We start from the raw sequence: 57,671 nt of genomic DNA on the forward strand, positions 1-57,671 counted from the left end.
TGGATCTTACCGCGAAAACCAATTGGTCCTTCGCCTGCATAGACCATCGTGCCATTGAGGGTTTGACCACCATCACGTGAATCAACATCAAGATTGACTGGATTTTGATTATCGCGAGTTCCAATAATCCAATGACCGCCTGGATGCCATGGAGCGCTATCGCCGCCCCATTGATTTTCGACAGCATAGTTGTTGGCACTGGTACGGGTTGCGCGGAATCCGATTGGGCCTTCATTGATGTAGGTCATCGTGCCAGTAAATGTTTGGCCATTATCAGCGGAGGAAATATTGATTGCCACAACATTTTGGTTATTACGCGCACCTAACACCCATGTACCGCCTGGATGCCATGGAGCACTATCGCCGCCCCATTGATTTTCAACCCAATACACGCTCATCGGTTGTCCTCCTAACTAAACCGTTGTACCAAAGAACTCAGCCACAGGCCAAAGCAAAGAAGCTCAGGCATTGATGGGAGCTTTGATTGAACGTGATATTACATTGGCTCGTTGCTGGTTCTGCATGTTAAACGTTACACAATCAGCAATCCTGAACAGATTTTGATATATGATTAACTCATTGCCGCGATCGCTGTTGCAATTGATTGAGCGTGCGCAAACACCTTATGCATCGAGCATTACCTACATAGCAACGATAAGCTCTAAGCTGAAAATTTGTTTATTGCATGAGCCGCTAGGCACTGCTATACTGCTAGAGTGTCCTCTTAACTCGAAACTCACCACACACTTAAGCAAGCCTAAAATTCTGTCAGCGATTGTGCCAAAACCGCGAGGATCGCGCAATGCCCGATATTGATGATTCATCACAGCTAACCGATCTCCCCGCATGGTTGCGCAATGGCGGTATTGCTGGAGCGATGCTACAAAGCATCGACTGGGCCAAGCATCCGCTTGGGCCAATTGATCAATGGCCAAGCGCTTTGCAGACTGCACTCAGCATGGTATTGTATGCCCATGTGCCGATGGCCTTAATTTGGTCTTCTTCACAGACAACTTTTTATAATGACCATTATATTGAATTGCTTGGCAAGCATCACCCCCAACAACAAGCTCAAGCCAATGATCCAGCAGGCTATTTTGGTCAGCAAGCCATCTTTACCGCAATCCAACAAGCCCAACTTGGTCAAATCAAGCTGCTCAAAGCCCATCCAATCGCTCAAGCACACCACCAATGGATAATTGATTTGTCGTTTAGTCCAATTTATGCTGAGCAGGGCACAATTGTCGGGGTACTCAATACAGTCAATCAAATCAATAGCATGCCACGCCAAGCCCAGCCAATGGCTACCAGCCAAACCCCATTTTTAGATTTGTTACAGCAGATTGAACTTCCCTTAGAGCAAATACCCAATTTCCAGCCTGATCAAGAACGGATTGCCCCACTGATTGGCTATATTGATCGCCATTGCTGCTATCGCTTTAATAATCCCGCCTATCAAGCCTGGTTTCAACGACCACTAAGCCAAATAACTGGCTCCAGCGTAGCTGAAGTTTGGGGGGAAACAGCTTATCAGCAATTTTACGATCACATTCATCAAGCTTTGCTCGGTCAAGCGGTCGCCTTTGAGACCGTTATCAGCCTCCAGGATCAACCGATTCGGAGCGTCGCAGTTGAATATCAGCCCGATTTAAGTGCCGATGGCGAGGTACAAGGCTTTTTTAGTTTTATTAGCGATATCAGTACCAACAAAAAATTAACTGTGGCGGTGCAGGAATCCAAACAACGCTTTAATGCAATTTTTCAAACCAGTTCCAGCCCAATGATCATTACCCGTTTAAACGATGGCCTTATTTTAGAGATCAACGAGAGCTTAATCAGCTTATTGGGCTATCAACGCAATGAACTTGTTGGTCAAGCAATTCAAGATCTCAATATTTTTGTTGATCAGAATGATCGCACGCTGATGGTTCGAGCACTCAAAAAACAAAGCTATGTCAGTGATTATGAATTAGAATTAAGAACTAAATCGACCGAAACAATTTTTGTAATTTGTTCAATGACATTAATTGTATTGAATAATAGCTTATGTGGATTTACGGTTATTCATAATATTAACAATCGAAAAATCTATGAACGTAAACTCAAAGAGAGTGAAGAACGCCTACAAATCGTGATTGAAAATCTCAATGAAGGGATTGTCCTCTCAGATATTAATGGCAATCTATTTCATTGGAATCGGGTTGCTTTAGCTATGCATGGCTTTGCAAATATGGAGGAATGTCGTAGTCGAATTCCTGATTTTAACGATTTTTATGAAATTAGCACGCTCGATAACCAAGTTTTAGATATTGAACAATGGCCGATGTCGCGGCTGATTCGTGGCGAAACCCTCGAATCAATCGAGCTGAAAATTCGGCGCATTAACACACCTGTTGTCTGGGAACGGATTTTTCGCTATGGCGGAGCAACAGTAATCAATTCAGCAGGCCATTCAGTCGCATTTTTAACAATTAACGATATTACTGAACGTAAACATGCCGAGGAAAAGCTCCGTTATCAAGCGAATTTATTAGCTCACGTTTCCGATGCAATTATTTCAACTGATAGTAATTATTTAATCAAAAGCTGGAATCGTGCTGCCGAGGAGATTTATGGATGGCAAGCACACGAAGCAATTGGTCAGCGTTTTGGTTCGTTAATCCCGAACGAATATATTCATAATGATTCAAACGAGCAAGCAGGCGCTCAATTATTTGAACAAGCGTTCTGGCAAGGCGAGGTCTATCAATTCGATCGCCATGGCCAACGTCATCACATCCTTAGTAGTGTTTCGCTGATCAAAAATAATCAAGGCCAAATTCAAGGCACTGTTGCCATTAATCGTGATATTACTGCTTATAAACAAGCAACCCAAGCCTTACAAGAGAGCGAACAGCGTTTCAAAATCTTAACCGAATCATTACCACAGTTAATTTGGACGTGTACTCCTGATGGTAAATGCGATTATTTAAGCCAGCAATGGGTGCATTACACTGGTATTCCTGAGGCTGAACAATTAGGTTTAGCTTGGATTAAACAGGTTCATCCCGATGATCAAGCTTTATTTATGCACGAATGGAATCAAGCGCTGACTAATCGGCAAAAATTACATAGTGAATATCGGATTCGCCGTTATGATAATACCTATCGCTGGTTTGATACTCAGGCAGTACCATTATTTGGTCAAAACGGCGAAATTATCAAATGGTTTGGCGCTAGCAACGATATTGATGATCGTAAACGAGCTGAGGATGCTCAATTACGCAGCCAAAAGATGGAAGCCTTAGGAACGCTTGCTGGCGGCATTGCCCATGATTTTAATAATATTTTATTGGCAATTACTGGTAATACCCAATTAGCCATGTTCGATCTTGATCCGCAGCATCCGGTGCAGAATAATTTACGCGAAATTGAAAAAGCTGGCGAGCGAGCAACTGATTTAGTTCGGCGGATTTTAACGTTTAGTCGCCAACAAGAGGTTAAACGTGAGGTTGTACTGCTGCCAAGCATTATCGATGAAGCAATCAAATTATTACGCGCAACTTTGCCAGCCATGGTTGAAATTCAGGTAAACGTTATTGGCCAAATTCCAGCAACGGCAGCTGATCCAACCCAAATTTTTCAGATTATTATGAATTTGGCAACCAATGCGGCTCATGCAATTGGTAATAATCGGGGATTAATCGAAATTCGGCTCGATCTAGTGCATCTGACTGCTGAATTATCGCGCACGATTCCGAATTTGCACGAGGGTCATTATGTGCGGCTATCGGTGAGTGATAACGGTTGTGGCATGGATAAAGAAACGATCAAACGGATTTTTGACCCGTTTTTCACCACCAAGCCGCTAGGCGAGGGTACTGGGCTGGGGTTATCGGTCGTTGATGGGATTATGAAAGGCCACGATGGGGCAATTACGGTTTATAGCCAGATTAACAAAGGCTCAACCTTTCGGCTCTACTTTCCAACGAGCAATGAGTTACCAAACCCAACTCCGCCCAAACGCCAAATCGTCTCGGAAAACGGCTATGCCCATATTTTGTATATCGACGATGAACAAGCCTTGGTCAGTTTGGCAGTTAAAATGCTCAACACTTTAGGCTATGGCGTAAATGGCTTTACCAACCCTCAAGCAGCCTTAGAATATTTTCTACGCGACCCCAGCGCGATCGATGTGGTCATTAGCGATGTCTCGATGCCGCATATGTCGGGCTTTGAATTGGCAAAACATTTATTGGCGATCAAGCCTAATTTGCCGATTATTTTGACCTCAGGTTATGTGCGGCCTGAAGATTATGAACTGGCCCAAGTTTTGGGCATTCGTTCGTTGATTTTAAAGCCTCATACCTACGAAGATTTAGGCTATACCCTCGCTCAAATTCTTTAGATCCAAGCCATTGAAATTTTTTAACGGTTCTTTACCCTTAACTCATCTGCTACTCATCCAAGTAGCATATTATCATCCTCGGAAACCACGCTCGGTACAAGGAAACAGCATCAACAATCGTGACGATGAAAAGACCTTGGAAGGAGATAACTTCATCACCTTCAACCATAGACCGACAAAACCCCTCCTGTGATGGGGTCACACATCGCAGAACGATTCAAAAATCCCCATTCGCCGCTATCCCCCCCTATGGATAGCGGCGAATATCGTTTAGCGTTTGCTCATGATCCGCCGCGACCATGCCGCCAAACGCTTAGCCACCGAGCGATAGGGCGGTTGAAATAAATTGACTACATTTAAGCCACCAAGTTGAAATACTGCCCGCTCATGTGAGAATGTTTTAAAACTGTAAAAGCCATGATAATTGCCTATGCCGCTCTGCCCCACCCCACCAAATGGTAAATGAGGGTTAGCCAAATTGAGCAAAACTCCGTTGATCATACTGCTACCAGCTGGAATTTCGCGCAGGAGCCAGTTGATAATCGCTTGATTCTCGGCAAAAATCGCCATGGTCAAGGGCTTGCCGCTAGCTCGGGTCGCCATAATCACTTCATCAATTTGGTCATACACCAAAATTGGCAAAATCGGCCCGAAAATTTCTTCCTGCATAATCGCCATGCCAGGTTTAACATTGGTCAGCACGGTTGGCGCAAAGCGTGCAGGATGATCGGTTGATTGGCCGCCCAAAGCGACCAACGCCCCTTGCGCTACCGAATTATTGACCAAACCACGCAGGCGAGCAGTAGCATTAGCATCAATCACATTGGCTAAATCAGGCGATTGCAGGCGCGTATAATCGCCTTTGCCATAGTTACGCTCAATTTGTTTAATGATCAATTGGGTCAAGGCTTGGGCTTGCTCACGCTGAACCCAGACATGATCAGGCGCAACACAGGTTTGGCCGGCATTCACAAATTTGCCCCATACAATTGCCTGAGCAGCCCGCTTCAAATCGGCTGAACGATCAATAATTGCTGGCGATTTGCCACCCAGTTCCAAGGTAACCGAACTAAAATGCTCAGCGGCCCGTTGCATCACATATTGGCCAATTCGTGGGCTACCAGTAAAGAAAATATGGTCGAATGGCAGGTCAAGCAGCGCTTCAGCAGTATCAACATCGCCCACAACAGTGGTAACATGCTCAGGTTTGAAGGCCGCAGCGATAATTTTTGCCACAACTTGGGCAGTATGCGGCGTGCGCTCCGATGGCCGCACAAGCGCACAATTCCCCGCCGCCACCGCCCCAATCAAAGGCATAAGCGCCAACGATAGCGGATAATTCCACGGCGCAAGAATCAATACAACTCCACGTGGCTCATATTGAATCCAACTTTTGCTGCCCGTCAGCATGGTTGGAGTTTTAACCCGTTTGGGCTGCATCCATGTTTCAAGTCGTTTGATGGCAAAATTGATTTGCTCGATCACCTGCTGAATTTCAGTGGCCTCAATTTCAGCCGCTGGTTTGGCAAAATCGGCTTGCAACGCCGCATGAATATCTGGTCGGGCTTGTTCGATCGCCCGTTTAAATTGCTGTAAATAGCCAATTCGCTCAGGCGCACGGCTGGCGGCAATCCGCCCGCGCTGGGCCTGCAAAGCAGCAAATTGCCCATGAATTTGCATGAGGTTCATTGATTCCTCCAACACAACATTTCCGCATGCTATTATAAGCGAGCTTTAGTGGCAAAATCTTGCAGCTTGACAAATCATAAGCAGTATCACTATAATTTTGGCATCTTCTTTCAGGCAGTATTAAGGATGGCCTGCCACATCCACACTCAATGAAATTAGCAGAAGCATTGATTTTACGAGCGGACATTCAGCGTCGGCTTGAACAATTACGCACCCGCGTTAAACTCTCCGTACTGATCCAAGAAGGCGATGATCCACCAGAAGACCCTCATGAATTGTTGAGCGAAATTGAACGTTTGTTACTTCAATTTGAAGATATGATTGTCAAAATCAATCATACCAATAGCATCACACCTTTTAACGATCAACACAATTTGACCACTGTTTTAGGCCAACGTGATGTGCTAAAACTGCGTTTAAGTATGCTCAAAAGCATTGCTGAAGCAGCTTCACAGCGCCATAATCGGTATGGTCAGGCTGAAATTCGCAACATTGTAACCGTCGATGTACGCCAAATTCGCCAGCAAACTGATCATTTAGCTCGCCAATTTCGCGAACTTGACACGAAAATTCAGACCATCAATTGGCTAACTGAGTTGGCCTAGACGCTTTGCTGTTGGTAGTTTGATTACGAATAGGTGCGTTCAGGCGACAACTGCCTAATTAAAGTTGTCCTCCGCATGGGCAGCACAAGGAGTTATTCCAATTCAGCCCTGCACTGTCACAACAGCACTGAGCAACTCAATCAGTCACGCAATACAGTTTTGGTCATTGATTCGAGTTTATTGTTACTACCATTGAACGAATATTCGTAATCAAACGAGGGTGGGCTTGGGGCACAGCAAAAGCAACAATGATAGAAATTTGGTCAAGCTACTTGTGGGAGAGAATCAGAAAGCCAGTTTAGGCCAAAAACTATGATCGCCTAAAACCACAAACGGCCCAGTCGGGCCGCTTGCAGGAGAGAAGAGTGTAGAGGAGGAAGAATTTGATCGTAGTATCAGGCCTGAAGCTTACGACTAACTTAACGAGCCAAATTGCCACCACTCCTATTCAAGCCTAGCCCTTAGAGGGAAAAACCAAGGGATGAACAGCAAAAGGCAGAAGGTAAAAGAACATAGAGCATAGAACAAAATAATCAAACCAATCTGTGCCAATCTGTGGCTAGAAATGAAATCTTCGCGGTTCCGACGCTTCGTGCTCTTCGTGCCCTTCGTGGATCAAAACTCCTCAGCTAACTCTCAGTTCTTAATCAATTTTAAGCAGGTATACTAAATCGATGAGTAGGGTCTTTTAGTCGTTGAGGAAGCAACAATGAACCAACGTTGGTTACGATCACGCTTGTTGATCGTTTTTGTCGTTTTAGGGCTAGGCCTTGGCTATCTGCCGCTGCCAAGTTTCGCCAACAGCCCAACTCCACCCATCAACAATTTGCAAGCAGCCTTCGCTGCGGCTGCCGCCGAATTTCATGTGCCAAGCAAATTATTGCTAGCACTGAGCTACAATCTTTCGCGCTGGGAGCACCATGCAGGCCAGCCTAGCACCAGTGGCGGCTATGGAATCATGCATTTAACCCAAATCGATTTGAGCCATTGGCAAGCTAGCAAAGGTCTTGATTGGGCCGCGCCGCTCAAACAACCAGATGAATTACAAACTTTAGCTCAAGCCGCCAAATTACTTGGTCAACCAAGCAGTGCATTAATCAATGATCCTGTGCAGAATATTCGTGGTGGTGCTGCCTTGTTAGCTGAATATAGCCGCAGCATCAACCCACAATTGCCCACTAAACTTACTGATTGGTATGGTGCGGTAGTGTTATATAGCGGCAGCAAGGAGCGTTCGACCGCTTTTGGCTTTGCCGATCGGGTCTACGCAACCTTGCAACAAGGTGCAACCCGCAGCCTCGATAACGGCGAAGTGTTAAGTCTTACCCCCACGACAATCACAATCAATCGCCAAAGTGCTGCTAGTTTGCAACTCTATTTGGGCGCTGATTTTCCCTTGGATTGTCCAACGACGCTCAATTGCGAAGTGATTCCAGCGGCCTATGCCTTGAATAACCCGAATGATCGTGGCGATTATGGTAACTACGATTTGGCCAATCGCCCAGTTGATGGCTTAGATTTTCGCTATATTTTGATTCACGACACCGAAATCACCTATACTCAAACCGTCAATGTGTTTCAAAATCCGGCCACGGGTGCATCAACCCATTATGTCATTCGGGCCAGCGATGGCCATATTGCCCAGATGGTCGAGAATAAAAACGTGCCTTGGCATGCTGGCAATTGGGATGTTAACGGCCACTCGATCGGCATCGAACACGAAGGTGTTGCCATCGAAGGTGCAACCTGGTATAGCGAAGCGATGTACCAAGCCTCGGCTCAACTTACCCGCTATCTCGCCGATAAATACCGTATTCCATTAGATCGTAGCCATATTATCGGCCACGATGAGTTGCCTGGCCCACTACCTCAACATCAACCAGGCATGCACTGGGACCCAGGCCCGTTTTGGGATTGGGCGCATTATATGGATTTGGTGCGTGGTGGCCCCGCCCCAATCAGCAATCCTGACTCGCAGTTGGTTACAATTAATCCCAATTTTGATACTAACATGCCCGCATTGACCTATTGTTATAGCAGCAACGATTGCCGCGATGTACCAACCCAAAGCGCCAATTTTCTCTATTTGCACACTCAGCCCAACGCCAACTCACCATTAATTACCAATCAATACATTGGCTCAACCCCAACTCATGCCAACAATTGGGCCAACAAAGTTGTGACTGGCCAAACCTATGTTGTCGCCGATCAACAAGGCAATTGGCAAGCGATTTATTTTGGTGGGCAGAAAGCTTGGTTCCACAACCCCGATGGCTCGAATACCACAGCAGGTCAAGGGTTAAAGGTGCGACCAAAAGTTGGTCAAGCCAATATTCCAGTCTATGGGCGGGCCTATCCCGAGGCAGCGGCATATCCTCAAGGCATTCCGCCCCAAGCAATCACCTCAATTTATAGCTTGCCTGCCGATAATATTGTGGTGGCAACCCAGCTCTACACCAGCACCTATTACTATTCGCCAGTCTATACCCCAACGCTTGATCCAAGCTCACACATCGTTGTCAGCGGCCAAACCAAATATTATCAAATAAATTTCAATCATCGGTTTGGTTTTGTCAAAGCGACCGATGTGGAAGTCCAATCGAGTGTACTTAGCTTGACCACACCTAAAATTGAGCAAAGTAATCTGCATGGAACCAGCATCACCTACACCTTGACCTTGCGCAATCTCAGCCAACAACCTGTGCCAATAAGCCTCAACCTGATTGGCAATACTTGGCCAACCACAATAACTAGTGCAGTGCCTAGCAATCTTGGACCAAACGCTAGTCATACGCTCAGCATTCGCGTCGATTTGCCAGCAGGCCCAAACCCAGCAGCTGATCACGTGTGGGTCAAAGCTCAAACCAGCGCCGACCCTGAACGCAGCGCTGTATTGCTACTACATTCAAGCGCCGAAACTAATATCAACTTTTTACCACTCATTAGCAAGCAATAAACCTAAAAACGCCGTCTAGTTTAGAGCTAGACGGCGTTTTTAGTTAAAATTCGACTGGCATTTCGATCATGCCGCGAATCAGCATACCAGGCCGCCAAATCAATTCGTGGGCTGGCACGGCTAAACGTAATTTGGGCAATCGCTGTACCAATGAATTGATCGCAATGGCACCTTCGAGCCGAGCCAACGGCGCACCCAAACAATAGTGAATGCCATGGCCAAAAGCGATGTGGTTGTGCTCAGTGCGGGTAATATCAAGCTGATCAGGCGCAGCAAAATGCGTTGGATCACGATTGGCCGAGGTGATCACCGCTAGAATTTGCTCACCACGCGGAATCTTCACCCCGGCAAATTCTAGATCTTCGCAGGCCCAGCGAATAGTTGAGGTTTCAACTGGGCTATCGTAACGCAGCAATTCTTCGACGGCGTTACGAATCAGGTCAGGGTTTTCGCGCAGCAAATTCAATTGCTCAGGCTGTTGTAATAAAGCCAACATGCCATTGCCAATCAAATTAACCGTGGTTTCATGGCCTGCAATCAACAAGAAAAATACCAACGAAAATAATTCTTGCTCGGTCAGTTTAGCCCCAGCTTCTTCAACCTGCACCAAAGCACTGGTTAAATCGTTGGTAGGGTTGGCACGTTTTTCAGCGAATAACTCACGTAAATAATTACCAAACTGTTCCATCTCACCCGCCATGCGGGTAAAGCGATCAGGCGAGGGATCGACGGTCACCACCAAGCCCGACCAATACCGAAATTTTTCACGCTGATCCAGCGGAATTCCCAGCAATTCGGCAATGACGGTCAAAGGCAGTGGGAAGGCATAGGCCGTCAGCAAATCGGTGTGGTTGGGGCCAACCAGCATGGCATCGAGCAACTCATCGGCAATTTGTTGAATGCGTGGGCGGAGTTGCTCGACCAATTGGGGGGTAAAGGCCTTATGCACCATCCCGCGAATCCGCGTATGATCAGGCGGATCAAGCGCTAGCAAATGTTTAAACAGCAATTGCACGACTGGCGGCATCACTGGCATCAACTTTTGCTCTTCGGGATTGAGCACTTTCCGCCAATTTTTGATAAAACGCGGATCTTTCAGCGCCGCCTTAACATCCTCAAACCGGGTAATCATCCACAAACCACGGCCATCGGGCAGGCTAATGCGGTGAATAGGGGCTTCGGCACGCAGAGCAGCATAGGTGGGGAAGGGATCTTGAACGAACTGCGGATTAAAGAGCTCAGCATAGGTCGAATGGATCATCGATACTCCTCTACATATGATCAATCCATGGCTTCATCTTAAGCTGTTTTTGACAAATAGCAAGTAGCCAAATTGCCTAAGGGGTAGCCCCGACCTAAGCAATTGGCGACTGAATACCCATTGCTGCGGCAGGATTGGGCTGGCATAGTAGAAAAGCAACCAGATTAACCGTTATTTCACCACTTGTCAGGGCTGATAATTAGTGCCATACTCAGCTAGATAGCTAGTTTCGACGAGGTTGTTGTTTTTCGAGGAGTTTGCATATGGCTAGCAGGCAGGCAATTGGTTTCATAGCACCATCACTCGCCGGCGAATTTATGACAGGCGTAATGGAAGGCATTTTGCAAAGCTTACGCAAGCATCAATACGATTTGATTGCGGTGCAAGGCGCTCCCCAACATCTGATCAACAACCAACTGGCCAAACAGCATATCAAAGCTTGGATCGTGATTATCGATCCGGCTGGCTTGAACGAATTAGCGACCAATATGCCAGCCGTCGTGATTAGTGCTCCCAATGCTGGCGAGCGCTTTCCGCTGGTCATGCCCGATAACAACCAAAGCGCCCGTGCAATGGTCGAACACCTAATCGAGCATGGTCATAGCAAAATCGCCTTCGTTGGTAATTTTAATAATAGCGATATGCGTGATCGCTATAGTATTTATTGCGATGTGCTCAAAGAACACAAGATCACGCCTAACCCAGCTTGGGTGGTCGATGTTGGCGATTATACTGAGGGCCGCACTGAACATGCCTTTTACCCGCTGATTGCCAATGGTTTAAATTTTAGTGCCGTGGTCGCCGCCAATGATCAACAGGCGGTTGGGGTAATGATGGCCTTGGAGACTAAGGGTTATCGCGTGCCCCACGATCTGGCAGTTGTGGGATTTGACGATGCCAATATTGCTCAATATACCAACCCACCATTAACTACCGTGCGCCAACAACCCCAACTGCTTGGCAGCATCGCCGCCGATAGCGCGATTGAATTGATCGCAGGTAAACCGGTTTCAAACACCCCAATTTATGTGCCAACCATCCCAATTTGGCGGCAATCGTGTGGTTGCAAAGATGTGTATACCGGGATCAATACCAGTACAGTTGCTCCTAAACAGCAGCATTGGGCCGATCAATTAGCTCAACGCATGCAACAAGTGCTCTATTATCCCGTGCCAATCGATCCCAATCTCAGCCTCAACGAGAGCAATCAAGGTATTCGCAGCCTAATTCAGGCACTTCAGGCCAAGGTTGAGGCCCAAAAAGTTGAGGTCGATTATCTCGCTGCATGGTATGCAATCATCACAGTTAACTCCAAATCGGATACCCTTTCGGTACTGTATCAGGTATTTGCTGCTGCTGCCAATCAACAATTAGCCCAAACCGATCTACCTGCCGATCAGATTAATGCCTTCCTGGCCACCGCCCATACGAGTTTGTTGCATACGGTGCTTGAGTTGCAACGTAACGAAATTACCGGGCTTGATCGGTTGCTCGCTGCTAATCATGAACTGAGCATGCTGCTCGTTTCAAATCAAAAACAACAAACTGGCAAATTGGCTTGGATGCAGCGCTTGCCTGTTTCGATCGCCTGCCTTGCACTATGGGATGAGCAGAAACCAGGTTTTTTACGACTGGCCAGCATTTACAGCAAAGATGGCTCATCAACAATCAAAGCAGGCAGTCATTGTCGCGGCAGCGAGTTTCCGCCAGCCGAATTTCTGGAGCAAGCTCGCCAATTGAATAGTAGTGGCTATGTTGCGTGTGTGCCGATCGTCACTGCCAGCCACGATTGGGGCATTTTAGCCTTTGGCCATGCTGATGTCCAAAAAACCATCGCCGATATCAATAGTTTGTATATTTGGGCCTCGATTTTGGGCAGTTCACTCGAACATGAGGCACTTGAGTCAACTCTTGATGCTGAGCGCGAGGTCTTGCGCGGAGCAGTCGATCGGGAACATGCCTTATCAAAAACAATTTTAGAGCTTGGTTGTCCATTAATTCCTCTATTACCAGGTGTATTGTTAATTCCTTTAATTGGCAGCATCAACACTGAACGTGCCCAGCAAATCACTGAAACGGTGTTGAACGGAATCAACGAACAACAGGCTAGTCGAGTGCTGCTCGATATTACTGGGGTTTCGATGGTTGATACTCACGTTGCTAGCTCGCTCATGCAAATTGCCCGTGCGGCGATGTTACTCGGAGCTAAAGTTGCCTTGGTTGGGGTGCGCCCCGATATTGCTCAAAGCATCGTCAGCTTGGGAATTAATCTCAATACCCTGATTACCTACCCCAATTTGCGCACCGCAATTCAGCAAATGGCAATGGTGTAGAGCCTACTTCAACAAAACCGCCGTGGCCTGAATCAATTCTGCAAGTTCTTGCAAGGCTTGATCGATTGATTCAGGTTGCGGCTGAAGCAGGCTGAATAGTTGGGTCACTCGTTGCTCAAAGTTGGCTGGTACTTGGCGAAATCCATTGGTCAAGGCTACTGCGCCTTTTTCGTTCATCCAATATTGCTGATTGAGCGCAAAAAGGGTTTGGGTTAGTACCATCACCGAGCGAAAGCAACAACCCGATATATACGTTAAATCGCCACGTTGAGCCACCTTACGAGCATTCGCCAAAGCAAAATCAGCTTCCCAAAAACGCCCTAAAAACGCTTGCTGCAAGGCTGGTGGGTAGATCTCAAGCGGTTGTTTCAAACCAGCCAAAGTGCCCTGCGGATCGTACAATGGCTGGCAAAGCGCGATTTCAGCTAGATAAATCGCCGAAACAAAGCCATGCGGGTGGCCTGGCTGATAATCGATGCTTACTTCGCCAGCCAAGCAAGCAGCCAATACCTGCTCAACCTTGTTCAAATCGCGATACAGCCAATCGACAGGTAATGCTTGAATCGTTAGCCAACCACCGCCATTGATCCATGGCCCCCAACCGCCAATTTCCGTTACCAGCTGCTCACGCTGCAAATCATCAAGGGCTTGGGCATGGGTTTGTAAGGCGGCAATATCCAAATCTTGGCGGTAATAAATCCCAATATCAAGATCCGATTTGGCGTGGTGATTGCCTCGCGCCCGCGAACCACCCAGCACTAAAGCCTCAACTCCAGCAACGCTACTCAAACGTTCCACAACTAAATTGATAATGTGTGAGGTCATAGAATATACCAATTATTATTTATCAGCTTATACGATTAAGTCCAGGAATATTGCTATACCAATATTCCCGAAGACACTCACTATCAAAGGCGAATTATTTGGCCTTCCAAATCGCTCCTTTGTTTTGCGAACGAATTGGAGGAAAAACTTCCCCTCGAGTTAAATAGATTTCTTTTTCTTCTTTGGTCGGTGCGGGCAATGTTGATCCATCAGTATAACTTACAAATACATAGTAGCTCGATTTAGGAGCTTCTTGCCCAGTTTTATACAATTCATTCGACATACATTCCTCCTATTTACTTTTATCAGTCATACGAGAGGGTATAGCCTCTCATTGCTATTTAGATGCGATTATGCATAAAATGTTCTTTGCTCCACCACTAAATCAAAAACACGCCTTTGGCGTGTTGCTAAAGCATTAATTTGATCGATTATGGCTTATTGTGGTGGGAATACTTTCACTCGTACCATGGGCAAACGCTCAAATGCTCGCCCGATCAATGGCTCCACCTCGGCCCAAGCTAGCCCGCCATAGCCACAACCCAAAGCAGGCACAGCGATTGAATCAATTGAGCGGAGTGTTAGTTGGGCAATTAAATCATTCAAGCCAGCAACAATATCTTCAAGTTTCGATTGCTGCTTCCAATGTTGCTTGGTCGGAAAGTTGATGATCGTGGTTGGCTGCACATTACCTGTTTCAACAAATACAAACATCGTGCCAAGCTGTACTTCACCAACTCGGCAGGCTTTAACATAGGCTTGGTAATTGGCAGGAAAGGTTTGGCGAAATTGCAGCGCTAAACCTTTGCCCATTACGCCCACACAATTAACAGGGTTGACCAAAGCTGCGGTGTTCGCAGCCAATAGATCACCTTGGCAATATTCACGCATTATAGTGTCCAAACAAAACAGCGTTCTGGCAAACTCGGCTCACCAGAACGCGCAGAATGAGTTATTTAGCTTTGATACATTTGCACCCAATTGCCACAGGTATCGTCGAAAGTCGTGGCAAGAGTTGGCCCCATTTCAGCGGGCGGGCCACGGAATTCAACCCCCAAGCCTTGCATACGCTTATATTCGGCCTGAATATCTTTAACCGCCAAACTCAAACAGGGAATTCCATCGTTTTTAAGGGCGGCTTGGTAGGCTTGGGCCGCCGGATGATTATTGGGTTCCAACACAAGTTCAACTTCATCGGGGGTTTCGGGCGAAACCACGGTCAGCCATAAAAATTCACCAACTGGTACTTCAACTTTTTTGATAAAACCCAAGACTTCGGTATAAAACTTCAAGGCCTTAGCTTGATCATCAACAAATACGCTGGTCATTTTAATTTGCATCGTACCCACCCTTGCTAAACGAACATATGTTTCATTATATCTCTATTGTCAAGCAATCGGTAAACTAATGATAAAGCTCGTACCCTCGCCCAAATTCGATTCAACGTCGATTTGGCCTTGATGCGCTTCAACAATCGCCTTGACAATCGCCAAACCCAAGCCTGTCGAGGCTTGATCTTCACGTTGGCGCGAGCTATCACCCCGATAGAAACGGGCGAAAATATAGGGCACATCAGCAGGATCGATACCGCTGCCAGTATCACGAATAATCAATTGCACCTGTTGCGCTTGACGTTTGGCAATCAAGCTAATACTGCCCTGTTTGGTATGGCGCAAAGCATTATTCACCAAATTATTCAAGACTTGAGCCATGCGATCAGTATCAACCGAAACCGATGGCAGGCCAGCCTCTGTTTCTAATTTGAGTTCGATATTTTGGCGTTCAGCTTGCACAAAGGCACTCAAAATCGTGCGCTCGATCAAAGCCGCTGGATCAACCAAACGACGATTGAGCGAAAGCTCGCCAGCATCGGCCAACGAAAGCACTCGTAAATCGTCAACTAAACGCTGAAGATGGGTCACTTCATCAAAAATCACCGTGTAAATCGTCTCTGACGGTTGTAAAACGCCGTCACGCAAGCCCTCAGCATAGCCCCGTAAAATGCTCAAGGGTGTGCGCAAATCGTGAGCTAAATCAGCGGTCATCTGCTTGCGCAAATGGGTGGCTTTGCTCAAATCAGCACTCATATGATTAAACGAGCGAGCCAAATCGCCAATTTCATCATTCGAACGCACTGCAACTTGCTGCTCCAAATGACCAGCAGCCATGGCTTGGGTCGCCACCGTCAGCTCACGCAACGAGCGAGTTAGGCGGCGAGCCAAGAATGTGCCTACTAACAAGGCTACGCTGGTAGCAAAAATTGCACTGACCCCAATCGCCCAGGTAATCCGTTGATCAAACGAATCTTGGGGTCGTGGCCCATCTTTGATCATTTGATCAGCACTCGGCGCAGGCGGTTGGGCGGTTTGGATCATACCAAAAGCGATATAGCCAATAGTTTGGTTAGCAACGGTTAAAGGTTGAGTTGCATTTAGGGTTGCTTGATCGGCGATCATGCCTGGTACATACGGGCCGTTGGCTAGAATTACGTTGCCATCACGATCGAAAAGCGTAGCTCTACGCCGATAATAAGCCAAATCGGCCTCTTGGTTTAAGGCTGCTTCCAAGCCATCCCACGTCGAATAGCTCATATAAAAGGTTGTGACGGCATTGATCAACTCGGTTTGATCACGCTCGGATAAAAAGCGATCAAACTCGGTGCGGGCACTCTGACGTGCCAATAAGGCCACAACCAAAGCCCCTATCAAGCCAACCCCCAAAAAAGCGAGGGTTAATTTCCATGTTAGTGAGCGTAACATCATCATTCAGGCCGTTTCGGGCGGGCAAAGCGATAGCCAACCCCATACACTGTTTCGATATAGCGCGGATTCTTCGGGTCTGGCTCGATTTTGCTGCGCAGATTGCGAATATGCACATCGATGGTACGTTCATAGCCTTCGTAAGCCTGCCCCGACGTGCGATCGAGCAAATCCAAGCGCGAAAAAACATGGCCAGGCGAGGCCATCAAGGTTGCTAAAATTTCAAATTCCGAAGGCGTAAGATCAACGGTTTGCTCGCCAACCATCAAAGTACAAGCCGAACGCTCCAACACAATCTCGCCAATCCGCAAGACATCGGCTTGGGGCTGGGTTTTGTAGCTGCGCCGCAGCACCGCACGAACCCGAGCCATCACTTCGCGGGCATTAAATGGCTTGGTAATATAATCATCAGCGCCTAGTTCTAACCCAATAATTTTATCGTGATCTTCAATTTTGGCAGTTAATAAAATAATTGGCGTTTCAGCTTCTTTATTCCAAGCTCGCATAAAATCGAGTCCACCAAGTTCGGGCATCATAATATCGAGCAAAATCAAATCGGGCTTGACATCACGCGCAACATACAAACCCTCACGGCCATTCTTAGCCTCAAAAACATTAAAGCCTTCATTTTGTAAATAGCTACGTAATAATTCACGCAACTTTGCTTCATCATCGATTACCAAAATTGTCTGAGCCATTGTGCGTTTCCAATCTCCCGCAACGGGTTCAAAAGGCGCAACGCTGGAGAATCGTCGCGCCTTACAAACGAGCAGCTAGAGCCATACAAGATCGCGGCGACGACGCAGCCTGCGCATGCCAAAAGCCACAAGCCCAATAATCAGCGCCATAATACCAGCATTGCGAATGATATGACCAAACCCGCCTTCGTGATGATCGCCACCACGCTCGCGTCCGCCAAACTCTGGCCGTGCGGTGCTGGCCGATTGATCGGCTGAGCCAGCCGCTTGCTCGCTATCGATCGTCAATTGGCGATTAGGCCGACCACCCTCAAAGCCAGCCGCTGAGCTGCTTGGTACAATCGCCACCAAGCTGCCAATAACTAAGGCCACAGCAAGTGCAATGATTAATATTCGTCCGAGTAATTGCATAGTTATTGCTCCTTCGTAGCTAATTGAACGGCTGGTTTGTGGAAACGTTTGGTGATTGGCTGAATCAGATAGCGCTTGCTGGTGCGCACAATCCAATCCCAGTGCAAAGCCAAGTGCAAGCCAATCAAGAACACCCCAGCATCGGATGCCAAGCCATGCAAGCTGCGCCAAGTCATACTATTGGGCAATTCCAGCCCGAGCAGCGGCACAACCGTCTTAGAAATCATAATCCCAGTGAACATGATGATTGTCATATCAATAAACAAGCCAATATTTAAGATGTAATTGATCCGTTGTTGCCAAGCGACTTTACGAAAAATTTTCTTGGTTATTGCCACAATCCATTGCCAATGTAATAACAAATGGGTTACCACCATCACTGCCAAGCCCATGCTTAGCCACTCGTGAATTGGCTCGCCCGTGGTGTTGGGAGCAGTTGCAATCAAAAAACTGATCCCAATCACCAGATCGACAACATAATTGGTTTTGGTTCGATTGCCTTTTTTGATCGTCGTTGCCGTTTGCATACGCGCATTCCTTTATGCATCAAGTTATTTCAAATCGCTGAATGCAGTATAAAAAATGATTGTTCAAAGATTATGAAGAACTTTCGAGCAATCTATGAGGGATAAGCCCAACGACTGAGCGCAATCGGTCTGAGGGCTATGGCTAAATCGCCCAAGCTTGGCTATACTGCCAGCAGATTCAAATTTATTTCGTGAGGAGGATCATCCAATGGCTAAATTAAACCAAATCATTGCGGTCGAAAAAGGGGTCAAAAGCCGCTCATTTTCGGAGTTAACCGAAGCCCACCAAGCCTTACAAAAACAAGCACTTTTAGCAGGGATTAGCCGCACCTATCGCCCAAAAGATGAAGAAGGCGAACAATTACCACCTGAATCAACCAAAGTGCAAATGCGAGCCGAAGAAATTATTCGCCAAACCAGTGCGATTTTAACTCGTTTATTTGATGTTACTGCTACCAAAGATTGGACCAATTGCGTCGCCAAAGCCGATGTGGTTGTTGATGGGCAAACCTTACTTAAAGATGTTCCAGTTGCTTATTTGCTCTTTTTGGAAAAACAATTAGTTGATTTGCAAACCTTTGTGCGTAAATTACCAACGCTTGATGCTGCCGAAACCTGGAATCTTGATCAATCAAGCGATACCTGGGCAACCGAGCCAGTTCAAACCGTGCGTACCAAAAAAATTCCACGGAACCACGTTAAAGCCGAAGCAACCGAAAAACATCCAGCTCAAGTTGAAGTCTATTATGAAGATGTGATCGTTGGCTACTGGCGCACGATTAAATTCTCAGGTGCATTACCAGCTCGCCGAGTCAACGAATTACTTGAACGGATCAGCAAATTGCAACAATCAGTCAAATTCGCCCGCGAAGAAGCTAACAATACCGAAGCTGTCGAGCAAAAAATCGGCGAACGCTTCTTGAGCTATTTATTTGGGGCATAGAAGTGAGGGGTCAGGGGCCAGCGGTTAGGGGCCAGTTATGATCCACGAAGGATGGATTAAAGCAGCATTTTAATGCCTGACCCCTCGCTCCTGAACCCTGACCCCTCATTTAACATTGGTTCTACAATGCAAACAAAAATTCCTTGGCAACGCTATGCAGCATGTTTGGTTGGCGCAGCAATTGGCGATGCCCTTGGCACAACTTTAGAATTTCAGCGCCCAGGCACATTCGAGCCAATTAGCGATATGTTTGGCGGTGGCGTGTTCAATTTGGCTGCTGGTCAATGGACAGACGACACCGCTATGTTGTTGTGCCTTGCCGAAAGTTTAATTGAATGCCGAGAATTTGATGTGCTTGATCAGATGCAGCGGTATCGGCGTTGGCTCAAAACAGGCCATCTTAGCAGCACTGGCGGCTATATCGATAGTGGGCGCACTATTCGCGAGGCAATTAATTATTTTATTCAAACAGGCGACGCTTTTGCAGGCGATCAAGATCGTTGGTCGGCGGGTAATGGCTCGTTAATGCGAATTGCGCCAATCGCCCTTGCTTATGTCAATAATCCTCAACAGGCTGATGTTTATGCCGCAGCCAGTTCACGCACTACCCACGGCAACCAAATTGCAATCGATGCTTGTCGCTATTATGTCGGCTTAATCATTGGTGCACTGCATGGTTTGCCCAAGGCCCAACTTTTAGCCCCCAACTATCATCCAATCCCCAATTATTGGCAACAGCACCCACTTAGCGCTGAAATTGCCGAAATCGCTAGCGGCTCATTCAAGCAACGCCAACCGCCAGAAATTGAGGCCTTGGGCTATGTACCACGCACACTTGAAGCAGTTTTATGGGCGTTTTACCATAGCAATTCATTTGAAACAGGCTGTTTATTGGCAGTTAATTTAGGCAATGATGCTGATACAGTTGGGGCAATTTATGGGCAACTTGCAGGAGCCTATTATGGTGAACCAATCTTGAGTTCGCCATGGGCCAATAAAATCGCGCTCAAACACACAATTTGGAAATTTGCGGTTAAATTATATCTCTTGGCGAGGGGTCAGGGGCCAGCGGTTAGCGGCCAGTGAGCACGAAGGGTCAGGATTAAAGTATAATTTTAATGACTGGCCCCCTCGCCCCTGAATCCTGACCCCTCGGCCCCTCTGCGTTAAAAACTCCCGATCCCCAACCCCCAACAACCGATCATCAAAAAACTATGGATAAATGCGGTACAGCTGGCGTGGGAAAGGAATCGCCTCGCGGATGTGGCGCGTGCCTGCCAGCCAAGCAACACAGCGTTCGATGCCCATGCCAAAGCCGGAGTGCGGCACACTACCATAACGGCGCAAATCCAAATACCATTGGTAATCGGCGACATCAAGGCCATGTTCGCGAATGCGTGCTTCGAGCAACTCGGCATCGTGAATCCGTTGTGAGCCACCGATAATTTCGCCATAGCCTTCGGGTGCAATCAAATCGGCGCAGCGCACCACTTCAGGGCGGCCTTCGGCTGGTTGCATATAAAAGGCCTTGACCTTGGTTGGATAGTTGTAGATAAATAATGGTTTATCAAACAAGCTGGCCAAGTAGGTTTCATGGGGTGCGCCAAAATCATCGCCCCATTCCAAATCAGCTAGTGGTGCATTATCGGGCGCGACAGTTGCCCCAGCTGCCACACCTGCTTTGATTTTTTCAATCGCTTCGTCGTAGCTGATGCGGGGGAATGGTGGCACAATATTTTCGAGCTTCGAGGTATCGCGCTCCAAAATTTTGAGATCTTCTTCGCAGCGATCAAGCACACGTTGGACGATATAGGAAACGAAATTTTCTTGCAATTCCATATTATCGTCTTGGTCAGCAAAGGCAAATTCTGGCTCGATCATCCAAAATTCGGTCAGGTGGCGACGAGTTTTAGATTTTTCAGCCCGAAAAGTGGGGCCAAAACAATAAACCCGACCAAAAGTTGCCATACCCGATTCAACGTAAAGCTGGCCAGTTTGGGCCAAATAGGCATTACCCAAATCAAAATATTCGGTGGCAAACAAATCGCTCGTACCTTCAGCGGCGGTTGCCGTGAGAATCGGCGAGTCGTAGCGCACAAAATGTTCGCTATTCAAATACTCTTGGGCCGCCGCAATTACTTGAGCACGAATGCGCAACAACGCATGTTGTTTGGCTGAGCGCACCCACAGATGGCGATGCTCCATCAAAAATTGCGTGCCATGCTCTTTGGGGGTAATTGGGTAATTTTGGGTTAGATGCACAATTTCGATATCGGTAACATCTAATTCAAAACCCAAGCTTGAGCGTTCGTCGGCGCGAAGCGTGCCGTGGATATAGCACGAAGATTCTTGAGTTAATTCTTTGGCTCGCGCAAAAACTTCTTCGCTGACATTCTTTTTAAACACCACACATTGAATTGTGGCGGTACCATCGCGTAATTGAATAAAAACCAACTTGCCTTTTTCGGTTTTGTGATAGACCCAACCAGCAAGTTTGACCGCTTCGCCAACATGGTCGGCGCTATCGCGGATATACATCGAGGGCAGCAGTGCCATAGATGCTCCTTCCAACAAAACAACACAATGGCGATGCACCAAGGCACCGCCATATTTCTCGCAATAATACCATGTACTGCCGCAACCAACTACTTGAGAAGCAATTATTCCGATTCATCGCCAGCATCAAGTATTGCCAACTCTTCGGCAGTCGGCGTTTGCGAAACCACCTTGCCAAAGATTTCGCGCTCTTTGTTATCGCGAATCATAAAGGCTCGTTTGCGAGCTTCTTCTTCGCCATACTTGCGCACCGACACCGACGTTCGATGGATTTCATTCGGGCGAGGACACCAGGTTATTTCGTAGACATCGCGCAAATAGACTTCGCCTTTGCGATTACGATCCTTGCGGCGCACTCTGGTTACACCAATTTTGCCCGTGGCGTTGCGGCGACTAACCGTGACCACTGGGCGATCAGTCCGAGGCTTGCCTAATTCACGCTCGGCCTCATCGCGGAAGTCCAGGGCAGCAGCTAAAGCGCCTTCGCGACCATCGTAGAGCATATCACTGAAGAATTTAACTCGTTGTTGGCCTTTGTAAAACACCCGTACATACCAGCCATGCGTCCGCTTGATCTCGCGGTCAATGCGGCTGATGCCTTTGTAGTGCACCTCAGGGTCAACCGTTTCAATGTGGGGTCGCCCTCGTTCGCGCTTGATCGAATCGCGATATTCTAAAGCATTGCGCAGCGCATTACCAGAGCCATTGAACGCATTGTCGCTGAAAAACTTGCTGAACAGTTCACCGTCGATCCTCACCCGCACCCACCAACCATACGAATTGGCCTCGACGTTCTCAATCCGTCGGATGTTTTTGTACTTTTGTTGTGTTGCCATATGCATCCTTGTCCGTTGGTGTAGAGCCTCCAAAATACAGCTCTCGTGCGGCTTAAAGCCATAAAACCTAGCACGATTATACCCCGAAAATTCGTTCTTGAATCTATGCACTTAGCCCTATCTACATGGGTAGCTTTTGTATAACCACAGTTGGTACATGGCTTCCTAGCAACTATGGGCAGTCATTAGGCAAGTGGGGGATGTAAATAGATTGTTTTAATCCTTGTGGTGAGGGTCTCGATCACCTCATGGATAGCACTCGCAAAAAGTAGGTCGTAGTTGATATAGCCTACATGCCATTGTAGCACATTGGTATGCTTTAGTATAGTATTACGTCAAGCAAGCGCAAATAGCCTTGATCTCGGTGCTGGATGCTGCGCGACCCTTGTAAAAAATGCGGCTAAATCACATCACCCTGTTGGGTATTTGGAGGGGATAGGCGCTGACCCACAAGATCGCAGTTCAACATAACAATTGGTATGGTTCTTGCATTGCTCAAGCGTGAATGTGTGCAAAGGAGATATCATTATGTCAAACAATCAACAAAAACAGCAATTTCCAGCCCAAACTCAGGATCAACAACCTGGAATCGAATCGGAAATGCAGCCCAAACCCAAAGCCCAAGATCACAGCTATCGTGGGAGTGGCAAGCTCAAGGATAAGGTTGCGCTGATCACTGGTGGCGATAGTGGCATCGGTCGGGCAGTGGCGATCGTGTATGCCAAAGAGGGCGCTGATGTTGTAATAAATTATTTAAATGAACATGAGGATGCTCAAGAAACCAAACGGCTGGTCGAGGCCGAAGGTCGGCGCTGTTGGCTCTCAGCAGGCGATATTGGCGATGAAGCATATTGCCAAGGCTTAGTTGAACAAACCGTTGCAAAATTTGGCCAGCTTGATATTTTGATCAACAATGCAGCCGAGCAACATCCGCAAAAATCGATCACTGATATTAGTACCGAGCAATTGGAACGCACGTTTCGCACCAATATCTTTGCCATGTTCTATTTGACCAAAGCGGCCTTGCCGCATCTGAAAGCTGGTAGTAGTATCATTAATACTGCTTCGGTGACAGCCTATCGTGGCAGCCCACAATTACTTGATTATTCGGCAACCAAAGGGGCAATTGTGGCCTTTACCCGTTCGCTCTCGCAAGCATTGATTGACCAAAAGATTCGGGTCAATGGTGTAGCACCTGGCCCAATTTGGACACCACTGATTCCGGCAACCTTCGAGGCCAAAAAAGTCGCGACGTTTGGCAGTGATGTTCCGATGCAACGCGCAGGCCAGCCCGAGGAAGTCGCCAATTGTTATGTGTTTTTGGCAAGCGATGATGCTTCGTATATGGCTGGGCAAATATTGCATCCCAATGGTGGCGAAGTGATCAACGGCTAGCTAAGGCCATGTTTTTCCAATCGATACAGCAATTGATGGCGCGATAAGCCCAATAATTCGGCGGCGCGGGTTTTATTACCATTGGCTTGTTGCAAGGCCTGTTGCAATAAACTGCGTTCGACTAATTCAAGTTGTAGGCCTGTTGCCGGCAAGTTGATTGGTTCAAGCGTGGCAATTGGTAAATCGTGCGGCAAATGTTCTGGTTGAATCGGCTGGCCATTAGCTGCAACCGCCGCGCGTTCAAGCACATGGCGCAATTCGGGCAAATTAGCGCTCCATTGACTTTGCTCTAGTTTTTGGAGCGCCTCAGGACTGAGCATTTGCTGTCCAAGCCAGTAAGCTGCTAACAAGCCAATATCGCTGCGGCGCTGATTAAGGTTAGGTAGATGCAGCGTAGGAACCGCTTGATTCGACGCTTCAAGGCTGGTCAGCAGCACACAAGCCTCAGGCTTTCGAGCAAGTAACCAATCCAACCAAGCTAAACCATGGCGAATGATCACGCTGCCTTGGCCGGCTTCGGTCAACGCTGCCTCAAGCATTGATTCGTTCAGCAAGTCAGCATCAAGCTCAAGCAAGGGTCCATGCTGGCGCTGGCTGATAGCATGGGCATACCGCGCTAATTGAGCCTTGCCCACGCCCGCCTCACCAACTAAAACCAATAAAGACAAGCGATCGACCATGCGGTCAAGCTGCTGGCGACAAGCTAGCCACACAGGATGACTGCCAATCAAATCGTTGACCATGCGCTGCTGCTGCTGTTGGCGTAAACGCCGCAGTTCTTGTTGTAGTGCTGATCGCTCCAAGGCTCGTTGTAGTTTGAAACCAATTTCTTCCAAATCAAAGGGCTTGCGCAAATAATCAGCAGCACCCAGTTGCATGGCCTCAACCGCGCTAGCAACCGTGCCATATGCCGTCAAAATCAAGACAACGACTTCAGGCCAGCGTTCACGCAAGCGAGCCAAGGTTGCTAAGCCGTCCATGCCCTTCAATTTGAGGTCAAGAATCACGACATCGGCAGGTTGACGGCTCATCGCAGCTAAGCCATCGTTGGCATTCGCGGCCACCACTACATCGTAGCCTTGGTCGCTCAAGGCCTCGCTGAGCACCCAGCGCAAATTGGCTTCATCATCGATGACTAATAGGCGTTTGGTCATTGCTTGGCTCCTTGAGATGCGAGTGGTAGGCGCAAACGGGCCAATGTGCCGCAATCGGGCCCGGGTTCAAAGCTAATTGTGCCGCCATGTTCGGCCACACTTCGCGCCACCAAGGCCAATCCCATGCCTGTACCATCATCGCGAGTCGTAAAAAATGGATCAAAAATTCGCTCACGAATCGCGGGATCAATCCCTTTGCCTTGATCTTGGATGCGAATTTCAAGTTGTTGGGCAGCAACCAAGCTCTCAAGCTGAATAATTTGGCCAGTTTGGCTCGCTTGGAGCGCATTCAACAACAGATTTAACAAAATTTGCCAAATCGCATCGCGATCAGCTTCAACCCATAATTCAGCCTTAGCGCTTGTTAATTGGAGTTCAACGCTATATTCAGCTGCTAAAGGCTGGCAGGCAGCGACAAATTCACTGAGCAATTGATTAATTGCCAACGGCTGGCGTTGTAATGCTTGGGGATGGGCATAATCCAACAGCGAACTAATCAGCCGATCCAAACGATCAACCTCGCTATTAATGACACTAGTATAGCTTGCCAAATTTGGCTGTTGAGCCAATTTGGTTCCCAGCAATTGGCTGGTTGCTCGCACCACGCCTAAGGGATTACGTGCCTCGTGCGCTAAACCACCAGCCAACTGACCTAGGGCCGCCATCCGTTCAGCCTGACGAATCCGCTCAGCGATTGCTTGTTGTTCGCGAATATCTTCAAATACCAAGACTGCGCCAATCGGCTGGCCTTGGAGATTATGTAAATCGGAGCGCCGCACCGCCAAGGCAATTTGATTGACCTGAATTTCGCTGTAGCCATTGGTTTGGGGCAGTTGAGCAAGGGTTGGTGTTGGCTGTAATAAGATTTGAGCGGTTGGATTTTGCAATTTCAACTGTTGCTGCTCGATCGTAGCAACGCCGACTGGCAAGCTCGCCAATACATCGTGAATATAGACATGCAAGGATTCGGCGCGACTATGGGCCTGTTGTTCGCGCTCGGCTAATGTGCCAACCAAGGCTGCCACCACGATCAACGTGGCCATTTCGAGGCCATTATCAAGCCAACTACTGGCGCTATGAGCATCGAGCCAATGGGCATGCGGCAAATAGACGAGCGCCGTAAACAGCGCCAAACCAATGCCTGCCCAACGCCCCCAGATCACCGCCGCCACCCCGACAGGCACATAATACAAACTACGATAAATTGAGTGGTAGGGCAATAGATGGGCACTGGTCAGATAATGTAGCGCCGTGATGATCAGCTCACTGCTGAGCACAAACCACAGCCAATAGCGCTGTTTAATCGATTGAAGCATGATGAGCCTCGTCGTTTAAAGGTTGTTGCTTTCATTGTAAATTTATTCTGTTCAGCAAACAATTTTCTATAGAATTTCGATAATTTGATCACTGAATCCGTGGCAAATGCCACAATCTGTAGCAAATGCCACAGCCCAACGCCGCAAGTTTGGCTCAAATTGACCAAAATTGGCCTAGGTTTAGGAATTTGGCTAGGCTAAAGCTAGTTCAAGTTTAGCTGAAAGGAACCACAGGATGCGGCGATTGATAACATTCGTTAGTTTAATCGTAGTTTTGACGGGTTGCGGTGCAACCAGCCAAACCAGCTCAAGCACCAATGATCATGGCGGCGATCACTCCACCGAAGCCCCAACAATGGATCATGGCAGCATGAGTATGAGTGATCTGCAATTTCTTGATGGCATGATCGAGCATCATCGTGGGGCAATCGCCATGGCCAAAGATGCCCAAAACCAAGCCAGCGATCCACGGGTGCAGGAGTTAGCCAAGCAAATTATCGCGGCCCAAGAGCCAGAAATAGTACAATTGCAAGCTTGGCGCAAGCAGTGGTTTGGCGATGCGCCAGACAGCGATTTAAGTGCGCTGCATATGGGTTCGATGGATGTGTCAGCAGGCAGCGAAAGCTACGATCGACGCTTTTTAACCGCCATGATTAGCCATCACGATGGGGCGATCGCTATGGCCCAAAGTATCAAAGTCAGTACCCAACGCGCCGAACTCAAAACCTTTGCCGAAGCAGTCATCACGGCTCAAACTGCCGAAAATCAACAAATGGATACTTGGTTGCAGGAAATTAAGTAGGGGCTAGGGGTCAGGGACTAGGAGTCAGAGGCTAGGTTTTAACGCAGAGGCGCAGAGAATCAAGGCTATGGACTTTGGGCTATCGGCTATCGGCGATTGGTTTGAACTACCAATCATCTTCCCTCACCCCAGCCCCTCTCCCACGGCGGCGGGCGAGGGGAGCAAACTCCTGGAGCGGTTCCCCCTCGCCTCGCAGGCGGGAGCGGGGGTTAGTTTTCAAGGGTAGGTTTTCGCTGCGAACCACGGATACGCTGATTCATCAATGCCTGCCTGCCTGTCCCTGATTGTCCTTGAGGGGGTGCAGGGGGATTAAAGCCCTGCGTCTCCCGCCTGCGAGGCGGGACGGAAGGGTGGTGATCGTCAATGATTGCCAAAAACCTACCCTTGTAAAGAGGGGGTGAAGGATAGGCATCTAATGCACCATTACACCCAGAGTCTATTCCCTTCGTGTCCTTCGTGTCCTTCGTGGATCAAACCTTGATTCCTCATTGCTGGCCCCTGATCTCTAGGGAATGAGCTTGATAAAGCGCAATAATGCCCCTTCTTCGCCAGGCTTGCCAATGGTTACCGTGCGCACAAATTCAGCTTGCTGGCGACTAATTGAGCTAGAGTGGGCAATTTCATTGCGCAACTTATACAATTGCATCAAATCACTCACTACAGTTTTAAAAGTGGCTTCGCTATGCCCAAATGCCATTGCCCGTTGCACAAATATGTTCCAGTTAACTTCGTTAGTGCAATGCTCAAGCGCATAATTGACTGTCCCAAAGGTAAAATTTTTCTCCTTGAGAGGTTTAGTTCCATTAGCTTTTAAATAGTTATCGCCACCACAACCATAATACAAGCGCTGTTTGAGTTCATGCTCAACGGCGCGAACATATTGCACTGCGACCGCTGCCCAATCGGTAACTTGATGTTTCGAAAATTCGCTCCAAGCAAATTCGCCTGAAACCAACATATCCCAAACTGTTTGCGGCAAGCCATGCGCATGTTGCTGGCGATTAGCATATTGGCGAAATACCCAATGCAACTTCTCTTCAATCGACTGAATATCGGGCTTGATAAAGGCACGATAGCTATCAACCAGTTCGCCTACCCGCTCTAGCAACTGTTGACGAGCTACATCAGCCTCTCCATCAGTAGCCTCAACTGTTACTTGCTGATTCAAATGCTGCTTGAGTTGGGCAATCGCCGTTTGGAGTTGGCCAACATTCAGCACGCGTTTGACATATGGCGGTAACTGCTGAATTTGGGGCTGCATGATATGGCAACGTTTGGGGTTGCGCAGACAATCACGCACATGGCTTACTAAATCAACTCGCGCTGGATCAATATGCGGTTTGGGGCAAAAAATTAAGTCTTGGTTGATCGGAATGGGGTGTTGGCCCTGTTGTGGTCGCCAGGTATCAACATCGGGCCACGCTCCATGACAATCGATAGCTGGACGCTCAGGCAAATGCTTAATCGCATATTCGAGAATTGCGGTGATCGCTTGCTCAAGCTGGGATTGGGGTTGCATTGGCGCAAGTTCAAAAAGTTGAATTTGGCTATCGCTGAAGACAACGCCATGATAGCGTTCTGGATCAGGCTTAACCACCATTTGTAAACCTTCAATCGTTGGCAGAATCAACGCCCCATGATGAGCATCGATCAGTTGTAAATCGCCGAGCATGCGTTTGATCGGGTTTGTCGTGCGACTGGCCTTGTCGCCGAGATAGCATTTAGCATCAAGAATGACGCTTGGCTCTTGCCAAATCGTACGTCCATCATACTCAACCTTCAGGCTATTGCGGCGCTTGATCAAATAATCAGGTCGTTCGCTAGGTGCACCACTCCAAGCAAGTTGAGCAGTTGGTGCCTGATCATAAATTAATTCATACTCGTGATCATGCCATTTAAAGTGTAACTGCAGGCGATCCACCCTGACAATTGGCTCAATTAAACAATCTTTGCTTTTGAGCAGATCAAGGATTTCTAAGGCTAGCCAGAGTTGATAGAGCAAACCAGCTTGCTCAGCTTTGCCCAAACTAAACGCCGAAGTCGTGCCACTGGCTTGAATATGCAGTTGTTCGAGTTTTTGCAGCCAGACCACTAAGTCACGATAGGCATTCTGTGAACCTGTTGCAGCAGCACTGACCTCGGCGATCAGCTCTGGCAAATTGGCCAACTCCGATTCGCGATTGAGTTCTTGCAGATGTGGGCGAGCCAACTCACGCTGAATTCGCTCCAATAACAGGCTGAGATCCCGCTGTTCAAACTCGGTCAAGGGCACATCGCTGAGCATGGTTTCGCTCAAGAGTTGTTCGATCAATTGGCGATAGCGTTGTAGTCCAGCCACAACCAAGCGGTTTTGGGGTGTTGCAAAGCTTCGGCTGCGCAAGGTTGTTTGCAAACTCATCGGCGGCTGATCAGGAAATTGATTCCAGGCTTGTTGCAATGAGCGGCCCCAATCAATTTGGCCGCGAATTGGCGAATGTTCGTTGAGATGTTCGCGGGTGGCCTGAAAACTCATTTGGCGATGAATCCGCGCTAAAATATCGTCAAAGAGTTCATCTGCCAGCACCAACACTTTGGTGAGCAGATCGTAGGCTTGCAACAGCGCAATCGGCGGCAAGCTGCTAGCTTGATAAAATTCGCGAAAACGCCCATGAAAGGTTGCTCGATCATGCTGGAGCAACAGCCGCGCAACCCGCCGTTGCAGTTGGGCAGTTAATTCGTCAAGCGTTATTGGCATATTAAATCGCCCGCTCTAACAAGAATTGGCGCAAACGCTGCTCAAAGGCTGGCAAGGCGGCGCGTGATTGGTCAGTTTGAAAAATGGCCGTCAAGTTAATTGTTTCAAGTTGGCTTAGGTTCTGCTCAACCAACGAAGCGATTAAGCTTTGATCAAGGTAGGGCTTGCCGTCGGCATCACGCACGCTTTGCAAGGCCAATAGCTGAGCCGTCCGACGCTTGATGCTGATCAATTTGCCCAATATTTCGCGATATTGCTGGGCAAAGGCGTTGGCATCGCTGGTTTGCAGGTAGGCCAGCAATACTTCAAGTTCATCGGGGAAGAGAATTTGCAGTTGGTCAGCAAGACTATCGGCAAACGCTGCCGCTAAACATGCCCGCCATGCAGGCTCATCGTTGGTTGGAATATTTTGCAGCAAGCCAGCGCCCAAAAATGCGCTACACCAGGCAATCGCTTGAGCCGTGCCAAATTGCCGATACAGCCGAATAACTTCAAATAAACGCCAGGCTTCATCAAAAAGCGGTTCAATCACCCCAGCATTGTGCCATTGCACAACCCACGGTTGATCATTGCCTTCAACGACCTTAATGAGCGTACTTAAATCGGCCCACCCAACCTTAGGCAAGCGCTCAAGCACAATTTTGAGCACACTGGCTTGCTCGGCGGCACGCTCTTGGCGCGTTGGCGGCAGCACTTCTACAAACACAAAACGCCGTTTCAAGGCTTCGCTCATTTGGTTGAGAAAATGGCGATCAAAGCTGTTGAGTGTGCCAATAATCCGAAAATCTTGGGGAATTGGTAGTTGTTGTGGGCCTAAACGGGTAGGCACGGTCAAACTGCTTTGGCTGCCGCCAATTGCCGTCAGCGCTTCGCCCAAGGCTAAATCGATTGGGGCGCGATTAAATTCGTCGATTACCAACCAAACGCCGCGATATTCTTCGGTTTGGCCGCGCCACGTGCGTTGGACATGATGACGTTTAGGTTGCTGCCACGTCAGCGGCTGATTCGGGTCAAGCTGCCAGTTGGCGAGAATCGTGCTGGTCAAGGCTCCATAGGCCATACCATAGCGCAATTGCTCATCATTGGCACTCAGCACTGGCTCAATGCCCCCAATCACATGGCGCGGTGTCCATTCATCGGTCGCCGTCGCAATCTGTACGGCGTAGCTGGTGCTGGTCGATGGCTCGGTCTGAATTCGCGAAGCAGTTGGCGAAAACAAACTTGGATTGGCTCCCTGAGCCGCTTCGCCCATCCATAACATCCGTGGCAAGAGGCTGGCAAGCTGGGTTTTGCCAGTGCCTGGCGGGCCACTCAAGATCACGTTATAGCCCAAAACCAGCGCTTGATACATGCGTTGAATCGTTTCAGGGCTAATCAAAAGTTGCTTACGCAACAGGCCAATTTGGTGTTGTAATCGGTCGGGATTTAAGGCTGCTAATGGTTGATCGGCAAAGCTCATGGTTGCTCCTTCTAACCAGCCTACCAAATATTGTTGCTGCTGGGTGACCCAGTTTAAAAATCGCTCACGCGAAAAATCGCTGCTGCTTGCCAAGGCTGGCACGGTTGCAGTAATACGCTCAAGGGCGGCTTGGGCGGCTTGGTAATCAGCGGCATTGGTAATTTGGACTTCATCGCCGACTACTCGCAGGTTGGCATCGGTTGGCAGGGCTTGATGATCGATCAAGATTTTTAAGCCTTCGCGCAACGATGGCCAAGTCACCATCACATGATGATCGTGGTCGAGCCAACGAGCTAACAGGCTGAGTAAATAGGGCATAAAGCCTGGCGCTGCTTGCTTGCCGCGCTCAAGCGTTGGATTGATCTCGCGTAGATAGTTGCTAAATTGCTCAAAGCGTTGGGGCAAATTCTGGGCATTGAGGCCATCAAGCGTCGCTCGTAGTTCTTGCTCAACTTCTGGCGGATAATTCAAGGCCAGCTTATTCAGGGTCATCATCCAAAAGTTGGTCGCGCCCCAATCATCATAGCTTCGGTCTCGCAAGTGCAGGTTGAGTTCATGGGCCATGGTTTTGAGATCAATCTGGCCTTGAATAAAACGATCAATGATTGCTTTGATGATCGGCATAGCTTGGCGGCGACGTTGGCCTAAATCTTTGGCAAACGCTAGGCTTGCCTGATCATCCAAGTAGTGTTGGGCAATGGTTTGCAAACGCGCTGCGGGGGTGAGATTTGGCATATGGCTCCTCTATCGAATCAACATCCAACAAATCAGTTGCAGATCGTCGCGGCTCAGCGGTTGGCTGGTTGGCACAAGCGCCGTGGTGGGGGCTTGGTTCAGTTGATGCGCTTCGATCAACTGTTGTAATTCAGCAATCAAGTTGTTCAAATCGCCAGTGCGGCCAAACTCGCTGTGCAAACGCCGTAGTTTTTTGATAAACGGCGCAGGCAGTGGGTTTAACAAGGCGGCATAGAGCATTTGGGCGGCAGTTTTATCGACACTCGGCTTATGCCAATGTTGCTTGAGAATTAGCCCAAGCTCACGTTGGGTTTTGTCGATTTTCTCGCCAAGCAAGGCCGATACCCGCCGCTGCTCAAGGCTTTGCAAAATATCATGGGCGATCGTTTCGAGCGCTTGCTCTTGTTGCTCTGGGTGCAGCCACTCTTGATCACGGGCTTGCTGCGGTGTTGCCCGAATTAGTTCATGAATTTCAAAGCGATTGTCGCTAACAACTTTGGCATTGCTATCCCAAAAGCGCCAAAAATGGCGATCTTCATGGCGATAGTAGGCAAAAATGCCGCTGCGTTGCCCACGTTGGCTACAGCTATGAATCCCATCTGGCAGGCCTTCAACATAGTGGCGACCGTAATCCCGCAGATAGTTCAAGAGTTGTTGGCGCAGCAGTTCGTTGCCTGCTAGCTCGGATACTTGGCCCCAAAATTGCAGCGAGCTATCATCGCCGACCGCCAGCTCGCGCAAGGTGTTGAAGGTGCGCGGGGTAATTAGTTCGCCCAAGACACTGGCATCGAGGCCAATCGTTTCGTTAATTGCCCGTAGCCGCTCTTGCAATCGTTCAACCAAACGCAGCAACGTCTCTAGCTCTTGATCAGGAAAGATATTGTGAATGACGATCGTGCTGTGTGAGCTGCCCAAGCGATCAATCCGTCCACCACGTTGGATCATGCGGGTGGGGTTCCAATGCAGATCGTAGTTGATCAATTGGGCGGCATCTTGGAGATTTTGGCCTTCTGAAAGCACATCAGTGGCAATCAGCAGATCGTATTCGTCGCTGGCAGCAATTGGTGTGCGGCTATTGCGCGGCGCAAAGCGCTCAATTGTGCGCTGACGATCACGCGGGTTGATTTCGCTCGATAAATAGGCCATGCGCACGTTAGCCAAGTTTGGGTCGGCCTTGAGTTGATCGATCAGATAGCGGGCGGTATCGCGAAAATAGGAAAAAACAATAATTTTCTGGCCGCCTAGCTCGCTCAACCGTTGGCGAAATTGAATTAATTTATCGTCTTGGCTCGGAGTAATCGGGTCGATCAGCCCAATTACCCGATCTAAGCCAGCCAAATCATGTTGAATATCGGCTTGAAGTTTAATTAAATCGTACTCACTGGGATCAATTGGAGTCAGACGTTGCAAGGCCTGGGCCAAGCCAAGGCTATCGCCATCTTCTTCGAGTTGCAGTAATAGTCGATATACGCCACTTTGCAATAGATGGCCTTGTTGAAGTTCTTGGCCGTAGCGTTCGATAAAGCCACGCAGCCGATGAATGCTAATGCGAAATGCAGCCACGCTCGATTCAAAGCGTTTGAGCAAATTGGCTTTGAGCAGGCCATTTAAGGCTTGGTTGGTGTGTTCTTGGCGTTTTTCGCTGGTGGTTAGCGCTCGTTTGTAGCCCTCAGGGTTGTAGACGGGCAAGCGCAAGCCTTCGATTACTTGAATAATCCGTTCGAATAGCCCGCCATAGGTGGCACTTAAACTATAGTCGATAGTGCGCAGTTGGCGCTCGGGAAAGCGCAACGGTTGGCCGCTAATTGTAGCCTCGGCAAAATGTTCTTGAATAAATGAGCGCGTGCGCCGCACCACCACTTCTTCGAGCAAATTAAACAGCATGCCGCCAGATCCACCAGCTTGCTCAGCTTCGCGAAAGTAGCGCCGCAATGAGGCAATGCCAGCCTCGCGAAAATAGGCATCGCTGCCACGCGTCCATAAGGCAATTTGATGATAAAGATCCCACAGGCTATTGCTAATGGGGGTAGCGGTGAGCAAGGCAACCCGTTTTGGCTCACCACTGCCAATAATTGTCGCCAAGGCTTGGTAGCGCTGGGTTGCAGGATTGCGAAAGTTGTGGCTTTCGTCAACTAGAATAAATTCGCTATCGGCGTAAACCCGTGGATCAAAATCGGCTAAGCCCAAGCGCTCCATCGAGATAATTCGCGCTGGAATTCGCGCTTCTTCAATTTCACGTTCCCACATGGTTTGCAGTTGAGCCGGACAAATGATCAGCGCTCGTAGGCGTTGGTAGTAGCCATACAGCTCTAGCAATTTTTTGCCAACGAAGGTTTTGCCCAAGCCCACAGCATCGGCAATCATCACGCCATGGTAGCGCCGCAAAATCCGTTGGGCTTTTTGAAAGGCTTCGTGTTGAAAGGCAGTCAATTCAACAATTGAACGCAGTGGATCAACCGTATTGGCACTTTCAAGATCGTCTTTGAAATATTCATACAGGGTTTTGATGTAAATTTCGTGGGGAATGTAGGGATAAGCGCCAAATTGCGATTGTTGCAGGGTCGTGATCAATTCAGTTTTGCAATCGCTGCTGGCCTCGGCATTCCACATGCGTTCGTACCAAGCCGAAAAGCTTTCAACAATCGGTTGTTCTTTGTGCAGGGCGTTTAATTCGGTGTTGCCAGTTAATCCGCTGGCGGTGCAATTGCTGCTGCCAACAATCGCCACGCCATTGACAATATAGGCTTTAGCATGAAAAAAATCGCCAGTGTAGCGCTTAATCGCCACACCATCACGGCTCAAAAAAGCAATCAAACGCTCGACGATGCTGCGCGTGCTGGCGCGATAGCGTTCGCGGCGCAATTCGCGGTTTAATTCATCGGCAATTTGGCTTTGACCAAACAGCAAACGCAGCTCTTGTAGTTGCTCAAGTGGCTCGGCCAGCAAACGATAGCCGCTCAGCGAAAGGTATCCGGTAGCAATATCGGCCCATGCCCCACGCCGCAACAGCCGATCTAAGACGCTGGCTAAAGTTGGGCTGCCTTCACGGTTATCAATTAAATAGGGAATCCCATCATCGTGGTGTTCGCGAACGCTATACATCGGTGCTCCCTAGGCTTGGCCTTCAACGACCCGAATTTCGGCAGGGGTCAGGCCATACAGTTGGTAGACAAGCTGATCGATCAAGGCATCGGTGCGGGCAAGTTGGGCTTTGATCGGCTGTAAAAGCGTTAAACTTTGCTCGTAAGCGCCCCGTAGTTGCTGCTCGAACATGCCTTCGAGCCAATGGTTGTTGAGCAAACGACTTTTGTTGGCGCTCAACACGGCATGGATAGCAGACCAAGTTTCGGCTGAGCCGTTTTTTTGATAATCGCCGAGGTAGTTTTGCAACTTGGTTTTGTTTTTCAGCGAGTCGATGCCAGTGTGGCCTTTGTTATCGGGCTGAATCGCCAGATTGTGTTCAAGCCAACTCAAAAAGCGTTTGACCTCGGTTTGTTTGCTGGCGTTCAAGTCGATCATCTGTTGAGCCAACTCAGCCAACAGATCATGCACCACATCGCTGTGTTCTTCGGCTCCACTAGCACCTTCGGCAAACGCCACAAAATTGGCTTGGGCATCGGTTGGCAATAAACGACTGATCAATTGGCCAAGCTCGCTAGCACGATAGGCTTCAGCAGCAAAGCGTGGCCAGCCCGCCGCACTATGGCTCAATTCAAGGCTGGTTGGGTTTTGCAGCAGACGTTCGGTCAAATGCCGCGCTTCGCTCAATAAGCGCTGGCGTTCGCTCGCCTCGGTTGTAAAGTGAATTTTGCGAATTGGGAGATTTGAAAAATCATCAAGTAGAATCTGAGGAAAAGTATCGTCACTATTTATGGCAAAAATTCTACTAAAAATAAACCCTTGAAGGCCACTATTTAATATTGCCAATAAAGTTTTGTATTGAATTTTTACATCATCTTTTAATTTAATCGTATACAATAAAGTATTAGAAAAAACCTTTCCTGAAATTAAATTACCCAAAAGACGGCTGTTTACGACTTTTCTAAAAACAAGTCTTTCTCCTAAGAATAATTTTTCATTCCTCGGCTCTGCAAGCCATACTCCCCAATTAATCCAATTATCATCCTCCCACAATGTGTTATATCTTTCAATCGAACCACCTTCAAAAAATGGATAGAAATCATCATTTTCTTTTTTATCAGATGTAAAAGGCCTAGTATTCATTATCTGATCGTCTTGTTTTGGCTTCCCCTTCCCTTTTTGATAAGCCTTCAATCCATAATTAATAAACGAAATCTCATTCATTTTATTAGAAATACTTAAAATCCCATCTATCACAGCTAACTCTTTATCATTCATATATGGGTTTATAATAAAGCTTTCTCTATCAAAACGACTTTGAGTCATATGATATAGATTCCCATCATCAATATTTGTTATAATCAAATCTTTTTTATACGAAATAAAATCGATAGTATTATCATTTTCCTTATTCTTTGAAATAACATAAATGGATGTATCAACTGATGCTTCATCAAAAACCGATCTAGGGAGAGCAATAATTTTGTTTATATTCAATTCTTGGATAAGATATTTTCTTAACTTTTCGGTAAAATCTAGATACATCCAAGTATCGGGGACAATAAAGGAAGAATTCCCCCCATGGCGTAAAATATCTAGACTAAGTTCCATGAAACAAATATAACTCTCGACTCGATACAAAACATATTCGTATTCTTTGGTAATATAATTTTCCTCTTTTTTATCAAATATAGCGCCATACGGTGGATTACCGATCACCACATCAAAGCCAGGCTGCTGCTTCCAATCGCCTTTGGCAACATCAACAAACACCTCGGGAAACTCCAACTTCCAATGAAAGAAGTGGCGGCGCTGGGCTTCGGTTTGGGCGGCGGCGTAGCTATCGAGGGTTGCTTGTGGAAAAATTTCAGCCCGTTGCTCGGCTGGCGTATAGGGCACGCGCCGCGCTTGGCCAAGGCTACTAATGCTAATAAATTGATTCGCCAAATCAACATGCAATTGCTCACGTTGGGGCTGAATCATCTGTTGCATGGTGGTATATAAACTGTAGCTTTGCTCAAGCTCAGTAATCGTGCTATCAGTCAAATTGGCAATTGTTACCATATTGGCCAAGGCCCGCATAAATTCATTCCAGCGTGGCGAGCCAAGTACAATCGCCTGCTCCACATCCCACACGCCAATCAACGAATTGCCATGTTTCAAGTGATGATCGAGAAAACTCAAGGGAGCGCCGACCGTAAACGAATCGAGCCACAACGAAAGTTTAGCTAGCTCCACCGCCAAATCATTCAAATCGACCCCAAAAATACAGCGCTTCATGACCATGCGCCGCAGCAAAATCCGGTCGCTCAGTTGCTCGTCGCGAATATCGTTTGGGCTAAGCTGCTGGTGCAACAAATTCTGCTTAATCGCCTCGCGCATGGTTTGCAATTGCGGCATCAACGGGTTATCGGGGTATTCCGCAACAATCGCAATCAGTTGATCGCTCAAATAATTAACTGCCGTGACCAAAAAATGGCCCGAACCCATGGCCGGATCAAGCACCTTAATATCCAACAGGCTATCGATTGCCTGTTGGCTGATTTGCTCCAATTGATCACGTTTGAAGCGAATCGTAGTTGGATCACTGGTGCGTTTGAGCGAAGTTTGCAGCACCCGCAGATTATTGATTGCCTCGCGAAACGTCGCTTTGCGCTGATCCAAAATTGGCTTGAGGGTTTGCTCGACAATATAGCGCACAATATAATCGGGGGTATAGTACGAGCCAGTCGATTTACGATCTTGGTTGGTAATCGCGAGGTAAAACTCACCTTTTGGCACAAAACGACCAGTTGGGCTAGCTTTGGTCGAAAACGCTCCCTTGGTGAGATAACCATCGTGGGGCGCAAAATTAAGTTCGTGCTCCAACAAGCCTTCGTAAATTCCACCCAAGCGTTGCACATCCAGATCCATATAATCGATCAAGCGCAGCGCCTTATGTTCATTGCCAAACGAAGCCTCATCAGTCTGCACCGACTTTTCGCGAGCCAAACAATCGAGCGCTTTGGCTAAGTGCATACTATCGATTTCGGTTAATTGATCGAGCAATTGATGCGCCGCTGACGAATCAGCATTTGCCGCAAACAAGCCACCGTTATAGCGCGGCACGCCCCAAGCGGCGCGACCATCGGCAATTGCGGCAAAGAGCGCTTGCAAATAGTGCCAAATCCGCCAATCGCTGGCCGAAAGCGTAAACTGGCGATCAGCTTGCACCACGCGGCTACGCACCAGCGCAATGCTCGAAAGCAAATAGGTCAAACTATGCGGATAATAGCTGGCAGCTTGGAGCGGCAATAATTCGCGAGCCTCGGCATAGAGAATAAACAACAAACGATAGAGCAGCAACAAGGTTGCGCGATAAATCAAGGTAATCGCTGTCGGATCATCAGTATCGACTCCACGGCGGCGCTGAGCTTCGAGCAAGGCTTGAGCCAAATCCAAAAAGACATCTTGATAAATCGTTAATTTGAGGTCTTTGCCTAATTCTTCGGCGCGAACCTGGCCAAGCTGATAGAGCTTGCTCAAAAAACTCGGCTGATTAGCGGGAGCCGCAAACCAAGCCGCCCCAAAAAAGCCACTAAACCAACTCCAATCAACAGGTTCGCCCAAACTCAGCAAATCGTCGAGATCGATTTCGTAGTACGTGCCCGAGGCCGAGGTCGCCTGACGAAAGATCAAGCGCCAAACTTGGCCATTGGTTAAGATTGCCCACTGAATTTTTTCTTGGCCAACCAAAGCACCGATCAAGGGCAAATCGGGCGAACCTTCCGCCGACTGGACATCGAGATCTAACGAAGCGCCAAAGGGCAACACCCGACAAAAAGCCAAAGCTTGGCCCTGGTAGCTCAATTTTGCAACTGCTGAATTGCCAGCTGCTAACTCCCAGCCCAGCGTTTGCAAAATCGGCTGCACAATTGTGGTCAAGGTTTGCTGCTGATCGAGGGTTTGAGCCTGGACGATCAAGGCTTGAACCTGAGCCGCCAATGGATCAATCTTGGCAGTTCGGCTACGCCATTGGGGATAATCGTGATCAAGCCGCTGATTGAGATAATAATTCGAGAACAAGCCCTGATTGGTATAGAGGGTTGGGCGTTTAGCGCGGCGAAAAGCCTGCAAGAATGGCTGCCCAAGATCAAATGGGTCGGCGCGGGTAATATCGAGCCAGCGCAAAGCTTGGAGATCAGCAGGGCGCAAAGCACGTAGGTTGAGGCTCCATTCATGAACAAAGCCTTGCTCACGATCCTCGCTGCGCAACAGATACAGCGTCAGCGAATCCCAATTTGTGGTACAAGCGACCAAGCCTGATAAACCAGCATCGGCCAAACGGCGCTGCAATTTGCGCAACAGGTCGAGGGGTAAATTTGCTGATGAAACCCAAATAACCCGATATTCTGGCTCGGCAATTGCCACAAGTTCGCTGCGACCCATACGCACCTGATCAATCGCTCCAAGCTCCAAAAGCTGATCAATCGCGCCATGTTCCGCTTGAAAGCCAAGCTTAACCAAATAATCGCGAAAATCTTGGCTAGAACGAACCTCAGATAGATGCTGAATGGTGGCAGTCATTGGGAATCCCTTTACAACAAGCGGTGCTCTCGCACAGATTGTAGCTGCAACCGATCAGGCCTGTCAACCGCATGCTAGCAGAGAATTAAGGCGATGGGCTATAGCCTATATGTAATGGTTCATTGGGTTGGCAACGCATGGCATGCCCTCAGCCCCTCGCCCCCTCGCCCGCACGCGCGGCGAGGGGGAACCGCTCCAACAGTGCTCCCCTCGCCCGCCGCCGTGGGCGAGGGGCTGGGGTGAGGGATCTTAAAACCGATCCTTGCCTAAATCCTGACCCCTGACCCCTAATTGCTAATTCGAAACCCGATTACGCATCTTCAGCGCATCGAATAGCTCAATATTGCGATCGAGGTCGGTTTCAAGCTCGACATGCAACGTACTGAGCATCAAATCCATTAACGCTTGACGTTCGGCTGGAGTGGTATAACGCGCCTGACCATTCAAAAAGGCCGGCGTGCCAACTTCCAACGACCAATATTGGTTGGGGTAGGCCGTGCGCATGTTGTATGGCTCATCGTGGAACGATAGACGAATGCTATACACCGAAAGTTTTTGAGTTTGATCGTAAACCACTTCGATGATATCACGCTGGGGGTGGCCATAACCACGGCCAGGCCGTTGCTCATTATTATAATGACCATTACGTAAATCAAACGATAAGCCCGATGGCCCGACCCACCAAATCATGGCACAATCGAGGTAATAGGGAACATTGCTGGTATTTTTAAACTGAATCACTTGATACCAGAAGCCTTCGTTCTCAACATGGAGCTTGGTGGTTGCTTGCATTGGCGCATTACTGCTAAAGCCTGGCCCCATCGGCAAGCCGCTAATTGGGTGGGTACTCGTGCGAATCGCGTTCAACACCGGATTATTGGGATCATACAAAATACTCGAATCGACGATTGAGTTAAACGTCCAGCCAAGATTATTTTCATGGGTTGGTTGGTCGTGGCAGCGGTCGCGTTCGGCTTTTTCGGCTGGCACATAGGTTCGCGCGTCGGTTGGCCAGCGGGTTTGCATAAAGCCAGCCGGAGCAATTGCATTGACTGGGCCAGCGGTTTCAGCCCATGGATTGCTGCTATTTTTGTGGAAGGTGGCGGCTTCGGTCTCTGGGCCAAGCAGCATCAAGCGTGGCAACAACTGACAAATTGCATTCTTGGGAAAGTTTTGATTGACCAAACGTTGCACATGGCCCAAGGCTTGCGTGCCTAATTCGCCCAAGGTTAGTGTGCCATTGCCAACTTTGCTCTGAATCGCGCTGATATTCACCCCATACAAACTAGCTTTTTGGGCATCATTCAGGCCGCCATCGGCTGGCATATTGTTATGGCCGCCGCTGCCGTCGCTCGGCAAATAATCGAGAAAATCACGATCAATATAGAGTTGGCGGTAGGTTGGGCAAAGCTCAGCGATCGTGGTTGCGGCGGTAATCCCATTGGGCGCGATGGTTGGCGTTGCGCTGGGAATTGGGCTGGGAGTGAGCGTGCCAACTACAGGCGTAGTGGTGTTGGTTGGGCGCGGAGTAGCGGTTGGGGTGGTTGGGTTACTGGCGCTACAGCCGATGCGTTGGGTGGCCAAGGCCACATCATCAAACCAAATATTGTGAGTAATATCATCGCCGCCGTAGCTTTCCCAGCCCAGCCGGAAATCAACTAAGCGTGGTTGCCAATTGGCGCGAGTACGCCAAGCTTGGTCAACATCGGGCGTATCGACTCCATCAACCTGCATGCCTTCAACTTCGCTACCATTGACCCAGGCCTGCAAATAGCCATTAGCACTATCGATCTTGAATTCGACGCATGTCCACTGGCGGGGCGGAATCGTGACTGATTTGGCGATGCCTGCGCTGCTCATCGACGGAGCGGTTGCATCATCCGATTCGCGGTTCCAATCGAGCACCCCTTGTTGGCCGCCCAAACGCAAATCATTATCAGCATCGTTGCGGTCTTTGAGCGCCATTAATGTGATGTGATGATCGGGCAAGGCCAGATCTTGGCGCACATAAAAACGCCCATACAGCAGATTGCCAACGCTTTCGATGGCTGTGGTATTGCCAAAGAAGGCATGATCGCAGAAATTGCTATGGCCATGAACCATAATCGATTTGCTGCCGCTGTTGGCATAGGTATTATCGACCATCACCGAGCCATGACCAGCACAATCGGGATAGAGCGCTTGCCAAAATCCACTCGGATCGATTCCAGTTTGGCTTTCAAAATCGTCGCAGATAATTGCGCCAATACAGCCATTGTTGCTAGGCGTTGATGTTGGAGTAGTTGGAAAAAGCGTTGGGGTAGTTGATGGACGTGGAGTGCCAGTTGGCGGGGTTGGCGTGTTGGTCGGGGGCCGCGCCGTCGCCGTGTTGGTTGGGTTACTGGTTGGCGGTGTGATCGTTACGCTAGTTTCGCCACAAACCACACCATTCAAAGTAAAATTCGTGGGAATGCTATTTGTGCCACTGAACGTCGCTTGAAAGCCAAAATTAACCCTGCCGCCACTGGTGAGCGAGCCATTCCAAGCGGCATTTTGCACGCTGACTGCGGCATTGGTTTGGGTCAAAACTCCATTCCATAAATTGACAATCCGCTGATTGCCAGCAAATGTCCAGCTTAATTGCCAAGTTGTGGTTGCTGCCAAATTATTGGTAACGGTCACATCGCCAATAAACCCATCGCCCCATTGATTGATCACCGTATAGCTGACCACACAACTGGCAGCTGCCGCGCTGGGCGTGGCCGTGCGATGGCTTAAACTAAGGCTGACCAAGGCGATCAACAATACCAACAACGTTCCACGAGCATACATTCGTCGTAGCATAAGCTTGCGCCTCCTTGCGATATGCGCTGGGTTTCAACAGTGCTAACCCAACAGCTTCGGCTTGCATCTTTGGAATCGGTCTCAAATTCAAAGAAACAAGCCCTAGTGGAATTATTTGGAAGGGGCAGCAGCGATGGTTACGGAATCGCTCCCAAGATAATTGTAAATATTCATTAACGAATGTAGTAGTTTTGGCGCTATTTGTCAATAGTTTTTAATAAAAGATTTTTAACCGTAAAATGCCCAACGCTCGACATCCCAGCTTGATCCACGAAGAACACGAAGCCAGCACTAGCAACCCAATAATCAAGCAAATGAACATTTAAAGTCCCAGAGTCTCTAATCAAACGCCATTTTTCATCCATTTGGTTGGGCTATGCTGAGCGTATTGGCGAAATCTAGTTTGTTTGTGGAGGGTGTATGCTGGCATGGGCTAAACGAATCAGTTTCGGATGGTTGCTGTTGGTAGGATTAAGTGGCTGTGGCAATACGCTACCTAGCGAATCGATCGCTAACCGTTCAGCTGGGCAGCCAGTCGAAATAGCAACTGAACAAACTCAATCAACGCTTGTACCAACTCTAACCGAGGTGGAAACTACAGAAGCCAAGGTCGAACCAACTATCACAGAGGCAATTGAAGAACCAACAATCACTCCAGAAATTCAGCCGGTTCATGGCTATAATGGCTCACGAGAACCATGTGAAGCCAACTATGAGCGAATTCCACTTGAGCCAACGGCTGAGCAAGCAGTCCAAGCTGCCTTTGCCCAAACCCAATTTAGTGGCCGCGCCGAGGTTTATGGTCGAGCCGATTGGCAAACCTGTTCCGATGCAATTGCTTGGATTATGTATGATCTTGAGGTTGAGGTAGCCGCAGAGACCGATCAAGCAACGCTGCTCCAATATGCCCAAACCCTTCAGACGCTGATGCACGATCTGCAAAACCAGCCTACGCTTCAGTATCCGATATTAGGCGCAAGCATTTATTGGCGTTTTGGTGAGGATAGTTGCTCGTGGGATTATCAATACGTTACGACGATTAATCCTGATGGCAATGCTTGGTACTTAAGCCGCGCATCTTCAACCAAAGAGGCTAGTGATCCTGTATGTGAGCTTGCCGAAGCACCTGCTCCAAGTAATTATTGCTTTCCAGCGCGTTACCCCGAATCGTTATCGGAAGCTGAATTAGCCCCCCTGCAAACTGCCTTGGATCAAACCCAAATTGTGGGCTACGCCGCTGGCTATTGGTTACGAACAGGGACGAGCTGCAATTATCAATCAGCTCGCCTAGGCTATCATTTCTTCATTGATCGACCTGCTGATGACACCATGCAAACCTATGAAGCGATTGCCCATCAACTTCAGGCGATTATTGCTGATTCGCGCCAAGATCCAAGTTTGGATTATCCAGCGCATATGCTGGTGATTACCTGGCGGGGCATCAAAGGTGGCTGTTCATGGGGCTATGATTATGCCGAAAATGCCCAAGGTCAGGTGTGGTATCCACGCTTATCACCCTATTTTGGCTCAGATTATGCCCGCTCGGTTTGTGCTCATCAAGAGCTTGTTGAATCAACGATTCCACGACCGACCAATAGCCCATTATTCACTTGTACTGGTTCGATTAATTTTGGTACATCCGCAGTTCCACGCTATGCCGAAGACCAAGTTAGCCAAGCGCTGCAGCAGGCAGGAATCGAGGCAAGTGTGAACATACGCGGGAATAGTGAAGGCAATGGCTGTCATTATGGCAACATAAACATCAGCTATTCAATCACGCTTGATCGACCAACCAACGCCGATCAAGCCCAACTTGAGCAGCAAGTGGCGACTATTCAAGGCATTCTTGATCAACAGCAGTTTGAGATTAGCGTGAGTGGCCTGAGCATCACTTGGCAAATGGGTGAGCTTGAGTGTGCTTGGTTGTACACCTATACATGGCAAGATGGCGATTTTGGCTGGGAGTTTAAGCAAGTTTGGCCTTATCCTTGCCCACAAGAGTAGGCAAAACTCCAGTCGTGCGGTGGTTTGCCAATATAGCCACCGCACTCCCTTGACTCCTACTCCTTTGAACAACTTCCGCATCGATCAAATCGCTTAAGCAAACTTAGTGCATTAACTTGACAAAGTATTAAATTGTGTTAAGATTCATGCTATCGGTATCGTTTCCGGAAACGATACCGAGTTATTCCCGCAATTGAGCGCCCGACTTGTCCAGGCAGTGTTGTACGACAGGCAGATCATCGTTCAAGGAGGAACAGCATGAAAAAGCTGAGTAGGCTGATTATTGTTCTTGGTCTTATTTGTAGTATTTTTGCCCAGCATTCAGCAGCCCCCAAGGCCCAAGCCGCGTTTGGGGCTGGCGATTTTCTCAAGGCCAATGGCGCGACGGTACGCAATAATTCCGGTAATGGCGCAATCGTCACGCTCAAAGGCACAAACCTCGGCGGTTGGTTGCTGCAAGAAGGCTGGATGTCGCCCTTAGGCTATCCCGCTTTGCCACGCACCAACTGGACTGCCAGCGGATCAGCTGGTGGAGCCGCTGCCGCAATCGATGGCAACCCCGCCACGCGCTGGACGAGCAACGCCCCCCAAGCCAATGGTCAATGGTTCCAAGTTGATCTTGGCAGCAACCAAGCCGTCGAACGGGTGACAATCGACGCTGGCTCTTCAACTGGCGATTATCCGCGCCAATATCAAGTCCAGGCTTTTGTTAATAATGCTTGGGTCACGGTTGGCAGTGGCAGTGGCACGAGCCAAGTGGTAACTGTCCAATTCAATAGCACCCAAGTAACCCGCCTGATTCGGGTATTGCAAACTGGCTCAAGCGGCAGTTGGTGGTCGATTCACGAATTCAACGCTCAAATTGCTGATGAATTTAATTTGCGCCAAGCCTTAACCAATCGCTTTGGCACAAGCACCACCGATAGTTTGATCAACGGATACCAAGACACTTGGATTCAAGCCAGCGACCTCGATACTATCAAGGCTATGGGCTTGAACATGGTGCGCGTGCCGATCCATTGGCTGGTGCTAATGAATACCAATGGCACCATGAAATCGGATGCTGAATCGTTCCGCAAGCTCGATTGGCTGATTAGCGAAAGCAGCAAGCGCAATTTATACGTGATGCTCGACTTGCATGGCGCTCCTGGTGCTGCCTGTCCATGGCATTCATGTGGCCAAACGGGCACCAACCAACTCTGGACCAACCCAACTTATCAAAATTGGACGGTGCAAATTTGGGAACGTTTGGCGACGCGCTACCGTGGTAACCCAACCGTGGCCGCCTACGATTTGCTCAACGAACCATTGCTGAGCAACGGTGCAGCCGAAACCGAACAACAAGTGCGCCAAAAATTCGATTTCTTTGATCGTTTGTATGATGCTGTGCGAGCCAAAGACCCCGACCATATGATCGTCATGGCAGCTTTCTACGATTGGTATCAAGCATTGCCACCTTCAACCTATGGCTGGACGAATGTGATGTATCAATTGCACCACTACAACTTTGATACCGTCACTGATTGGAATGTGACCAATAATTTCATTCAAAGTGCCTTGGATAAATACGCCACCTTCACCAAGGATTGGAATGTGCCTGGCTTTGCTGGCGAATATTGGTTCTCAACCCACTACGATTTGTATGAAAAGTTCATGTCAGGCTTGAATGCCTTGAATGTTTCCTGGACCAACTGGACATACAAGGTCAATGGTGGCGGCAACTGGGGCTTCTATCAAAATAATACCCAAGCCGTACCAGATCTATTAAATGATAGTGCTGCCACAATTGCTGATAAATGGTCACGCTTCAGCACTAATTATTTCCAACCAAACACCCAGTTTCAAAATACGGTGCGGGCTTATGCGCCTGAAGGTTCGTGGGTTGCGCTGCAAGCTGGGGCCAACAATAGCTATGTTAGCGCCGATAACTATGGCAACAATCCCTTGGTTGCCAATCGCCCAAGCATCCAAGGCTGGGAAAAATTCCGCATGATCAGCAATCCCGATGGCACGGTTTCGTTTATGTCAATGGCCAACAATAAATATGTGGCTGCCGATCTGAACAACGGCGGGCGCTTGATCGCTCAATCACGCGGGGTTTTGGGTTGGGAAAAATTCCGCCGGGTTGATCTTGGCAACGGAACCTTTGGCTTGCAAGCAATCGCTAATAATAAATATGTCACCACTGATCTGAATAGTGGCTCACCTGTGTTAATTGCCAATCGCGATGCGATCGGCGGCGCATGGGAAGCCTTCACCTTCGTTGCGACTGCTCCATAGCAGTAGCCTCCTCGCAAGCGCCACCAATGAGCCGATTGGTGGCGCTTCCCCTACCTATTAATTAAAGGAGTATTCCAAAGTCAACCACCCCGCCCACAAGGGGCGGGGCTTGCACCTAACGCCGAAGCGTTGATGCCATAGGCAGGGTGACAACTGCCCGTTCGATATTGATTGCCGCGTTGTAATCCGCTGAGGTAGCGAAGTGACACACGACACAACAAAACACGGCTTGGTTCTTCCGATTGCGCTTGTCGCAGTGACCACAGGCGCTACAGGTACGCGATGTGTAGGTTGGATTGACCAGCACGACGCGCACCCCCGCTATGGCTGCCTTGTAGGTCACAAACTGACGCAGTTGGTTGAAACTCCAATTGCTGTGTCGCGCCCGTTGCTGTCTGCCGGAAGCCTTGACCCGCGAACGGATATGCGTCAAATCTTCCAACGCTATCTGTCGCTTTGTGCATTTGGCTTTCGCAACAAGCCGCTTGGCTATCGTATGGTTTGTGTTGGTCTGGAAGCGGCGTTGTTTGCCGCTGATGGATTTCAAGCGCCGTTTAGCGTTCTTGGTTCCGACCGCTTGTAACGCAGAACGGCGGCGTTGATACCGCTGGCGTACCCGTTCAATCTGTGCGCCGCTGTAGGTTTCACCATCGCTATCGGTGCTAATGTTCACGATGCCGAGGTCAACGCCTATCGTCCTGTCAACATCATCGGGCGTTGGTTCCTCAACATCACACGTTGCAAGGAGGTAGAACTGCCCATTGACATACGCAAGGTCGGTTTCACCGCGCCGCGATTGCACCAATTCCCATTGTCGCTTGCCGCACACAAACGGAATAGATTGTCGCCCGTTGACCGTCCATATACTAACGGACGGCGCGTGCATGTTCCAACTAAGGATACGATCATCATAGGAGATTGCGCCGTGTGGGGTGAATGTGCGCTGCACCTTACGGTCAATTTTGTACGCATCGGCAACTTTAGCGATCTGCCGCACAACCATTTGTGCCGACAGTCCCGATGTTGCCCTGATGTGGTCGTACACGAGTGTATGCACATCAAATTGTTTGAACGTTTGCGACTGCCACGCCGTTTGGCTGATAGCATTGCACACGACGTTCGCCTGTTCCAACGTTTGCAGCAACGCTGCGTGTTGGTCGGACGTAGGCAACAATTTGAGTTGTGCAATCAACTTCATAATATGATTATACAACACCCCGAACGGTTGTGCAAGGTTGGAGGGCGGCGCTTCCTCCCCACCCACAAGGGGATGGGGTTTCCGCGCCGCGCATTTCTATGAATCGTCAACGCGCCTTGAGCATGAAGGTTTATTTGCTGTTGGCTTTGATTATGCTGGCTGGGAGTTTTGGCGCTGGATTTGATCAACCCACATCAGCCCAAGCCCAAATCGCCTATAAAATTGTGGGCTATTTGCCGTCGTGGCAAGGCAGCGTCAACGGCGCTCAAATCGATAAACTGACCCACATTAACTATGCGTTTCTGTTGCCTAACAACGATGGCAGCCTCAAGCCAATCGAAAACGCCAGCAAATTGCAAGAGTTGGTAGCGGTCGCGCATAGCAAAAACAAAAAAGTGCTCATTTCAGTTGGTGGCTGGAACGACGGCGATGATAGTGCCTTCGAAAGTATCGCCGCTAACGCTAGCTATCGCACGAATTTTGCCAATAACCTGAATAATTTTGTCAACCAATACAATCTTGATGGGGTCGATATTGATTGGGAATATCCCGAGGCTGGCGATTTTTACTTTGAAACGATGTCAGCAATTCGCAACCGCATCGGCTCGGGCAAATTGTTAACTGCTGCGGTTGCCGCAACCAATGCTGGCGGCTCGGGTGTAACCAGCAATGCCATCGACATTATGGATTACATCACGCTCATGGCCTACGATGGTGATGGCGGCGCTGGCCACTCGCCCTATAGTTTGGCCCAGCAATCGCTCGATTATTGGAGCAGCAAAACCAGCAATAAGGCCAAATTGATCTTGGGTGTACCGTTTTATGCTCGCCCAGGCTGGTATGGCTACAACACCTTACGCGCTGGCGGTTGCTCCGCCGATAGCGATAGTTGCTGGTATGGCGGCGCAACTCAATATTACACAGGCCGCCCAACCATGCGAGCCAAAATCGATTTGATGAAAAGCAAGGGCGGCGGCGGGATTATGATTTGGGAATTGAGCCAAGATACGGCTGTGACCAGCAGCGATTCCTTGCTCAAAACTATCGCCGACCATCTCGGCACGCCCAGCACGCCAACTGGCAATGTAGCACTCAACAAAGCCGCAACTGCTTCATCAACCGAAAATAGCAGCTATGGCGCAAATCTCGCCTTCGATGGCAACGCCGCCACCCGTTGGTCGAGCACATGGAGCGATCCGCAATGGCTACGGGTTGATTTAGGCGCAGTCTATGCGATCAAGCAAGTGGTTTTAAAATGGGAAGCCGCCTTTGGCCGCGCCTATCAGGTGCAAGTTTCCAACGACGACAATACGTGGCGCTCGATCTATAGCACGAGCAATAGCGATGGCGCAACTGATGATTTGGCAGTTTCCGGGGTTGGGCGCTATCTGCGCGTGTATGCAACCACCCGTGCTACCGAGTGGGGCTACTCGCTGTGGGAAGTTGAAGTTTATGGCAATGCGTTGGCAACCAGCGCTTCATCGACCGAAACCGGTGGCAGCACAACCAACGCGATTGATACCAACAGCACTACCCGTTGGAGTGCAGGTTTGCCCCAAGCAGCAGGCCAGTGGTATCGGGTCGATTTTGGCAATAACCAAAGTTTCAGCCAAATCACGCTTGATGCAGGCACATCGTATGGCGATTATCCGCGCAACTTCCAAGTGCAAGTTTCCAACGATGGCAATAGCTGGGCAACCGTAGCCAGCGCCAGCGGCACAACCCAAGCAGTAACCGTCAACTTTGCCGCTCAAAACAGCCGCTATCTGCGAGTATGGCTCACCAGCACTGGCGGCGGTAGTTGGTGGTCGATCCACGAATTAACCGTGCGCTAAACTCCGAGGGGTCAGGATTCAGGGTTCAGATGTCAGGGTTGATCATTATTAACCACGAAGAGCGCGAAGGGCACGAAGGTATCGTGATTAATGATCCACGAAGAGCACGAAGAACACGAAGCTGATTTGGCTATGAGCTATTGGTTTGGGAAAATCCTCATAACAGATAGCCCATAGCTTAATTATTTAGTTCACTCGATGAATCAATTTTGGTGCATGTTTTGCTGAAACCACCACTGATCAGCCTCTGTCATGGATTGATTTAGCCAAGGATAACTAACTAATAATGGTTGAAGCGCATCAAGGATTATCCAAAAACACTCAGTAGTTTGATTTTCTAGCCATATACCGCGAATCAAAGCCACGACGTGCGTTTCATAACCATGCTCAGCGGCATAATTGGTAAGCTGTTTGAGCACCATATCAAGATACATTGGCTTAATTGATGCCGCAAAAGCAACTGCTTGATCAAAAGCGTCATGTTTAAGCCAAGCTTCACAAACCCAATAGCTATTATTGCCTTGTCGTGATATCCATTCGTCAGAAATCTGGTGGTATGCTCGCACCACATTGGCGAGACAATCAAGATATTTTTGACGTTGGCCTTGTTTGGCATAGGCCGAACCAAGGGCAATTAACTTCTCAATCAGCAATGTAGCCCAATCTGGATCATCAATATACTTAAGCAGCTTAACCTCAGCGTGTTCAAGCAATGCCAATGCTTCATCCGCCCACCCATATTGGTGCAACACGCTCGTCGATATAACTAAAGTATATTCATACAGTTCCTCAAGCGGAGCCGTTTGAAGCACCATCAACGCTTGTTGCACTACTTGATAGGCTTGAATTAACTCGCCTCGATTAGCCAAATATGCTGCTAATCTATTCCAAGCAGTACTACGATATTGAGGATGGCTAATCATTGGCACAATCTGCTGGGCAGCTTCGTAATCGCCAGCAGTAAGATAGATTTCGGTTATCTTGAGCAATGCATCCGAATAGGTGTAACGATCCATCAACCCATTTAACCCATGGATCGAAATCAATGTTCGCACAATATCGGCGGCTTTGGCAAGTAATGCTTGGGTGGTTGCATAATTTAAGCTCTGCGGCCAAGCATTTGCCCCAATTTCGGCAATCGCATAAACTTGGGAGGCTGGGTCGTCAATCTCTTCAATCAGCTTATAGGCTTGCTCGGTTTGTCCCTGCACATAGAGATCTTTAGCGATGCTACCATAAAGATGATTGCGATGGTGTGGTGTAACCAACCTAGCCAGCGCTATTGCACGATCAAACTGCTGATCCTCGATCAATATCTCAGTTAGTCGCCATGTCAAGCGCCAATGATCATTCTTATCTTCATTATTAGGCAAATCAAGGATTGCTTGCTCTACAAACTGGTGATCATAGATGCCATAATTGGTATGTAATGCCTGATTCACCATTCGCCAAGTGTTAATTCGATGTTCGACAATAGCCATTGTTTTAGCCTTAGCCAAGGCAGTTTGAAGCAATGAATAGGAGTGCTGAGGGTTTTGGAGAGCTATAATATTTGCAAGATCATAATAAAGCTGGGCGGCTATTTCAGGATTAATAATACTCTCAGCCAGCTTGAGCGCAGCGTCAATTTCGCCCTGCTCGGCTTCAAATTTGGCTAAACTGGCTAGCGATTTATTGCTAGTATAGCCAAGCATTACCGTCGCCATCAGCTGAGTGGCTGGCGGATCAGTAGCATCCATGGTCAGACTAGCCAAATATAATTCAGCCTGATAGCGATAGGAACGATCATTTAATTGAATTGCATAGTTCAACAATGGCTGCACATAGCGCGTCTGTTGTTGGTTAATTGCAGCTCGAACGAGGCACTGAATCGCGTGTTTCGCCAGCGCTGCATCGGTTATGGCATAAACAAAAGGCATTGCTAATTCAATCTGGCCCTGTTCTGCCAGATCCGCCGTTATTGCAAACCACGCAGTATTGCGCTCATGCGCCATGATTGCTTGTTCGGCTAGCTGGTCTATACAATCTTTGAGGTAAGCATACAACAGCCGCAGGTTTTCGGGTTGGCTGATTATTGGTTGATCATTAATCATGGAACGCTCCTCTCCTAGAGTGATCTACGAAATGCTGAAACTTAAAGAGCCTACAGCACCGCAAGTTTAGCATTTTTAGCTACGATATTACATCAGTTAGCTCTCATCCCTTCTTGGAACAAACCCATGCTCCTCCACGTTAGCACCAAAAGCTAATCACTAGTTGAGGAGCGAGCTATGCGCCAATTTGGATGGATGCTTCTACTGATACTCGCAGTCGGATGTAGTGTAAACTCGAAAAATAACCAGCCGCAACCAATCATCACCGAATCAGGCGAGAGCATAACCGTATTTCCCAATTACATTGCGATTGTTGTGCCTGGTTATGAGCTAACATGCCTCACTGATCCAGTCTTGTCGATTCAAACTGCTAATGGCTGGCTGCCGCTTGAAGATTTTATTATGCAACCGCATTATCTTGATGATAAATTCAATTTTGTTGTCGGAATGTGCGATGTAGTTGGCTGTAATAAAATTAATCACGAACATCCATTAGCAATTGGTTTACCGCTCTACCAGCATATTGGCGAGCACAAACATTTGTTTGATCGTACAGGGGAAATCGGCATGCTGCCCGCCTATCGCACGGTCTACCCAACCCAAACGGTCAAGCTTGATATAACTTATTTTCTCGATGATGCTTGTACCAAACAGCAAACTTATAGCACAACAATCGATCTGTCGAAGTAGACTGCAAACTTACCCCACAAAGCGACCCAAAGCTGATTTGGCTATGGGCAATTGGTTCATTGGGTTAATAACATGCCCTCACCCCCAGCCCCGCTCCTACTGCGGTGGGCGAGGGGAGTTCCAACGCTAGAGAGGTTTCTCCCTCGCTTCGCGTGCGGGAGCAGGGGTGAGCTTCCAAGGGTTGGTTTTCGCTGCGAACCACGGAATGCATGGTTCATCGGTGGATGGATGACGGCCACTCCATGTGCTTGAGGGGGTGCAGGGGGATTAAAGCCCCCTGCGTCTCCCGCCTTGAGGCGGGACGGAAGGGTGGTGATCATCCATGATTATTAAAAACCTACCCTTGAAAGGTCAGGGGGTGAGGGCATAATCGGAACGATTATTGGTAGTTCAAATCAATCTCCGATAGCCAAAAGCCTATAGCCGTACTTCCTGGTTAGTCCGCGTTGATGGCCTCGGCCACGGTCTCACGATCAAGCTGGATACCACAGTCGGGGCAGGCATCGTAGCTAAAGCTCGCGCCACCATCATGTTCAACGTAATTCAGGTCGTACTCGGTGCCACATTCGCAGGTCGCTGCTAAGTTCATAAAGCCTCCTAAAATTGCATTGGGGCAGATCATTCCCCATTTGATCATACTGCAATTGAGGCTGACCATGCAAATGCTGCTCAGCATAACCAATCGGCGATGCTGAGCAGCAACCAGGCGCTTTATTGCATTCCAACAGCGAGATCAATCAGCTCTTGTTTAGAGAGCTGCGACGACGAGAGCATATACGAGATATCGCCAATTTGCCAGCGCAGGGTTTGAGCATCGAACGATGAATCCCATTCCGAGACAGTTCCTCTCACAATAAAACCGCCTTTTACATATTCGCCGCTAACACTACCAACTTGCACGATCTCAACGTCGGCGCTAGCCCCAATTTGGATGTAGAGTGGCCCGCGTTTGGCGCTCAATGAGAAATGATTATTGCCTGATGAATCCTGATAATCAATCCGCACAAACATGGTTGGTTGTTCACCCACCACCCGAATTGTTGATTGCTGGACAGTCGCTGGTAGTTGGGTCGGCGTGCGAATATCAAAATCAACTAAAGCCGAGGCTTCTTCGAATGTCACCGCCGCAGAAGGGATAAGCGGGGGATTTTGCGGCGACTCAATCGTATCGGATGGGGCGCGATACAGGCCAAAAAACTCGCCCAATGCTGCCACAAAGCCACTTGGCAAGCTAAACCAAAGCAGAAGCATAAGCCCAGCCATCAGCATGCCACGCCAATACCAGTTGGCTTGGCGCTGCGGTGCTTTCGCCTGCAACCACGGGGCATTGGAATGGCGAGCATGAAATTCTTTACTCGGATGCTCGCCAAAGTCACGGAGTAGGTTGGCGATTGCTTGGCTGGTTGGTTCGTCATCAACGGGCAAGTGTTCGTTTGATAGGTTATGCGTCATTGAAAAGCTCCTCGGCTAAAGTTGCATGCTGGGTTTGCAGAATCCGCAAGGCACGGTGGATGCTCACGGATACTGCGTTTTCGGAACAACCAAGGTGTTGGGCGATGGTCTGCACCCGCCAGCCCAGAAAGTAGCGCATAATCAGATGATCACGCTGGGTCAGCGAGACATGTGCCAATAATTCAAGTGCCAAATGTTGGCGCTCACGTTGAATTGCTTGTTGCTCGGGAGTCGGCGGCAATGGCCGATCAAGCTGCGCCCGCAGTCGGCCTATAGCACTCGAAGCACGCCGTTGTTGATCAATCACAATCCGCCGCGCAATCGTAATAATCCAACCCAACGCGGCCTCATCGTCGCCGCTAAACCGTTGGCGCTGTTTCCAAGCTCGGGCAAATGCTTCGGCGGTGTAGTCTTCAACATCGCTCTTGGGCGAGCCATGCAGCATATACACGTAACGAAAAACCACAGCATGGGTTTGTTGATAGAATTGGGCAAAGCTGGCCGGGTCTACCAGCGGATGCGACGCTGTAAACACATCACGAACCCGCGTTATCAGATCCATAGGCGCTCCTTCTACAATCAAGCACTAGGTTATATATAAGGAAACGCAGCAGCCACAAAAATCTTACGAGGGGACATGCCCTCACCCCCAGCCCCTCTCCCACTGCGGCGGGCGAGGGGTGCCTTGCGTTTGGTGGTTCCCCCTCGCTCGCTCGGCGGGAGAGAGGTGTTCTTACTGCCCTCACCCCCAGCCCCTCTCCCACTGCGGCGGGCGAGGGGTGCCTTGCGTTTGGTGGTTCCCCCTCGCTCGCTCGGCGGGAGAGGGGGCTAGGGGGTGAGGGCATGTTTCCTCGTTGCTCTTTGCTCATGTCTCGCGTACAATAGTGCTACTTTTGTGTATGAGGGTTGAATCAATGCTGTCGATCAAGCCAAATCATAAGGCGGTGCGCGAGTATTATGCTAGTTTGCGCAGTTTGGCCGAGGCCCGTGCCCAACACGAGGGCGCAGTTGCCCCAGCCTTTGCGGCCTTGCTCCGCACTTGTGCTAGCCAAATGGGCTGGACGTTGGTCGAACAGTATTCGATCCGCTTGAAAAAAGGCTCGATTCGCGCCGATGGGGCTTTGCTCGATAGTTTTACCCTGATTCGCGGGGTGTGGGAAGCCAAAGATAGCAGCGATGATTTGGCAACTGAGGTGCGCAAGAAGTTCGCCGCTGGCTATCCCGCTGATAATATTTTGTTTCAAGCTCCCCAACGAATTATTCTCTGGCAAAATCAGCGCCAGGTGCTCGATGTCGATATTAGCCATCCCGATGGCTTGATCGATGCGCTGCTGCTGTTTTTCAATTATCAGCCACCGCAATATTTGCAATGGGATCATGCAGTCGTCGAGTTTCGCGAGCGCGTGCCCGAACTCGCTCAGGGCGTTCTGCGTTTGATCGAGCGCGAAATTAGCGAGAAGAATCAGCGTTTTATCGCGGCGCTTGAGCGTTTTATGGCCTTGGTGCGCGAGGCAATCAACCCTAATATTTCGGTTTCGGCGGTTGAGGAGATGTTGATTCAGCACTTATTGACCGAGCGGATTTTTCGCAAGGTGTTTAATAATCCCGATTTTGTTAATCGTAATGTGATTGCCCGTGAAATTGAAACCGTGATTCAGGCATTAACCTCGCGTTCGTTCAATCGCAATGATTTCTTGCGTGAACTCGACCGTTTTTATGGGGCAATCGAATCGACCGCCGCCACAATCGAGCATTTTGGTCATAAACAGGATTTCTTGAACACGGTCTACGAAAATTTCTTCCAAGGTTTTTCGATTAAAGTTGCTGATACTCACGGGATTGTTTACACGCCGCAGCCGATTGTCGATTTTATGGTGCGTTCGGTCGAGGAGTTGTTGCAGCGCGAATTTAATACCTCGCTCGGCAACGCGGGGGTGCATGTGCTCGACCCATTTGTGGGCACTGGCAACTTTTTGCTGCGGGTGATGCACGAAATTCCGCGCAGCAAGTTGCGCCAAAAATATGCCGAGGAGCTGCATTGTAACGAGGTGATGTTGTTGCCCTACTACATCGCTTCGATGAATATCGAGCATTTGTATTATGAATTGACCAATAGCTATCAAGAATTCAATGGCATTTGTTTGGTTGATACCTTTGAATTAGCCCAAGTTGGTGCAGGCCAGCAATTGGGCTTGTTTGTGCCCGAAAATACCGAGCGCGTGCTCAAACAGCAACAACAAGATATTTTTGTGATTATCGGCAACCCGCCCTACAACGCATGGCAAATCAACGAGAACGATAATAATAAAAATCGCAAATATGAAATTATCGATCAGCAAATTGCTATGACCTATAGCCGTGATTCGCAGGCCACTAATAAAAATGCACTCTCAGATCCATATGTTAAAGCCTTTCGCTGGGCAGCGGATCGAATCACCCGCAACGGTGATGAGGGCATCGTAGCGTTTGTGACCAATAATAGTTTTATTGATAGCTTAGCCTTTGATGGTATGCGCAAGCATTTAGCGCAAGATTTTGACCGAATATATATTTTGGATCTTAAGGGCAATGTGCGTAAGGATTCAATGCGCAATGGCATTCCAATTGGTGAGCAACATACAGTCTTTGGTTTAGCAGCGATGGTTGGTATTTCAGTCGCATTTTTAATTAAAGGTAAAAACTATACCGATAAAAAAATCTTTTATAGCACAGTTAATTTTGATGCTAAACGTGCTGAGAAGTTTGCATTAATTGAAAATAAAAATGTCTATGATCTTCTGTGGCAAGAAATTTCACCTGATAAAAAACATACTTGGCTCACTGATGGCTTAGAAAATAATTTTGATACATTCATCCCACTAGGAAGCAAAGATTCAAAACAAGGAATTAATGATTCGGCCATCTTTACCATGTACAGTAGAGGTTTAGAAACGGCTCGTGATAGCTGGGTATATAATTTTGAGCAACCTGAATTAGAGAAAAATATTCGAAGAACGATTGATTCTTATAATAGCGAACGAATACGTTGGTTAACAAGAAGTGATAGAACTATCGATTTAGACACATTCTTAACAAATAATAATAAACTCATCAAATGGAGTAGTAATTTAAAAAGTCATTTGTTACAAAATAACAGTGCAATTTTTGATCAATCTAAACTAAGAACTTCATTATATCGGCCATTTACTAAAAAAAGTATCTTTTTCGATGATATTCTGAATCATCGAAGAGGAAGGTTTGGTCTGATATTTCCACTGTCTCAAGCAGA

The 57,671-nt window shown here is 48.5% G+C and carries 37 protein-coding genes and 1 pseudogene (2 of these 38 running past the window's edge); 13 read left to right on the forward strand and 25 right to left on the reverse strand.

Annotated features, from left to right (window positions below):
• Positions 1 to 389 (reverse strand): annotated as a pseudogene (locus ABEB26_RS09740) (lectin OAA family protein); its annotated part reaches 4 nt to the left of the window's first position; the annotation flags it as partial.
• Between the two features lie 413 nt (positions 390 to 802).
• Here ABEB26_RS09740 and ABEB26_RS09745 point away from each other — a divergent pair.
• Positions 803 to 4,387, forward strand: coding sequence for a PAS domain S-box protein (locus ABEB26_RS09745; protein WP_345721792.1), 3,585 nt, complete (start codon positions 803 to 805; stop codon positions 4,385 to 4,387).
• Between the two features lie 270 nt (positions 4,388 to 4,657).
• Here ABEB26_RS09745 and ABEB26_RS09750 read toward each other — a convergent pair whose 3' ends face one another.
• Positions 4,658 to 6,076 (reverse strand): aldehyde dehydrogenase family protein, encoded by a 1,419-nt coding sequence (locus ABEB26_RS09750; protein WP_345721793.1) that lies wholly within the window; start codon positions 6,074 to 6,076, stop codon positions 4,658 to 4,660.
• A gap of 149 nt (positions 6,077 to 6,225) precedes the next feature.
• On the opposite strand from ABEB26_RS09750, the gene ABEB26_RS09755 reads away from it, so the two are divergent.
• Both ABEB26_RS09755 and ABEB26_RS09760 read left to right on the forward strand, forming a co-directional pair.
• The gene (locus ABEB26_RS09755) at positions 6,226 to 6,681 is read left to right on the forward strand and encodes a DIP1984 family protein (protein WP_345721794.1); all 456 of its coding nucleotides are present in this window, start codon (positions 6,226 to 6,228) and stop codon (positions 6,679 to 6,681) included.
• A 709-nt stretch (positions 6,682 to 7,390) separates the two neighbouring features.
• Positions 7,391 to 9,637, forward strand: a complete 2,247-nt coding sequence (locus ABEB26_RS09760; RefSeq protein WP_345721795.1) for an N-acetylmuramoyl-L-alanine amidase — start codon at positions 7,391 to 7,393, stop codon at positions 9,635 to 9,637.
• Positions 9,638 to 9,680: 43 nt separating this feature from the next.
• Here the strand turns inward: ABEB26_RS09760 and ABEB26_RS09765 are convergent, their stop codons facing one another.
• On the reverse strand, positions 9,681 to 10,898 hold the full coding sequence (locus ABEB26_RS09765; RefSeq protein ID WP_345721796.1) for a cytochrome P450 family protein: 1,218 nt from the start codon (positions 10,896 to 10,898) through the stop codon (positions 9,681 to 9,683).
• A 263-nt stretch (positions 10,899 to 11,161) separates the two neighbouring features.
• On the opposite strand from ABEB26_RS09765, the gene ABEB26_RS09770 reads away from it, so the two are divergent.
• Positions 11,162 to 13,231 carry a substrate-binding domain-containing protein gene (locus ABEB26_RS09770; RefSeq protein ID WP_345721797.1) on the forward strand — a complete coding sequence of 690 codons (2,070 nt, stop codon included), beginning with the start codon at positions 11,162 to 11,164 and terminating at the stop codon, positions 13,229 to 13,231.
• Between the two features lie 3 nt (positions 13,232 to 13,234).
• Here ABEB26_RS09770 and ABEB26_RS09775 read toward each other — a convergent pair whose 3' ends face one another.
• From ABEB26_RS09775 to ABEB26_RS09810, 8 genes are all read right to left on the reverse strand, one after another.
• Complete coding sequence (locus ABEB26_RS09775) at positions 13,235 to 14,056, reverse strand: nucleotidyltransferase domain-containing protein (RefSeq protein WP_345721798.1); 822 nt, start codon at positions 14,054 to 14,056, stop codon at positions 13,235 to 13,237.
• 94 nt (positions 14,057 to 14,150) lie between these two features.
• A complete protein-coding gene (locus ABEB26_RS09780; protein WP_345721799.1) occupies positions 14,151 to 14,339 on the reverse strand; it encodes a YjzC family protein in 189 nt (62 codons plus the stop codon).
• Between the two features lie 155 nt (positions 14,340 to 14,494).
• Positions 14,495 to 14,920, reverse strand: a complete 426-nt coding sequence (locus ABEB26_RS09785) for a macro domain-containing protein (protein WP_345721800.1) — start codon at positions 14,918 to 14,920, stop codon at positions 14,495 to 14,497.
• Positions 14,921 to 15,012: 92 nt separating this feature from the next.
• Entirely contained in the window at positions 15,013 to 15,396 is a 384-nt protein-coding gene (locus ABEB26_RS09790) for a VOC family protein (RefSeq protein WP_345721801.1), read from the reverse strand.
• Between the two features lie 48 nt (positions 15,397 to 15,444).
• Positions 15,445 to 16,746 carry a sensor histidine kinase gene (locus tag ABEB26_RS09795; RefSeq protein ID WP_345721802.1) on the reverse strand — a complete coding sequence of 434 codons (1,302 nt, stop codon included), beginning with the start codon at positions 16,744 to 16,746 and terminating at the stop codon, positions 15,445 to 15,447.
• A gap of 71 nt (positions 16,747 to 16,817) precedes the next feature.
• Positions 16,818 to 17,513 (reverse strand): response regulator, encoded by a 696-nt coding sequence (locus ABEB26_RS09800; protein WP_345721803.1) that lies wholly within the window; start codon positions 17,511 to 17,513, stop codon positions 16,818 to 16,820.
• A gap of 75 nt (positions 17,514 to 17,588) precedes the next feature.
• Entirely contained in the window at positions 17,589 to 17,924 is a 336-nt protein-coding gene (locus ABEB26_RS09805; protein ID WP_345721804.1) for a hypothetical protein, read from the reverse strand.
• 2 nt (positions 17,925 to 17,926) lie between these two features.
• Positions 17,927 to 18,451 carry a DUF4405 domain-containing protein gene (locus ABEB26_RS09810; RefSeq protein ID WP_345721805.1) on the reverse strand — a complete coding sequence of 175 codons (525 nt, stop codon included), beginning with the start codon at positions 18,449 to 18,451 and terminating at the stop codon, positions 17,927 to 17,929.
• A gap of 208 nt (positions 18,452 to 18,659) precedes the next feature.
• Here ABEB26_RS09810 and ABEB26_RS09815 point away from each other — a divergent pair, with 208 nt between their 5' ends.
• Together ABEB26_RS09815 and ABEB26_RS09820 are read left to right on the forward strand one after the other, a co-directional pair.
• Positions 18,660 to 19,394, forward strand: a complete 735-nt coding sequence (locus tag ABEB26_RS09815; protein ID WP_345721806.1) for a DUF7873 family protein — start codon at positions 18,660 to 18,662, stop codon at positions 19,392 to 19,394.
• A gap of 126 nt (positions 19,395 to 19,520) precedes the next feature.
• Positions 19,521 to 20,480, forward strand: a complete 960-nt coding sequence (locus ABEB26_RS09820) for an ADP-ribosylglycohydrolase family protein (RefSeq protein ID WP_345721807.1) — start codon at positions 19,521 to 19,523, stop codon at positions 20,478 to 20,480.
• A gap of 126 nt (positions 20,481 to 20,606) precedes the next feature.
• Here ABEB26_RS09820 and asnS read toward each other — a convergent pair whose 3' ends face one another.
• Entirely contained in the window at positions 20,607 to 21,950 is a 1,344-nt protein-coding gene (gene asnS, locus ABEB26_RS09825) for an asparagine--tRNA ligase (protein ID WP_345721808.1), read from the reverse strand.
• A gap of 104 nt (positions 21,951 to 22,054) precedes the next feature.
• Complete coding sequence (locus tag ABEB26_RS09830) at positions 22,055 to 22,786, reverse strand: hypothetical protein (protein ID WP_012189907.1); 732 nt, start codon at positions 22,784 to 22,786, stop codon at positions 22,055 to 22,057.
• Between the two features lie 528 nt (positions 22,787 to 23,314).
• Between ABEB26_RS09830 and ABEB26_RS09835 the strand changes: the two genes are divergently transcribed.
• A complete protein-coding gene (locus ABEB26_RS09835) occupies positions 23,315 to 24,181 on the forward strand; it encodes an SDR family oxidoreductase (protein ID WP_345721809.1) in 867 nt (288 codons plus the stop codon).
• On the opposite strand, the gene ABEB26_RS09840 is transcribed toward ABEB26_RS09835, so the two are convergent.
• Together ABEB26_RS09840 and ABEB26_RS09845 are read right to left on the reverse strand one after the other, a co-directional pair.
• Positions 24,178 to 25,335 carry a sigma-54-dependent transcriptional regulator gene (locus tag ABEB26_RS09840; protein ID WP_345721810.1) on the reverse strand — a complete coding sequence of 386 codons (1,158 nt, stop codon included), beginning with the start codon at positions 25,333 to 25,335 and terminating at the stop codon, positions 24,178 to 24,180. The two genes, ABEB26_RS09835 and ABEB26_RS09840, sit on opposite strands and share 4 nt — an antisense overlap.
• Positions 25,332 to 26,651: a sensor histidine kinase gene (locus ABEB26_RS09845; RefSeq protein WP_345721811.1), complete on the reverse strand. Its 1,320-nt coding sequence runs from the start codon at positions 26,649 to 26,651 to the stop codon at positions 25,332 to 25,334. The genes ABEB26_RS09840 and ABEB26_RS09845 overlap by 4 nt, the downstream gene beginning before the upstream one ends.
• A gap of 235 nt (positions 26,652 to 26,886) precedes the next feature.
• On the opposite strand from ABEB26_RS09845, the gene ABEB26_RS09850 reads away from it, so the two are divergent.
• Entirely contained in the window at positions 26,887 to 27,453 is a 567-nt protein-coding gene (locus ABEB26_RS09850) for a DUF305 domain-containing protein (RefSeq protein ID WP_345721812.1), read from the forward strand.
• 505 nt (positions 27,454 to 27,958) lie between these two features.
• Here ABEB26_RS09850 and ABEB26_RS09855 read toward each other — a convergent pair.
• From ABEB26_RS09855 to ABEB26_RS09875, 5 genes are all read right to left on the reverse strand, one after another.
• Positions 27,959 to 30,187 (reverse strand): hypothetical protein, encoded by a 2,229-nt coding sequence (locus ABEB26_RS09855; RefSeq protein WP_345721813.1) that lies wholly within the window; start codon positions 30,185 to 30,187, stop codon positions 27,959 to 27,961.
• 1 nt (position 30,188) lies between these two features.
• Positions 30,189 to 32,381 carry a hypothetical protein gene (locus ABEB26_RS09860; protein ID WP_345721814.1) on the reverse strand — a complete coding sequence of 731 codons (2,193 nt, stop codon included), beginning with the start codon at positions 32,379 to 32,381 and terminating at the stop codon, positions 30,189 to 30,191.
• A gap of 9 nt (positions 32,382 to 32,390) precedes the next feature.
• A complete protein-coding gene (locus ABEB26_RS09865; protein ID WP_345721815.1) occupies positions 32,391 to 35,483 on the reverse strand; it encodes a helicase-related protein in 3,093 nt (1,030 codons plus the stop codon).
• Positions 35,484 to 35,492: 9 nt separating this feature from the next.
• Positions 35,493 to 40,028, reverse strand: coding sequence for an Eco57I restriction-modification methylase domain-containing protein (locus tag ABEB26_RS09870; RefSeq protein WP_345721816.1), 4,536 nt, complete (start codon positions 40,026 to 40,028; stop codon positions 35,493 to 35,495).
• Positions 40,029 to 40,322: 294 nt separating this feature from the next.
• Entirely contained in the window at positions 40,323 to 42,851 is a 2,529-nt protein-coding gene (locus ABEB26_RS09875; protein WP_345721817.1) for a cellulose-binding domain-containing protein, read from the reverse strand.
• Between the two features lie 420 nt (positions 42,852 to 43,271).
• Here ABEB26_RS09875 and ABEB26_RS09880 point away from each other — a divergent pair, with 420 nt between their 5' ends.
• Both ABEB26_RS09880 and ABEB26_RS09885 read left to right on the forward strand, forming a co-directional pair.
• Entirely contained in the window at positions 43,272 to 44,855 is a 1,584-nt protein-coding gene (locus tag ABEB26_RS09880; RefSeq protein ID WP_345721818.1) for a hypothetical protein, read from the forward strand.
• Positions 44,856 to 45,113: 258 nt separating this feature from the next.
• The gene (locus tag ABEB26_RS09885) at positions 45,114 to 47,135 is read left to right on the forward strand and encodes a cellulase family glycosylhydrolase (protein ID WP_345721819.1); all 2,022 of its coding nucleotides are present in this window, start codon (positions 45,114 to 45,116) and stop codon (positions 47,133 to 47,135) included.
• 115 nt (positions 47,136 to 47,250) lie between these two features.
• On the opposite strand, the gene ABEB26_RS09890 is transcribed toward ABEB26_RS09885, so the two are convergent.
• On the reverse strand, positions 47,251 to 48,333 hold the full coding sequence (locus tag ABEB26_RS09890; protein WP_345721821.1) for an RNA-guided endonuclease InsQ/TnpB family protein: 1,083 nt from the start codon (positions 48,331 to 48,333) through the stop codon (positions 47,251 to 47,253).
• Between the two features lie 98 nt (positions 48,334 to 48,431).
• On the opposite strand from ABEB26_RS09890, the gene ABEB26_RS09895 reads away from it, so the two are divergent.
• On the forward strand, positions 48,432 to 50,168 hold the full coding sequence (locus ABEB26_RS09895) for a glycosyl hydrolase family 18 protein (protein ID WP_345721822.1): 1,737 nt from the start codon (positions 48,432 to 48,434) through the stop codon (positions 50,166 to 50,168).
• Positions 50,169 to 50,371: 203 nt separating this feature from the next.
• Here ABEB26_RS09895 and ABEB26_RS09900 read toward each other — a convergent pair whose 3' ends face one another.
• On the reverse strand, positions 50,372 to 52,261 hold the full coding sequence (locus ABEB26_RS09900; protein ID WP_345721823.1) for a hypothetical protein: 1,890 nt from the start codon (positions 52,259 to 52,261) through the stop codon (positions 50,372 to 50,374).
• A gap of 177 nt (positions 52,262 to 52,438) precedes the next feature.
• Here ABEB26_RS09900 and ABEB26_RS09905 point away from each other — a divergent pair, with 177 nt between their 5' ends.
• Complete coding sequence (locus tag ABEB26_RS09905; RefSeq protein ID WP_345721824.1) at positions 52,439 to 52,951, forward strand: hypothetical protein; 513 nt, start codon at positions 52,439 to 52,441, stop codon at positions 52,949 to 52,951.
• 436 nt (positions 52,952 to 53,387) lie between these two features.
• On the opposite strand, the gene ABEB26_RS09910 is transcribed toward ABEB26_RS09905, so the two are convergent.
• The 3 genes from ABEB26_RS09910 to ABEB26_RS09920 form a co-directional block, all read right to left on the reverse strand.
• The gene (locus ABEB26_RS09910; protein ID WP_345721825.1) at positions 53,388 to 53,540 is read right to left on the reverse strand and encodes a hypothetical protein; all 153 of its coding nucleotides are present in this window, start codon (positions 53,538 to 53,540) and stop codon (positions 53,388 to 53,390) included.
• Positions 53,541 to 53,662: 122 nt separating this feature from the next.
• Positions 53,663 to 54,403 (reverse strand): hypothetical protein, encoded by a 741-nt coding sequence (locus tag ABEB26_RS09915; protein ID WP_345721826.1) that lies wholly within the window; start codon positions 54,401 to 54,403, stop codon positions 53,663 to 53,665.
• The gene (locus ABEB26_RS09920) at positions 54,393 to 54,965 is read right to left on the reverse strand and encodes an RNA polymerase sigma factor (protein ID WP_345721827.1); all 573 of its coding nucleotides are present in this window, start codon (positions 54,963 to 54,965) and stop codon (positions 54,393 to 54,395) included. Before ABEB26_RS09920 ends, ABEB26_RS09915 begins: the two co-directional genes overlap by 11 nt.
• A gap of 352 nt (positions 54,966 to 55,317) precedes the next feature.
• On the opposite strand from ABEB26_RS09920, the gene ABEB26_RS09925 reads away from it, so the two are divergent.
• Positions 55,318 to 57,671 carry the 5' portion of a type ISP restriction/modification enzyme gene (locus ABEB26_RS09925; protein WP_345721828.1) on the forward strand. 745 nt of this gene lie beyond the right edge of the window, so 2,354 of the gene's 3,099 nt are visible here — the first part of the coding sequence; the start codon lies at positions 55,318 to 55,320; its stop codon lies beyond the right edge, outside the window.

This window comes from Herpetosiphon gulosus, from assembly GCF_039545135.1.
Taxonomy (GTDB): Bacteria; Chloroflexota; Chloroflexia; order Chloroflexales; family Herpetosiphonaceae; genus Herpetosiphon; species Herpetosiphon gulosus.

Excerpts from the sequence above, each read along its gene's own strand:
- ABEB26_RS09745 (WP_345721792.1), top strand. The coding sequence starts at position 803 with ATGCCCGATATTGATGATTCATCACAGCTAACCGATCTCCCCGCATGG.
- ABEB26_RS09750 (WP_345721793.1), bottom strand. The coding sequence starts at position 6,076 with ATGAACCTCATGCAAATTCATGGGCAATTTGCTGCTTTGCAGGCCCAG.
- ABEB26_RS09755 (WP_345721794.1), top strand. The coding sequence starts at position 6,226 with ATGAAATTAGCAGAAGCATTGATTTTACGAGCGGACATTCAGCGTCGG.
- ABEB26_RS09760 (WP_345721795.1), top strand. The coding sequence starts at position 7,391 with ATGAACCAACGTTGGTTACGATCACGCTTGTTGATCGTTTTTGTCGTT.
- ABEB26_RS09765 (WP_345721796.1), bottom strand. The coding sequence starts at position 10,898 with ATGATCCATTCGACCTATGCTGAGCTCTTTAATCCGCAGTTCGTTCAA.
- ABEB26_RS09770 (WP_345721797.1), top strand. The coding sequence starts at position 11,162 with ATGGCTAGCAGGCAGGCAATTGGTTTCATAGCACCATCACTCGCCGGC.
- ABEB26_RS09775 (WP_345721798.1), bottom strand. The coding sequence starts at position 14,056 with ATGACCTCACACATTATCAATTTAGTTGTGGAACGTTTGAGTAGCGTT.
- ABEB26_RS09780 (WP_345721799.1), bottom strand. The coding sequence starts at position 14,339 with ATGTCGAATGAATTGTATAAAACTGGGCAAGAAGCTCCTAAATCGAGC.
- ABEB26_RS09790 (WP_345721801.1), bottom strand. The coding sequence starts at position 15,396 with ATGCAAATTAAAATGACCAGCGTATTTGTTGATGATCAAGCTAAGGCC.
- ABEB26_RS09800 (WP_345721803.1), bottom strand. The coding sequence starts at position 17,513 with ATGGCTCAGACAATTTTGGTAATCGATGATGAAGCAAAGTTGCGTGAA.
- ABEB26_RS09805 (WP_345721804.1), bottom strand. The coding sequence starts at position 17,924 with ATGCAATTACTCGGACGAATATTAATCATTGCACTTGCTGTGGCCTTA.
- ABEB26_RS09810 (WP_345721805.1), bottom strand. The coding sequence starts at position 18,451 with ATGCAAACGGCAACGACGATCAAAAAAGGCAATCGAACCAAAACCAAT.
- ABEB26_RS09815 (WP_345721806.1), top strand. The coding sequence starts at position 18,660 with ATGGCTAAATTAAACCAAATCATTGCGGTCGAAAAAGGGGTCAAAAGC.
- ABEB26_RS09820 (WP_345721807.1), top strand. The coding sequence starts at position 19,521 with ATGCAAACAAAAATTCCTTGGCAACGCTATGCAGCATGTTTGGTTGGC.
- asnS (WP_345721808.1), bottom strand. The coding sequence starts at position 21,950 with ATGGCACTGCTGCCCTCGATGTATATCCGCGATAGCGCCGACCATGTT.
- ABEB26_RS09830 (WP_012189907.1), bottom strand. The coding sequence starts at position 22,786 with ATGGCAACACAACAAAAGTACAAAAACATCCGACGGATTGAGAACGTC.
- ABEB26_RS09835 (WP_345721809.1), top strand. The coding sequence starts at position 23,315 with ATGTCAAACAATCAACAAAAACAGCAATTTCCAGCCCAAACTCAGGAT.
- ABEB26_RS09840 (WP_345721810.1), bottom strand. The coding sequence starts at position 25,335 with ATGACCAAACGCCTATTAGTCATCGATGATGAAGCCAATTTGCGCTGG.
- ABEB26_RS09845 (WP_345721811.1), bottom strand. The coding sequence starts at position 26,651 with ATGCTTCAATCGATTAAACAGCGCTATTGGCTGTGGTTTGTGCTCAGC.
- ABEB26_RS09850 (WP_345721812.1), top strand. The coding sequence starts at position 26,887 with ATGCGGCGATTGATAACATTCGTTAGTTTAATCGTAGTTTTGACGGGT.
- ABEB26_RS09855 (WP_345721813.1), bottom strand. The coding sequence starts at position 30,187 with ATGCCAATAACGCTTGACGAATTAACTGCCCAACTGCAACGGCGGGTT.
- ABEB26_RS09860 (WP_345721814.1), bottom strand. The coding sequence starts at position 32,381 with ATGCCAAATCTCACCCCCGCAGCGCGTTTGCAAACCATTGCCCAACAC.
- ABEB26_RS09865 (WP_345721815.1), bottom strand. The coding sequence starts at position 35,483 with ATGTATAGCGTTCGCGAACACCACGATGATGGGATTCCCTATTTAATT.
- ABEB26_RS09870 (WP_345721816.1), bottom strand. The coding sequence starts at position 40,028 with ATGACTGCCACCATTCAGCATCTATCTGAGGTTCGTTCTAGCCAAGAT.
- ABEB26_RS09875 (WP_345721817.1), bottom strand. The coding sequence starts at position 42,851 with ATGCTACGACGAATGTATGCTCGTGGAACGTTGTTGGTATTGTTGATC.
- ABEB26_RS09880 (WP_345721818.1), top strand. The coding sequence starts at position 43,272 with ATGCTGGCATGGGCTAAACGAATCAGTTTCGGATGGTTGCTGTTGGTA.
- ABEB26_RS09885 (WP_345721819.1), top strand. The coding sequence starts at position 45,114 with ATGAAAAAGCTGAGTAGGCTGATTATTGTTCTTGGTCTTATTTGTAGT.
- ABEB26_RS09890 (WP_345721821.1), bottom strand. The coding sequence starts at position 48,333 with ATGAAGTTGATTGCACAACTCAAATTGTTGCCTACGTCCGACCAACAC.
- ABEB26_RS09895 (WP_345721822.1), top strand. The coding sequence starts at position 48,432 with ATGAATCGTCAACGCGCCTTGAGCATGAAGGTTTATTTGCTGTTGGCT.
- ABEB26_RS09900 (WP_345721823.1), bottom strand. The coding sequence starts at position 52,261 with ATGATTAATGATCAACCAATAATCAGCCAACCCGAAAACCTGCGGCTG.
- ABEB26_RS09905 (WP_345721824.1), top strand. The coding sequence starts at position 52,439 with ATGCGCCAATTTGGATGGATGCTTCTACTGATACTCGCAGTCGGATGT.
- ABEB26_RS09910 (WP_345721825.1), bottom strand. The coding sequence starts at position 53,540 with ATGAACTTAGCAGCGACCTGCGAATGTGGCACCGAGTACGACCTGAAT.
- ABEB26_RS09915 (WP_345721826.1), bottom strand. The coding sequence starts at position 54,403 with ATGACGCATAACCTATCAAACGAACACTTGCCCGTTGATGACGAACCA.
- ABEB26_RS09920 (WP_345721827.1), bottom strand. The coding sequence starts at position 54,965 with ATGGATCTGATAACGCGGGTTCGTGATGTGTTTACAGCGTCGCATCCG.